A 57,671-nucleotide genomic window follows, 5' to 3' on the forward strand; every position below is an offset into this window, starting at 1 on the left:
CGAACCAGTTGGGCGAGTTCGCCGAGGTGAGCGCGAGGGCCAGCAGGGCGGTGAGCAGGCTCAGCCCGACCGTGGGCTCGGTGAACACGCTGGCCAGCACCGCGCCGATCACCGCGCCGGAGCTGCCGCCGTCCGGCACGTCGATCCGGATCGGCACCAGGAACAGGACCAGGTAGAACGGCACGGCCGCGAGGATGCCCACCGCCGCGACCAGCGCCCGACCGCTCGGCGTACGCCGTTGCAGCGCGTCGCCGGCCAGGCCACCCACGATGGAGAAGACCCCGCCGAGCTGGAACAGGGTGGCGAAGACGCTGCCCACCACCACCGCGGTGGCCGACGAGTAGCCCTGCGCCTCGGCCCGCTGGGCGAACAGCACCGGCAGCCAGACCAGCGAGCCGAACGCCGCCTGCGCGGTCAACCCCTGAAGGATCAGCCAGCGGTTGGTCCGCCGAGCCAGGATCCGGGGCAGATCGGCCCGGCTGATCCGGTAGTCGTACTCGCCGCCGGCGTCGAGCGCCGCGGCCAGCTCCGGTTCGCTCTGCCCGCGCCGGATGTCGTACGTGAACAGGTAGGCCACGGTGGCGGCCAGGCCGACCACGGTGAGCACCAGGAACGGCCGCCGCCAGTCGGTGGCGCCGAGGATGCCGCCGGTGAGCGTCCCGGCCAGGGTGCCCACGCCCTGCGACAGCCCCCAGAAGCTCATCACCAGGCCCCGGCGCCGCGGCGAGATCAGGTCGGTGACCACCGAGTAGCCGACCGAGCCGACCGCCCCCAGCCCGACCGCGGCGACCAGCTGGGCGCCCAGGAACGTCGGGTAGCTCTGCGCGAACGCGCTGCCCCCGGTGCCGGCCGCCCAGATCAGGGTGCCGACCATGAGCAGCGGCTTGCGGTCGGTCCGGTCGCCCACGTACGCCCAGGCGACGGCGGCGACCGCGCTGACCAGGAAGCTCACCGCGGTGACCAGCCCGAGCAGCCGCTGCGGCACGCCCAGCGCGCCGGAGATCGGCCCGTAGAGCGGCGGAACCAGCCCGATCGCCACGTTGTCCAGCGAGGCGAGCACCACGAACACCACGACGCTGTAGAACCGGTGGGCCGCTCCCCCGCCACGGGTCGTGCGCCCGATGCCCATCGTCATGGGTGGCACCCAACCAGGATCAGCCGCCGACCGCCACCCGCCCAACGGCGATCCACGCTACGCCATCTGGCCGTGTTGTTCCTCCGGCGACGTCGCGCGCCGAGCTGACGGCGACAGCGGGAACCAGGCGGCCAACCGTGAGTCGGCGTCCCGGGCGCTGGGGTGGGCGACTCCGTGCAGCAGGTCGGCGGCCTCTCCCCAGGCGGCCAGCGCGCCGTCGTGGTCACCCTGTTCCTCCCGGACGTCACCGAGCGTCAGCAGCGTCTTGCCCAACCACCGCTCACCCTCGTTGCGTCCGACGCTGATCGCCGAGGTGAGCAGGTCCGCCGCCGCCGCCAGCCGCCCCGCGCGGCGACGCACGCTGGCCAGTACGGTCAGCGCTTCCACGGTGCCCGTCGAGTACCTCATCGCCTCGGCGATGGCCAGTGCCTGCTCGGCCGCCACCACGGCCTCCGGATCGCGCCCGGCGGACAGGTAGATCCCGGCGAACCGGTACAGCGTGATCACCTCACCGTAGGGATCGCGCAACTCCCGGAAGATCGACAGCGTGGCGGTGAGCAACTCGATCGCGTCCTCGATCCGGCCGGCATCGTGGTAGACGCGGGCGAGTCCGTTCATGACGTCGGCCTGGCTACTCCGGCTGTCACAGACCGTGTACAGGTCAAGAGCGCGCCGCAACTGCTGCTCCGCTTCCCGCAGCCGACCATGCTCGCGTTCGATCGCGCCGAGGTGCTGTCGGGCGCGAGCCGTGCACCACAGGCTGCCGACCCGCTCGGCCAGCACCAGGGCTCGCTCCGCCGCGTGGCGCGCCTGCGGCAGGTGCCCCAGGTAACCCTGCAGGTAGGTCAACCGGTTGAGGGCATGTGCCTGGCCGCGGTCGTCGTCGAGCGCCTCGAACAGTGCCGCCGCGGTCTCCGCACAGCGGGCGGCGTCGGGGACCGCGCGATACTCGTCGGCTCGGCTGCGGTACAACATCGCCAGCGCCTTCATGCGCCGGTCACCGGCCCGGTCGGCCGCCGCCTCGGCGAGGGCGTTGATCGACCGCCAGGCGTCGACCGCCCCACGCATCTCGAGGAACGGACCGAGCACGTGCGTCAGTGCTCCGCACAGCTCGTCCAGACCCAGGTCGTACGCCTGGCGTACGGCGGCCAACAGCGATTCGCTCTCCGCCTCGTACCAACCGACCGGGTCGGTCGCCGTGGCGGACCCCACGGCCGGGTCGAGGAGAGCGGTACCGGTGATCGCGGGCTCCAGCCCGGGGAACTGCTTGTCGGGCAGCCCCCGCATGGCCGACAGCGCGTAACCGAGCCAGGCGTTGAGTCCCGCCATCACGGCCGCACGCCGCCTCGGCTCGTCGATCCGGGCTTCGGCCCGTTCGCGCAGCAGCAACCCGACCAGGTCGTGGAACCGGTACCGGTCCTGGCCGAGGGAGTCCTGACCGGCGTACTCGACGATGCGGTGTTGCACGAGCTGGTCGATCAACGCCTCGGCGAGCGCAACGGGACATTGCAGCACCGCCCCGGCGGCCCAGGTGGGAAAGCTCGGTGCGGCCAGCAACGCCAGCAGCTGCGCGGCGGCGTCGGCGTGCGGATCCAGACCCCGGAAGCTGAGCTCCAGGCTGGCCCGTACCTCGAGGTCGCCGTGGTGCAGCTCGTCCAGGCGGTGCTGGTCGGCCAACCGGTCAGCCATTCTGCGTAGGGACCAGTGCGGTCGACTGGCCAACCGTGCCCCGACGATGCGGACCGCCAGCGGCAACCACCCGCACAGCTCGGCGAGGCGTGCGGCGACCTCCGGCTCGGCCGCCACGCGCGCCGCGCCCACCGTCGCCCCCAGCAGCGCCAACGCGTCCTCGTCGGGTAGCACGTCGAGGTCCAGGTGATAGCCGCCCGCCACATCCGCCAGATCGGAGCGGCTGGTGACGAGCACCGCGCAACCCGATCCACCGGGCACCAGCGGCCGTACCTGTGTCGCGCTTGCCGCCTCGTCGAGCACGACCAGCACCCGGCGCTCCGCGGTGACGGAGCGGTAGAGCAGGATCCGTTCCTCGAGATCGTCGGGGATCGCGGCGCGGTGCGCGCCCAACGCGACGAGTGCCCGGCCCAGCACGTCCGCCGGCTGCTCCGGCCGGTCGTGCGTCCCGTGCAGGTCGACGTAGAGCTGGCCGTCGGGAAAGTCGCTCCGCAGCAGGTGGGCGACGTGGACGGCCAGCGCGCTCTTACCGACCCCCGGCTTGCCGCTGACGACGACGACCGGGACCGCGGTAGCGGTGGCCGCCGCCGAGGTCAGCCGGTGGCGCAGCTCGTCGACCTCGGTTCCACGCCCGGTGAAGTCGGCGATGTCGGCGGGCAACTGGGCCGGACGCGCAATCGGCGGGGGCGGCGACCCGGGATCTTGTTCCGGAGCGAGTGCCGGCTCCGGGCCTGCCTCGGGCAGGGACAGCGGCGCCGACTGACCGGCGTCGCTCCGACGACGCGTCCCCGCGAGAATCGCCCGTTCCAGCTGCCGCAGCTCCGCGCCGGGCTCGATGCCGAGCTCGTCGGCCATCCGCCGGCGGCCGTCGCGGTAGACCTCCAGGGCCTCGGCGGTACGCCCCACGGCGTCCAACGCGATCATCAGCTGCCCCCGCAGGCGTTCGCGAAGCGGGTGTTCCTCGACCAGCCGCGTCAGCTCCGGCACCAACACCGCGTGCCGGTCGAGGGTGAGTTCCAGATCGATCACCCGGACCAGGATCGCGAGCCGCAGTTCGGCCAGCCGGTGGGCCTCCACGGTGGCGAACGGCGCCGGCACATCGGCGAGCGCCGGCCCTCGCCAGAGCGCCAGGGCGGCGCGCAGCGCCGCGGCCCTGGGCTGCGGGGCCAGATCCTCCCGCTCCGCCTCGCGTACCAGCCGCTCGACCCGTGCCACGTCGAGTTGGCCATCACCAATCCGCAACAGATAACCGGGGCTCCGGGTGACCAGCAACCGGCCCTCTCCCGGGCGGCCGTTGTCGCCGAGCTGGCGGCGTAGCGCCGACACCACGGTCAGCACCTGCTCCCGGGCCGTCGCCGGCGGACGCTCCGGCCAGAGCCCGTCGATGAGTTCGTCGACCGAGACCACCCGGTTGCGCCGCAGCAGCAGCGCCGCCAGAACGATCCGCTGGCGGGCCCCCGGCAGGGGGACCCGGCCTGACCGCCCCCGCACCTCGAGGGGACCGAGAACGTTGAACGCGACCGGCGGGTCGGCGGCTTCGTCGCCGGGGCGGAACGGCTCATGTCCCGTCCGGCCGGGGCTCGTCACCACGAGCCGGCCCCGCGCCACACGCGGACTCGCTGGACCCGGTCATCCCGCACCATCCACATCACGCACCTGCCCCGTCCGCTCGCTCGGTGGCGGCTACGCAGGCCGCGCCGCCTCGTCAGTCAGGAGCGACGCCGCAAACGGTAGTTGTCGATGGGTGTCCAGTCCCGGTGAGTTCGATAACGACGAGGTAACGCAGACGAGTGCGGCTGGCTCAGCCCGCTTCCCGCTCGGTGATCAGGTCACGCGCCCGGGCGTAGCGCGCGCGGATGGCGGGGACTTCCGACGATTCCAGCTCGGCGCGACTGACGCCACGCCGCGACCCGAAGCCGTCGTCGGCCCCGTACTCCTCGGTGTCGCCGAGGGTCCACGACGGTGGCTCCGCGCCGCCCAGGGCGACCCAGGCGGCCTGGCGGGCGGCGCCGTCGGCGACGTACTCCCCGGGCGGCGGGGCCACGACGGGGCGGCCGAAGACCTGCGGGGCGATCCGCCGCACGGCCGCCGAGCGGGCCCCGCCGCCGACCAGGATGATCCGGCGGGCGGTGGCGCCCTGCGCGGTGAGCGCGTCGAGGCCGTCGGCGAGCGCGCAGAGCATCCCCTCGACGGCCGCCCGGGCCAGGTGCGCCGGGCTCGACGTGCCCAGGGTGAGCCCGTGCAGCGCGCCGGTGGCGGTGGGCCGGTCCGGGGTCCGCTCCCCCTCCAGGTACGGCACCATGACCAGACCGTCCGCGCCCGGCGGGGCGGCCAGGGCCAGCTCGCTCAGCGTGGCCAGGTCGACGCCGAGCAGCGTCGCGGCGGCGTCGAGCACCCGGGCCGCGTTGAGCGTGCAGACCAGCGGCAGGAACCGACCGGTGGCGTCGGCGAAGCCGGCCACCGCCCCGGTCGGGTCGGCGGCGGGCGCGTCGGCCACCGCGAAGACCGTGCCCGAGGTGCCGATCGAGACGACCACGTCCCCCGGTCCGGCCCCGACCCCGAGCGCCGCGGCGGCGTTGTCGCCGGTGCCGGGGCCGAGCAGGACGCGACCGGCCCCGGTGCCGGACCCCGGTACCGCTAACGGGTCGAGCTGTCCCGCCGCCTCGCTCGGGCCGAGCACGACCGGCACCCGGACCGGCCGCCCGAAGGCGCGTTCCAGCAGGTCGAGGCGGTACTCACCGGTCCGGGGCGACCAGTAGCCGGTGCCGCTGGCATCGCCCCGGTCGGTGCGCAGCGCAGCCAGGCCGGGGGCGCCGGCGAGCCGCCAGGTCAGCCAGTCGTGCGGCAGGCAGACGGCGACCACCCGGTCGGCGTTCGCCGGCTCGCGCCGGGCCAGCCAGCGCAGCTTGGTGGCGGTGAAGCTGGCCACCGGCACCGCCCCGGTCGCCTCCGCCCAGAACCGGCGCCCGGCCTCCCCGCCGCCGGCCTCCTCGATCAGCTCCCGGGCGGCATCGGCGGAGCGGGTGTCGTTCCAGAGCAGCGCCGGGCGGACCACCCGCCCCGCCTCGTCCAGGCAGACCATGCCGTGCTGCTGGCCGGCGACCGCGACCGCGGCCACGTCGGCCAGCCCACCGGCCTCGGTGGCGGCCGCGAGCAGCGCGTCCCACCAGGCGTGCGGGTCGACCTCGGTGCCCTCGGGGTGCGACGCGCGACCCTGCCGGACCAGCGCGCCGGTCTCCGCGTCCCGGACCACCACCTTGCAGGACTGGGTGGACGAATCGATGCCGGCGACGAGCGGCATGGCGGCCCGCCTCAGCGCGCGCCGAGCAGGTGCTCGACGGCGAGCTGGTTGAGCCGGACGAAGCCGAAGCCCTTCGCCCCGGCCGCCGCCGGGTCGAACTCCTCGAACGCGGCGGTGTCGGCGAGCAGCTCGGCGTAGCCCTCGCCCGGGTTCAGGGTCGGGGTGGCCAGGTCGGTGACCTTGCTGGTGGCGAGGGCCTCGGCCACCTCCGGGTCGGCCCGGAAGGCCGCGGCCCGCTCCTTGAGCAGCAGGTAGGTCCGCATGTTCGCCTCGGCCGACGCCCACACGCCGGTCATGTCCTCGGTGCGGGAGGGCTTGTAGTCGAAGTGCCGCGGACCGTCGTACGCGGGACCGCCGTTGGCGCCGCCGTGCTCCAGCAGGTCGACCAGGGCGAACGCGTTGAGCAGGTCGCCGTGGCCGAAGACCAGGTCCTGGTCGTACTTGATGCCGCGCTGGCCGTTGAGGTCGATGTGGAAGAGCTTGCCCTGCCAGAGCGCCTGGGCGATGCCGTGCGCGAAGTTCAGCCCGGCCATCTGCTCGTGGCCGACCTCCGGGTTGAGCCCGACCAGCTCCGGGCGGGCCAGGGTGGAGACGAACGCCAGCGCGTGGCCGACGGTGGGGAGCAGGATGTCGCCGCGCGGCTCGTTCGGCTTGGGCTCGATGGCGAAGCGCAGGTCGTAGCCCTGGTCGACGACGTACTGGCAGAGCAGGTCGACGGCCTCCCGATAGCGGTCCAGCGCGGCGCGGACGTCCTTGGCCAGGTCGTACTCGGCGCCCTCCCGGCCACCCCACATGACGAAGGTGCGGGCACCCAACTCGGCGGCGAGGTCGACGTTGCGCAGCACCTTGCGCAGGGCGTACCGGCGAACGTCGCGGTCGTTGCTGGTGAAGCCGCCGTCCTTGAAGACCGGGTGGGTGAAGAGGTTGGTGGTGACCATCGGGACGACCAGGCCGGTCTCGTCGAGGGCCTTGCGGAACCGGGTCAGGTGGGCGTCGCGGGTGGCGGCGTCCGCGCCGAACGGGATCAGGTCGTCGTCGTGGAAGGTGATCCCGTACGCGCCGAGCTCGGCGAGCCGGTGGACCGCCTCGACCGCGTCCAGCGCGGGCCGGGTGGCGTCGCCGAACGGATCGCGGGCCTGCCAGCCCACCGTCCAGAGACCGAAGGAGAACTTGTCGGCGGGGGTGGGACGGGGCGCCATGGCAGACCTCCGGTGGTGTCGTCGCCAAATTTGTTCAATGGTTGAATTAAATGGCGACGGTGTGGCAGTGTCAAGCAGTGACCAGCGCCAGCACCACCGGGGCGGTCCGGCAGGGCAGCCTCCGCGAGCTCAACCTCGCGGTGGTGCTCCGGCGGATCGCCGCCGCCGAGCGACCTCCCTCCCGCGCCGAGATCGCCGCCGGGACCGGCCTGACCCGGGCCACCGTCTCCGCCGTCGTCGACGACCTGATCGCCGGCCGGCTGGTCGCCGAGGCGGAACCCGCGCCGCGTACCGGGGCCGGGCGGCCGGCCCGAGGCCTGGTCCTGGCCGGCGACGGCCCGGCCGGGCTCGGGCTGGAGGTCAACGTCGACTACCTGGCCGCCTGCGTGGTCGACCTGACCGGCGCGGTACGTCACCACGTGGTGCGGCGAGCCGACCTGCGCCCGGTCTCCCCCGCCGACGCGCTGGCCCGGCTCGCCGCGCTCGCCACCGAGGCCCGGGCCGCCGCCGTCCGCGCCGGGCTGACCCTGGCCGGCGCAACGCTCGCCGTGCCCGGCCTGGTCGGCGACGGCGGCGTGGTGCGCCTCGCGCCCAACCTCGGCTGGCGGGACGTGGACGTCCCCGGGCTGCTCGCCGGGCACCCGCTCGCCGAGCCGGTGGACGGGATCCCGCCGCTGGTCGTCGACAACGAGGCCAACCTGGCCGCCCTCGGTGAGCTGCACGCCGGCCCGCCCGGGTCGGCCAGCTTCCTGCACGTCTCCGGGGAGATCGGGATCGGCGCCGGGATCGTGCTCGACGGAGCGCTGTACCGAGGCGCGCGCGGCTGGAGCGGCGAGATCGGTCACCTGCCGGTGGACCCGCGCGGCCGCCCCTGCCGCTGCGGCGGCCAGGGCTGTCTGGAGCGGTACGCGGGCCAGGAGGCCATCCTGGCCGCCGCCGGGCTGGCCGGCGCGGAACTGCCCGCCGACACCGCCGCGACCCGGCTGGCCGAGCTCGCCGGGGCCGGCGACCCGGCCACCCTGGCCGCCCTGGCGGACGCCGGCACCGCCCTCGGCGTGGCCGTGGCGGGCGTGGTGAACCTGCTGGATCTGGACACCGTGGTGCTCGGCGGCGGATACGCCCCGCTCGCCCCGTGGCTGTCCCCACCGGTGCTCGCAGAGGTCTCCCGGCGGGTGCTCACCGCCGCCTGGTCGCCGGTCACGGTCCGTCCGGCGGCGCTCGGCGCGCAGTCCGCGGCCGTCGGTGGAGCCGCCTCGGTGGTCCGCCGAATCGTGGCACGCCCGATCGGCTGGCTGGCTCGATCCGGCTGACCGCCGCGCTCCTCCATGAGCGATCGCCTGTCCCGCTCGGTACGCTGGCCAGCAGCAATCGACCCGGCAACCGAGGAGTGCAGCGACAGCATGCGCACAGGTCGACTGACCGGGGCACCCGGCGACCGGCGGTGACGACAGTCCGACGGGGCGGTCTCGCCGGGCCGGTCAGCGGCGGCGGTCAGGCCCCCCGGGTCCGCCGGACCGCCGACAACGCGCTGGCGGCCGACTCCCACCTCGCCCGTGAGCTGCTCGACGGGCTCGCCGAGGCGGTCGTGACGACCGACCACGCCGGCGTGGTGACCCTGGTCAACGCGATGGCCGGGGAACTCCTCCCCGAACTCTCCCCCGGCGTGGACCTGGCCCGCTGCGCGGTGCCCGCGCTGGCCCGGGCCGCCCGCGAGGGCACCGACACCTTCGACGCCGCGCACCACGGCCGGCGGTTGCGCGGCATCCGGCGTGGCCTGGCCGGCGGGCGCTGCGCCTGGTACGTGCGGGACGTCACCGAGGAGCAGGCAGGCACCGACGCGCTGCTGGCCGAGCGCTCCCGCACCGCGTTCCTGGCCCGGGCCGGCAGCCGGCTCGGGCTCTCCCTGCACCGGGACCAGGCGCTGCGGGCCGCCGCCACCCTGCCGGTCCCCTACCTGGCCGACGCCGCGGTGGTCGTGCACCGCCCGCCGCCCCCGGCCGAGGACCAGCCGCACTGGATCCGGTACGCCGAGGGCGACCCCGGGCCGACCAGCGGGTTCGGCGGCCGGGGAATGGCCGAATCCGTGCCCGGGCTGATCGAGGCGCTCGAGGGCGCCGCCCCCGAGCCCAGCGCCGGGCTCGGCGCCGAGCTGGCCGACGTGCTCCCCGAGGGCTTCGGGCGGCCTGGCATGGTGCTGATCAGCCCGATCCTCAGCGCCGGCGGGCCGGCCGGGGCGCTGATCCTGGTCCGCCGCGCCGAGCGGTCCGGCTTCGACCAGCGCGAGGTCGAGCTGGCTCGGGAGTTCGCCGCCCGCGCGGGCGCGGCGCTGGCCGCCGCCGAGCTCTACGGCGAGCAGGCCCACCTGGCCCGCGTCCTGCAGAACAGCCTCCTCCCACCGGACCTCCCAACGGTCGGCGGCGTGACAGTGGCCGGCGGCTACCGGGCGGCCGGGGACAGCCTGCGCATCGGCGGCGACTTCTACGATCTCTTCCCCACCGAGCAGGGCGGGCTCTTCGCCCTCGGCGACGTCTGCGGCAAGGGGGTCGGGGCGGCGGTGCTGACCGGCCGGGTACGCCAGTCCCTGCAGACGCTGCGCCTGGTCGAGCAGCGCCCGCTGGAGCTGATCGGGCTGCTCAACCGGGCGCTCCTGGACGCGCCGGGCGCGGCCCGGCGGGCCCAGTTCACCACCGTCCTGCTGGGCACCCTCACCCGCGAGCCGGACGGCGGGCTGCTGGTCCGGGTGGCCGGCGGCGGTCACCCCGCCCCGCTGGTCGTCCGCGCCGACGGCACGGTCGAGCAGGTCAAGGTGGGCGGCATGCCGGTCGGCGCGCTGGCCGCCGCCCGCTTCGGCGAGGCCGAGACACGGCTCAACCCGGGCGACCTGCTGGTCGCGTACACCGACGGGGTGACCGAGGCCCGGGGCGGCCCCACCGAGCTGGAGATGTTCGGCGAGGCCCGGCTGCACCAGGCGCTGGCCTCCGGGACCGGCCTGTCGCCGTCCGAGCTGGTCGCCCGGCTGCTCCAAATGGTTGACGAGTGGCTCGACGGGCAGGTGCACGACGACATCGCCATGCTCGCCGTGGCGCCGGCGCCGGGGTGACACCGCGCCCGGGGATCGCGGTCGCCCAGCGGGAGATCGGCCGGTGCCGGCTCAGCGGGGCCCGGAGCGTCGCCCGGGTGCACGCGGCCCCACGCCGTCGGCTCGCCTGGCCCGGCGGGCGGACCGCGCCCGGTTCAGGCGGTGCGGGCCACCGGCGGTTCGCCGCCCGGCGGGGTCTCCCCCGGCGCGGCCTCCCCCGGCTCGCCGATTCGCTCGCCGGAGGGCTGGAGCACCGGCCAGCCGTCCGCGACGACGGCCTCGCCCTGGCGCGCGGCCTCGTCGAACTCGCGCATGCCGCGCAGCAGCGCCGCGCGCCCCTCCGCGCTCATTCCGGCCAGGATCCGGTCCAGCCGGTGCCGCCGGTCGGCCCGCAACTCGGCGAGGAGGCGGGTCGCCGTCGGGGTGAGGTGCAGGGAGATCTCCCGGCGGTCGTACCGGCCCGGCTCCCGCTCCAGCATCCCGGCCGCCACCAACCGGTCGCAGAGCCGGCTGGCCGAGGAAAGCAGCATGTCCGTCAGCGTGGCGAGGCGGCGGAGGTTGATCCCGTCGTACTGTTCGACGACCATGACCGCGCGCAACTGGGCACCGGAGAGCCGGCTCGTGGTCCGCTCCCGGGCCGCCTCCCAGACAGCCAGCAGGGTGCCCGCCGCCTCGTCCAGGTCGGCGGCCATACTCGCTTCAGGTCCCTGAGGACCGCGTTCTTCGGCCATGGTGGGCCCGAGACTACCCCTCGCGCCAAGGCGACGACCTGTGCAAAGGAGCAAAGATGAGCGGACCGGAGTATCGGGCGCGCCGGACCCTCACCGCGGCGCCGGCGGACCTGCTTCTCGACCGGCTCGCCGCCGAGCTCGAGCGCTCGTTCGGGATCACCCGCACCGAGCTCTATCAGGTCGACTACCGGCTGGCCGTGCTGCTGCCGCTGGGCGACGGCGAGCCGATCGCCGGTCCCGGTCACCCCGCCTGGCGCTGCTTCGACCACCAGGAGCCGGTCGTCGCGGAGGGCGCCGGCTGGTTCCCGGTGGGCATGCGCGGGGAGCGGCGCGGCGTGCTCCGGGTCTCGCCGCTGCCGGGGGACCCGGCCGCCCTCGGGGAGCTGGACGCGATCGCGACCGTGCTCGGCCACGAGCTGACTGCCGTGACCCCCACGACCGACGTCTACGTCACCGCCCGGCGCGACCGACGGCTGACCCTGGCCGCCGAGATTCAGTGGGAGCTGCTGCCCGGCCGCAGCCGGCTCCGCCCGTCGTTCCGTCTCGCCGGGCAACTGGAGCCGGCATACGCGGTGCGGGGCGACAGCTTCGACTGGTCCGACGACGGTCGCCAGCTCCGGCTCGCCGTGATCAACGGGTTCGGCGAGGGGGTGCACGCCTCCATGCTCACCTCGCTGGCCATCCACGCGCTGCGCAACGCCCGCCGGGCCGAGTTGACCCTGGCCGACCAGGCCGCCCTGACCGACCAGGCGATCTACGCGATGCACCGGGGCGCGCAGCACCTGTCCGCGCTCCTGCTGGAGCTGGACCTGGCGTCCGGGACGATGACCGTGGTCGACGCGGGCTCGCCGCGCCTGATGCTGCTGCGCGAGGGTGAGGTGACCGAGCAGGTCCTGGAGAAGCAGTTCCCGCTCGGCATGTTCGAGGACACGGACTACCGGGAGCAGCAGTTCCAGCTCCGACGCGAGGACCGGCTCTTCGTGGTCAGCGACGGGGTCATCGACGCCACCGCCCACCAGATCCGGTACGGCGAGACCGCGCTGGACCGCTTCCTGCGACGTACCGGACCGATGGAGCCGCTGGACGCGGTCCGGTCGCTGATCGGCGACCTGCGGGCGTTCGTCGCCGCGGACCTGGTCGACGACGCGGTGGCGGTCTGCCTGGACTGGCTCGGCCCGCAGCCCTGACCGGACCGTCCCGGCTCAGTACGCGCCGCGGCTGTGGATGACCGCGCCGAGCGTCTTCCACAGGATGGTCAGGTCGGCGGCGAGTGACCAGTTCTCCACGTAGTAGAGGTCGAGCCGGATGCCGTCCTCCCAGCTCAGGTCGGACCGGCCACTGACCTGCCAGAGGCCGGTTATGCCCGGCTTGACCAGGAGCCGGCGGGCGACGTCGCCGTCGTACCTGGCCACCTCGGAGGGGAGCGGCGGGCGGGGGCCGACCAGGCTCATCTGCCCGAGCAGCACGTTGGCCAGCTGGGGCAGCTCGTCCAGGGACCACCTGCGCAGCAGCCGGCCGACCCGGGTCACCCGGGGGTCGCCGCGCATCTTGAACATCAGGCCGTCGGTCTCGTTGCGCGCGGCCAGCTCCGCCAGCAGGGCGTCGGCGTTGACCACCATGGTGCGGAACTTGAAGACGCCGAACTCCCGGCCGCCCTGGCCGACCCGGACCTGGCGGAACAACACCGGCCCCCGGCTGTCCAGCTTCACGGCCAGGGCGATCACCACCAGCGCGGGCAGCAGCAGGAGCAGCGCGACCAGCGACACCGAGCGGTCGACCAGTCCCTTGACCAGCTTTCGCACGCCCCGGAACTCGGGCGCCTCGACGTGGATCAGCGGCAGCCCGGCGACCGGGCGGGTGTGGATGCGCGGGCCGGCGACGTCGGTCAGCGCGGGCGCCACGACCAGGTCGACCCCGGTGCCCTCCAGCTGCCAGCCGAGCCGGCGCAGCCGGGTCGCGGTCAGCTCACCGGAGGCGGTGACCGCCACGGTGTCCGCGCCGACGGCGGCGGCCGCCTCGGGGATGCCGCGGAACGAGCCGACCACCGGCACGTCGCCGAGCCGCTGCGGCACCGGCGCGAGCAGCGCGTCCGGGATGCAGGCACCGACCACCCGGTAGCCGGCGTACGGCTCGCGGTGCAGGGTGTGCACCAGCTCCAGCACGTGCGCGGTGTCGCCGACCACCAGCACCTTGCGGGACCAGCCGGCGCCCCGGTCCCGGGCCCGGTGCAGCCGCTTGCGGGCACCGAACCGGGCCACCTCCAAGCCGATCGTGCCGGCCACGAAGGAGATGGCCAGGAAGCCCCGGGAAACCCCGACGTCGGTGAGGTAACCGGCGATCGCGATACCGCCGGCCAGCCGCAGGCTCGCCGAGCTGACCCGCCGGTACTCGTCCGCGCCGTAGCCGAGCACCCGGTCGTCGTAGCAGCGCATCGCCCGCAGCGAGATCAGCCAGACCAGCAGCAGGCCGGGCGCGACCACGGCGTACGGGATCTCCGTGCCGCTCGGCTTGTCGTCGCCGAAGCGGCCGACGTAGCCGATGAGGATCGCCACCGCCAGGACGGCGGTGTCCGACACGGCGAGGATCCGGACGTACGCCCGCTCCGTGGCCGGACCGGGCCGGTCACCTCGGGGCCGCCACGGCGCCCTCGCGGGGGTCAACAGCGTCGTCGACGTCACCGCCCCTCCCCGCGTCGTGCAGGACGGCCCCGCATCGCCCGGCCTCGATCGAGAGCCGGCCATCGGGAGCACCCGGACATCGTGCCTCGATAATCATGTACGCCGATTGCGTCGGACGTATTGCCGTGCCTTTTCGACCGGCCCGTGCGAGCCGGAAACCGTTCCGCCGCACCGGCATCCCGGTACGGCGGAACGGTTGCGCTGACTAGCGGCTCAGCGCGGCGCCGGCGGGCGCAGCGCGATCGCCTGGAGGAAGATTTCGCCGATCTTGGTCGCGTCGGCGGCGACGAAGGCACCGCCGCCGGTCACGTCGGTGATCGACTTGAGCTCGGTCCGGCTGACCCCGGTACCGATACCGATGATGATGACCTGCACCGGCTGCTCCGGGTCGCGGAGCTGCTTGAGCTTGTCGAGCAACTGCTTCTGGCTGATGCCGTTTTTGTCGTCGTTCTTGCCGTCGGTGAACAGCACCACCGAGTTGACCTTGCCCGGCTCCCAGTCCTCCTGGACCTTCTGGTAGGCCGCCAGCATGGTGTCGTAGAGACCGGTGTCGCCGCGCGACGGCGTGATCGCTCCCAGCCCGCGCTGGATCGCGCCCCGGTTGCTCGACAGCGGCCGGATCGGCACCACCTCGGTCCAGTCCCGGGACCCGCTCAGGTTGGTGGAGAAGGTCCAGAGACCGATCGCCCAGGAGTCGTCGAACAGATGCAACCCCTGGCTGGCGGCCGCCACCGTGACCTGCTCCCGGCTGGCGCCGTTGGCGGTCTTCACCGGTTCCTTCATGGAGCCGGAGACGTCGATGACGCAGAGCATGCGGCCGGACTGGGTGGCCACCGACCAGGTGGTGGTGGCGGCCTGGATGGCGGCGGGGTCCAGGTCGGCCGCGCCGCCCTGGCCGGTCGGCGGGACGGCGCTCGCGCCGCCGTTCGCCGGGCTCGGCGCGCCCTGCGGCGCCTTGAACCCCTCGCCCCAGTTGCCGTCCGGCGCGCGCAGCGACTGCGCGGCCAGCCGGTTCTTGAAGCCGGGGGTGGTCAGCACCTCGAAGAGCACCTTCGCGGCGGACGCCTTGGCCGGCTCGATGCCGGGCAGCACCGCGAACGGGTAGTCCAGCGGCATCGGCGCCGGCTCCGGGTAGAGCGCGGCCAGCGGGATCGGCGGCTTGGTGTTGTTGTAGGCCATGACGTCCTCCTCGGAGAGCGCCGCCGCGCCCAGCCCGTTGGCGATCGCCGTGGGGTCGGACGAGCGCGGGAAACGCGCGAGGAGGTCCTGCCGGAGCGAGGAACGGTTTATCGCCAGGGCCCGCAGCGCGCCGATCCTCGCCTCCTGCGCCTGGGGTGACCCGGCGGCGCCGGTGGCGCTGGCCGCGGCGGTCAGCGAGAGCAGTCCGGACAGGCCGGCCGCGTCCTGGGTCGGCTCGACGATGCCGGCCCGCAGCGGCTGCTTGCCGGCGGTGAGCTGCCCCAGCAGGTCGGTCCAGCTGAGCTTCTTGTCCGGCCAGCCGATCCGGGAGGCCAGCGGCTCGGGCATGGCGACCACCACCGGGCTGCGGGCGATCGAGGCCCCGTTGGCCGGGGCGAAGGCGGTGGCACCGCCGCTCTTGAGGCGCAGCAGCCAGGTGGAGGAGTCCGGCACCCAGACGTCGGGGGTAACCGCGGTGCCGCTGGCCTGCCCGACGCCGGCGAGGGTGGCGCCGTGCTTGCTCGCGACCGCGGCGGCCACGTCGACCGACTCGGCGGAGGCGACGTTCACCGCGATGCAGGTCCCACCGACCGCCGCCCCGTCCGTGACCCACCGGTCGGCTGCCGCCTTGACCGCCGGAGCGATCTCCGGGGCGGCCGCGAGGGACAGCTGGATCCGACCCGAGCAGGACGGGCCCGCCAGCTGCTGGTAGCCGAACCAGGAGCCGGCTACGACGACGACGAGCGCAGTGGCCGCCGCGGCGGCACCTACCCCCCGGAGTTTTGAACGCATGCGATGGCGGCCAGAAGACACGGTGACCATCTTGCGTATCTCGTGGGGTTACTGCCACAACCGTTCGGACGAAAGTTACCCAGGAGATACTGTTGATCGCCCGATTGCTACGTTGAGTGATCGGTCAGTCATCGGACGTGGTTGCCGTCCACAGCAGACGGCGCTCGGCAACCAGCCGTCACGGCCGGACGCACGTCGGGCTGGCCATGGGGACCGGCTCGCCCACCACCTCCGGCACCCCGGTGGCGGGGTCGACCCGGAAGATCCTGATCATGTCGGCCCGCTCGTCCGCCACGTACAGGTACCCACCCTCGAAGGCGAAGTGCCGGGGCCACTCCCCGCCGGTGTCCACCTCGGCCACCAGCTCGGGCACCTCCCCCGCCACCGCGAAGACGGCCACCGTGCCCACCCCGCGGTTGCCCACATAGAGAAAGCGCCCGTCCGGTCCGACGGCCACCTCGGAGGGCTGCACGGGCCCGGCCCGGCCGCTCGCGTCCACCCGGGCGCGCTGGTGCAGCGCACCGTCGGCGGTCAGCTCGTACCCGGTGACCGTCGCGTCCAGCTCGCCGACCAGCCAGCAGCGCCGCCCGTCCGGGTGCCGGGCCAGATGCCGCGGCCCGGTGCCGGCCGGCGTCCGGACCCGCGGCGCCCGGGGTACCAGCCGGCCGGAGGCGGCCTCCAGGTCGTACCGGTAGACCGAGTCGGTGCCCAGGTCGACGGCGAGCAGCGGGCCGCCGTCCGGGTCGGGCGAGACCATGTGGCAGTGCGCCTTCTCCTGCCGTTGCGGGTCGGCGCCGTGCCCCTCGTGCCGGACCAGGTCGCTGCGCTCCCCCGGCACGCCGTCACCGTCGAGCGGGAAGACGGCCACGCTGCCCCCGCCGTAGTTCGCCACCACGAGGTGCCGGCCGTCGGGGGTGACCGCCAGGTGGCACGGCTCGGCCCCGCCGGTCGGGCGGACGCCGAGCGGGTCGAGGTCGCCGTCCGGGGCAGCCCGGAACGCGCTGACCCGGCCCTCGCTCAGCTCGTTGACCGCGTAGAGGACGGGCAGGGTCGGGTGCCGGACCAGGAACGACGGCGACGGCGTGACCGCCACCGTGCCGAGCGGGGTCAGCTCCCCCGACACCGGGTCCCGGCGGGCGGCGACGATGCCCTCGGCCCGTCCGCCCATCTCCGCCGTGTAGCCGCCGATGTGGACGATCGCGTTCTGCCCGGTCACCGGTACCACCCTCCGCCGTTCCTCCGTCGATCCAACCAGAGGCTTCCCGGGATGCCGGCCGGTTAGCCGTCTTTTCCGGGACGAGTTCGGGCGGGTGCCGGTCCCCGGACGGGGTCGGCCGGGACCGGTCAGCCCACCGGCACCGGCTCACCGCGCTGCCGGGCGACGTGCTCGACCAGCGAGATCAGCACCAGCTTCCCGGACTGCCGGTCCCGGGCGTCGCAGAGCACCAGCGGCACGTCCGGATCCAGGTCCAGCGCGTCGCGGACCGCCTCCAGGCTGAACCGCCGGGCGCCGTCGAAGCAGTTCACCCCCACCACGAACGGGATGCCCCGCTGCTCGAAGTAGTCGATCGAGGGGAAGCAGTCGGCCAGCCGGCGGGTGTCCGCCAGCACCACCGCGCCGAGGGCGCCGAAGGCGAGCTCGTCCCAGAGGAACCAGAACCGGTCCTGCCCCGGGGTGCCGAAGAGGTAGACCTGAAGGTCGTCGTTGATGGTGATCCGGCCGAAGTCCATCGCCACCGTCGTGGTGGACTTCCCCTCCACCCCGGAGACGTCGTCGGTGCCGATGCCGGCCCCGGTCAGCACCTCCTCGGTCTGCAACGGCCGGACCTCGCTCAACGCGCTCACCAGCGTCGTCTTGCCGGCCCCGAAGCCACCGGCGATGAGGATCTTCAGGGCCAGCGGAACCCGCGGCATGGCCGCCTCCCGGTCAGAGCGCACGGAGTCCACTGACCACCGCCTTGAGGATGTTGTCGTCGGGCAGATACGCGGCGGTCGGCGGCTGGTGCACCGCGACGAGCCCACGGGCGAGCAGGTCGCCGAGCAGCACGCGGACCACGCCGACGGCGAGGTCCAGGTCGGCGGCGAGGTCCGCCACCGCGATCGGCCGCCGGGCCAGCTCGACCAGGCGCCGGTGCTCCGGCTGGAGACCGGGCACGCCGGCCGGGGCGCCCGCCGGGGCGGCCAGCACGAACGCCACCAGGTCGAAGCCGTCGACCGGCGGCCGCACCCGGCCGCCGGTGAGGGTGTACGGACGGACGACGGGACCGGCGGCGGCGTCCAGCCACTCGTGCTGCGGCCCCGGCGACTCAGTCCGCATCCGCGGCCCCCGCCCCCGCCCGGACCGGGGCACTGAGGTTCTCGCCGACCCGGATCACCAGCATCGCCATCTCGTACGCCACCAGGCCGATGTCGGCGTCGGCGTCGCTCACCACCGCCAGGCAGGCACCCTGCCCGGCCGCCGTGACGAAGAGGTACGCGGACTCCATCTCCACCACCGTCTGGCGGACCGCGCCGCCGTCCAGGTGGCGGGTGGCCCCCTTGGCGAGACCGGAGAAGCCGGAGGCCAGGGCGCAGAGGTGCTCCGCGTCGGTGCGGCTCAGCTCGGCGGAGGCGCCGAGCAGGAGGCCGTCCGCCGACAGCACCACCGCCTGGCGAGCGGCCGGCACCCGCTCCACCAGGTCGTCGAGCAACCAGTCGAGATCGGCGTTCTGCCGCGTCGTGTGCACCACTAGGCGTCCCTCTCAGTCGCGGTCGGGGGTTCCGGAGCCGGCGCTGGCTCCGGCGGGGATGGCGCGGCGGCCCGGGACCGGGTGGCGATGGCGGTGCTGTCGGCAGGCGCCCCCGAGTTGGCCTCCGCCGGCCTTGTGGGCGCGACCGTCGGCGCCACCTCCGGGAGCGGGGCCGGGGCGGTCGGGCCGGTGGCGGCGCGGGCGCCGTCCCGGCGACCCCGGGCGGTACCCGCCTGGAGGGCGGACATGGCCCGGCGCACCTCCTCCGGCGAGCGGGGGGCGGGGGTGTCCGCGACGACCGGCCGGGGACGGTTCACCGGTCCGCGCCGGCGGACCCGGCGCGGCAGGCCGTCGCCGTCCGCGGGGGCCTCCACAGCGGAGGTACGGGTCACCGACAGCGGCACCACCGCGGACTCGGGGCGCTCCCGGCCGGGCCGGGTGGCGCGCGTCCGGGGCACCGTGGCCAGGCGGGTCACCTTCGCCATCCGCCGGTCGTCGGGCGCCGTACCGCCGACCCGGCCCGACGGCGCCAGCGACGGCTCGTCGGTGATCAGGTCGGCCGGGAGGTGCACCACCGCGGTGACCCCGGCGGGGGCGGCGGGCCGCAGCTCGACCCGGATGCCGTGCCGGGCGGCGAGCCGGGCCACCACGAAGTGACCCAGCCGGGCGCTGTCGGCCGGATCGAACTCCGGTGAACGGGACAGCCTGCGGTTGGCGTCCGCCAGGGACTGGGGCGACATGCCCAGCCCGTGGTCGGTGATCTCGACGGCGTACCCGTCGGGCCCGGGCCGCCCCGTGACGTCGACCCGGCTGCCGGGCGGGGAGAAGGTGGTGGCGTTCTCGATCAGCTCGGCGAGCAGGTGGATGACGTCGCCGACGGCCCGGCCAAGCACACCGGCCGGCTGCACCTCACCGATGTCCACCCGGTCGTACGACTCCACCTCGGAGATCGCGCCGCGGACCACGTCGACGGCGGCGACCGGGTTCCGCCAGCCCCGGCCGGGTGCCGCGCCGGCGAGGATGACCAGGTCCTCGGCGTGCCGCCGGAGCCGGGTGGCCAGATGGTCGACCTGGAAGAGACCGGCCAGCTCGTCCGGATCCTCGGTCTGCCGCTCCAGCCGGTCCAGCAGCGCCAACTGCCGGTGCACCAGGCCCTGGCTGCGCCGGGCGATGTTGAGAAAGACCTCGTTGAGCCCCCGGCGCAGGGTGACCTCGTCGACGGCGGACCGGAGGGCGGTCCGGCGCATCTCGTTGAAGGCCCGTCCGACCTCGCCGATCTCGTCGCCGCCGTGGTCCAGCTCGGGGGCCTCCCGGGCGATGTCCACCTCGTCGCCGCGCCGCAGCCGGGCGACCACGTCGGGCAGCCGGTGCTCGGCCATCTCCAGTGCGGCGGTGCGGACACCGGTGAGCCGGCGGGCCAGCGACCGGCCGACCCGCAGCGCGATAAGTGCGCAGATCACGATGGCGAACAGCCCGAGCAGCCCGACGGCGGCGAGCCGGACCAGGATCCACACCGCCATCGGCACCGACCGCTCGGCCACCCCGTCGGCGCCCCGCAGCTCGAAGTCGCGCGTGCTCTGCCAGACCTCGGCCTGGCTGGTGTCCCAGGCCCGTACGTCGAGCCGGGCGGGCAGATCACGGCTGCGGATCAGGGTGTCCTGCAGGGCGCGCAGCCGGACGAAGTCCGCCCCCTCGGTGAGTCGTTGGTATTCCGCCCGCTCGCCCGGGGGCAGGTCGGCCACCGCGGTCTCGGCCAGAAACCGCTCGTTGTCGATGATGCGGACGAGCTGCTCGTGCTCCCCCTCGGCGTACCCTCCGGCGGTGATCGCGCCGGCGAGCAGGGCGTCGGACTGGCCGAGCAGCTCCCGGGACCGGCCCAGCGCGGTGAGCGCCAGCGCCTCCCGGTTGAGCTGGGCGTCGGGCAGGGTGGCCATCGCGGAGAAGGCCTGGAAGGCGGAACTGATCACCCCGCTGTAGAGGCCGATCGCCCCGGCCCGGTCCACCTTGCGGGTGTCGATGAAGCCCCGACCCGCGGGCAGCGCGTCGAGCGCGGAGACCAACTGGTCGAGGCGGGCGTCGAGCAGGTCGTCGGCGGCGCCGCGCAGGTCCTCGCCGTCGACCCGGCGCCGCAGCGCGGCGACCGCCTGGTCGGTGCGGCTGCGCTGCTCGGCCAGAGCCGGCAGGGTGGTCTCGCCGGCGAGCTGGACGACCGAGAGCCGGCGTTCCCGTTGCAGCTCGGCGACCACCGTCTCGCCGGGGCGGCCCAGGTCGTAGAGGTAGGTCCGCGCGGCGAGCAGGTTGAGGGCGGGCCCGAAGGTCAGCGTGGTGGCGAAGATCCAGAGCGCCAGCAGCGCGGTCACCGGACCGATGACGAGCGCGGTCAGCTTGGCGCGGATCGGCCAGTCACGGGTGTTCATCAGACCTCGCCCGGAAGGTGTCGCAGGAGTGGCGCGGCCCTGACCGGAAGGCGGTCCGGCGACGACGCGACGCCGGGCCCCGGCTCGGGCGCCTTGGGCAGGATACGTAATCACCGCCGGATGCACTACCGGCCGTCTCGCCCGTCACTACCGTCCGGGATGTTCCGCTGTGGACACCTTTCGACGCGAGCGCCCGCCGGAACGGCCCGGCGGGCGCGGTTGTCCACGTGGTACGCCATCTGGCCACCGTCCTGGTTGGGTGCTCCCACCCCTGGTCCGGCAGAGCTTCGCCCGGGTGCGCGTCGAAGCGGGTTCGTCACCGATCGTCCCGTACGGGAGGCGTTTGAACCGCGGAAACCGTCCGAGAAAAGTGCCCCCGATCGGGATTGGCGATCACCGCGTGGAGGGAATACCAGCGGGCAAAGGAGGAGCCATGTCGCCCACGCAGGTAGTCGTCATCGTCATCGTCGTTCTGGTGCTCGCGGCGCTGGCCGCGATCGCCGTGGTCGCCAGCCGCCGGCGCGACCTCAAGCAGCGCTTCGGTCCGGAATACGACCGGGTCGTCGCCGAGCAGGACAGCCGAGGCGCCGCCGAGCGGGAGCTGCGCGAACGGGAGCGCCGCCACGCCGAGCTGGAACTCACCCCGCTCAGCCCGGAATCCCGGGCGAAGTACACCGCGGCCTGGGAGGAGCTCCAGGTCCGCTTCGTCGACTCCCCCGCCGAGGCCGTCGGCGAGGCCGACGAGCTGGTGAGCCGGCTGATCGCCGAGCGTGGGTACCCCACCGGCGAATTCTCCGAGCAGATCGCCCACCTCTCCGTCGAGCACGCCCGCACCCTGACCCACTACCGGGACGCCCACGAGATCCGGCTGCGCAACGAGCGCGGCGAGGCCAGCACCGAGGAACTCCGGCAGGCGCTCGTGCACTACCGGGCCCTCTTCGCCGACCTGCTCGGCGAGGACCCGGTCGGCCACCAACTGCCAGAGCAGCGCCACCCCGACCACGAGCACGACGTCACGAGCCGCTGAGGAGGCTGCCGCCATGCGCCAGGAAGAGCAGCAGGTCACGCAGGAACAGCCCGAGGCCGTCCGGTCCGCGCCGGTGCCGGTCCGCCCGCCGGGCGACGGCGACGGCGACGGGCACGACCGGGGCGCCCGGGCCGACGTACCCGAGGACGCGATGGACGACCGGGGCACCTTCGACGACCCGGCGGTGGCCGGCGAGCGCACCGACGGCCCGGACCGCCGGGACGCGGCACCGGACGAGACCCGCGCGTACGACGCGCGGGAGGTCCGGGACGCGGAGGCCGCCGAACCCGACGGCCGGCTGGAGTACCACGACCCTGCCCCGCTGCCGACGACGTTCGGGGCGGCCACGGTGGCCGACGCGGTGGCCGCCTCCGCGATGGCCAGCGGGCGGCCCGAGGACGAGCGGGACCCGCGCGGCGAGGACACCGCCGTGCCCGGTGACGGCGCCCCGGGACGGACCGACGCGTTCGACGATGCGCGGGCCGACCCGACGGCCGGCGACCGGCTGCACGACCCCGACCGTTGGGCGGCCGGGCGCTCCGCGCGCGACGATGCTCCGGCCGCCGGCGGCGCCGGGTACGGCAGCGCCGAGCCGGCGATGGTCGACCCGGACAGCAGCACCGCCGCGGCCGGCGCGGGCGTGGCCGGAGCAGGTCCGGCGCTGGCCGGAGCGGCCCGCCCCACCCCGGGCGCGGTGCCGGCGGACGCCGCCACGCTCTTCGCTCCGGAGACCGCGCAGGGCTTCCGGGACCGCTGGCGGGACGTGCAGCTCCGCTTCGTCGACGACCCGCAGGTCGCGGTCGGCGAGGCCCAGTCCCTGGTCGAGGAGGCGATCGAGGCGCTCTCCACCGCGCTGCGCGAGCAGAAGAGCAAGCTGGGCGGCTGGCGGGAGTCCGGCTCGGCCGACACCGAGCAGCTCCGGGTGGCCGTCCGCGGCTACCGGGACTTCCTGGATCGCGTCCTCGGCCGCTGAACGGTCACCGAGCGAGCCCCGGCCGTCCGGCCGGGGCTCGCGCATTGCTGCCAGTGTCGACTTCTTCCTCTCCGGGCGCGCTCCCTGCCGCCCTGGGGTGACCGGCCTCGAGGAACGCTGACCGGCGGCGGCATGGCCCGGCCCACACCGGGTACGTCAGTGGGATCACCGAACGGGACAGGAGGGCAGCAGAATGACGGATCGTGACCGTGGCGGTGAGCGGCCGCTGGAGGAGACCCCCGAGGTGGCCGCCGCGGTGGACGACGACAGCACGGTGCCGCAGCTGCGCACCGGCGGCACCGACCCGGACAACCCCGTCTTCACCGAGCCGGACGGCGCCGTGCCCGACACTGGGTCCCCGGACCTCCTCGGCGACCCGTATGCGGCCGGGACCGGAGCGACCGGCACCGGCACCGGGGCCGGCGGGGACAACATCCGCACCGGCGCTGAGCAGCCATGGGAGCCGGAGGACCTGGTGATGGCCCGGGGCCAGGACCTCACCGCGGAGAACCTCGACCGGGCCCGCCGCGACCTGGCCGAACTGGGCCGGGCGGCGATCGAGAAGACCGTCCCCTGACGGACAGCCGAGGGCCCCTGGCCGACCGATGTCGACCAGGGGCTCGCCGTGCGACTCCTCCGGGGCTTCACCCGGACGTACGCGTCGACACCCGCGTCGGGTTCGGCCCGCGGCCGCTCACCGAGACGTGCTGGGTGAACGAGAGCTCGTCGGCGTACCAGTTCCAGTCGATCCGCTTGGACTGCCGCACGCTGACACCGTGCACCGGGTCGGTGATCTTCAGGTACGGCTCCCCCAACGCGGAGTAGTTCGCCGTTCCTGGAGCGAGACCGGATCCGCGTACGGACCGGCGAGAGCGCCCTCGGGACGTCCGCCACGGACGGTTGTCGGTGCCACGGGTGTCACCCGGAATGCCCGACCAAGGATGGGCGTGGCGGTGGTGTGAACGGCCGGCCCGCACGTCTACCTTTGGGAGCGCTTCCATAGTATCGCCTCGATACGGCTCCGGGTCGGCATACGGGGCGAACAGCCCGGGGCGGCACGGGTGCGGCCGGTTGCCCACAGACGGCCCCAGCCAGGTGAAGCACGGCAGGTCAGCGCTGCTGCGGGACGTCGGGACGCAGGTACGCCGCAGCAGGTCGCACCACCCCGGAGGGCCATCGAAGACGTGCGAATGCCGCATAAGCCCTGTAGCACCGTGATGCCGCCAAGAACCAGAAAACTCCTAAACACGAATCTTTCCTCGGATAGCTCGCGAAAAGGTCTAACGTCGGCCTTAGCTCGACCGTCGTCGGGCTCAGGACGAACAGGGATGGAGTGACGCAGGTCATGGGAAAGAAGATGCTCGGGAAGGTCGTTGCGGGTGCCGCTCTCGGCGGCGCGTCCCTGCTGCTGTTCTCGCCCGGGGCGGCGAACGCGGCCGGACACGCATACGTAGGCAACGTCGTCGCCAAGCCGCAGGTCAGTCTTCTTGAGACCTGTCCTGGGGACCACGGGGACTGGGACCACAAGAACTTCGACCGCAAGGACTTCGACCGCAAGGACGAGGACCGCAACGACTTCGACTTCAAGGACCACGACCGCAAGGACGAGGACCGCAAGGACGAGGACCGCAAGGACGAGGACCGCAAGGACCGCGACCGCAAGGACGAGGACCGCAAGGACCACGACAACAAGGACCGCGACCGCAAGGACGAGGACCGCAAGGACCACGACAACAAGGACCGCGACCGCAAGGACGAGAACCGCAAGGACCACGACAACAAGGACCGCGACCGCAAGGACGAGAACCGCAAGGACGAGAACAACAAGGACTGGGGCGGGAAGCAGGAGGACCACAAGGACTGGCAGGGCAACGACGGCTGGCAGCCGGGGGCCCCCGGTCAGGGCGGTGGCATGGCCGACGACCAGTCGGACAAGGACCGGGACCACAAGGACCAGGACCGCAAGGACCAGGATCGCAAGGACCAGGACCGCAAGGACGAAGAGCGCAACGACCGGGACAACAAGGAGCACGACGCCAAGGACCGGGACCGCAAGGACGAAGACCGCAAGGACGAAGAGCGCAACGACCGGGACAACAAGGAGCACGACGCCAAGGACCGGGACCGCAAGGACGAGGACCGGAAGGACCACGACCGCAAGGACGAGGACCGGAAGGACGGTGACCACTGCATGCCGCGTGGCCACGTCGACGGGGGTGACGGTGGCATGACCACCACCAGCCTGGACCGCAACATGGCCGCCAGCGGGGTGGGCGTGATCGGTGCCGCCGCCCTGGGCGGCATGGTCCTGCTGCGTCGGCGTCGGGCCGATGACCTCGTCTGACCGGACGACGACACGGGCCGGCGGCCGTCACGGGAGACCGTGGCGTGCCGCCGGCGCGGCCGTCGTCGTCCTGCTCGCGATGGCGGGCTCCGGCATGATCGGCGCGTCCTTCCGCACCGTGCCGCCACCCCGCCCGCCCCAACCGCTCGCCCAGGCCGGGCCCGCCGACCTGTCCCCGTCCTCCATCACCACCCCGGGCTCCGCCGACGGCACCGGCACGGAGACCGCCGACCAGGCGTCCGTCGATGACGCGTCCACGGACGCGCCGAGCCCGGACATCGCCCCCGCCGGACTGCCCCGATCGGCCCCGACGACCATCTCGATTCCCCGAATCGGGGTGAACGCCGAGATCATGACCCTCGGTATGAACGCGGACGGCACGGTCCAGGTACCCCCACTGGAGCAGGCCATGAAGGCGGGCTGGTACTCCCCCGGGCCCAGTCCCGGCGAGGTCGGCAACGCGGTCATCGTCGGTCACGTCGACTCGGCCAAGCTCGGGCCGGCGGTCTTCTTCAACCTCGGCTCACTCAAGCCGGGCGACACCATCGGCGTCGCCCGGGCGGACGGCTCGACCGTCACGTTCACCGTCGACGAGGTGAAGTCGTACCCGAAGACCGCCTTCCCCGCGGAGCTGGTCTACGGCCCCAGCGACAAGCCCAGCCTGCGGGTGGTCACCTGCGGCGGGCAGTTCGACCAGAACGCCGGCAGCTACCTCAACAACGTCATCGCCTTCGCCACCATGACCCCGTGACGGGGTGAAGACGGGCGCGGGGGCGGGGGGGGGGGCCCCCCCCCCCCCCCCCCCGCCCCGGGGGCGGGGGGGGGGCCCCGGGGGCCCCCCCCCCCCCCGGCCGGGGGGGCCCCCCCCCCCCCCCCGCCCCCGGCGCCGGGGCCTCCCCCCCCCCCGGCGGCCCCCCCCCCCCCCCCGGGCGGCCCGGCCCCCCCCCCCCCCCGGGGGGGGGGCCCGGCGGGGGGGGCCGGGGGGGGGGGCCCCCCCCCCCCGGGCCCGCGCCGGCGTTCGTACGGCTCAGGCCGCGGCGGACGTCCGCACCAGGGTACGGATCTGCCGCAGCAGCACCGACAGAGCGGACAGGTCGGCCCGGGACTCGTCGAACTCCCCCATCGCCCGGTGCGCCCGGTGGATCGAGGTGGCGTTCGCCTGCTCCCACTCCTGCACCCGGTCGACCGGCGGCAGGTTGTCCGGGGTGGAGCCGAGGACCTCCGCGGTGAGCGCGGCCAGCGCGGCGTACAGGTCGTAGCGCAGCGCCATCCGGGCGAGGGTCTGCCAGCGGTCCTCCCGCGGCAGCAGGGAGATCTTCGACAGCAGGGCGTCCACCCGGAACCGGTCGGAGAGAACGAAGTAGACCGAGGCCACCTCGCCCACGTCCCGGCCGCTCGACTGGGCGGTCTCCACGACGTCCAGCAGGCCGAAGCTGTACATCAGCCGGGTCGCCAGCTGGGCCAGCTCGCGGGGCAGCCCCTTCTCGGTCAGCGAGTCGATGTGGGCGGCGATCGCCTCCCGCTCGGTGCCGTAGAAGAGGTTCTCCAGGTCCGGCAGGAGCCGGGCCACGCCGCCCCGCAGCCTGGCGATCTCGCCCGGCACGTCGATCGGCGAGCGCCGGTTGGTGACCAGCCAGCGCACCGCACGGTCGAGCAGCCGGCGGGAGTCCAGGTACACGCTGGTCTGCAACTCCGGCGAGATCTTGTTGTCCAGCGCCTCGACCGCGTCCCAGAGCTCACGCAGCCCGAACACCTCGCTGACCACCACGTACGCCCGCAGCACGTCCGCCGCCGACGCGGCCGTCTCCTCGACGACCCGGAAGACGAACGAGATGCCACCCCGGTTGATCGCCTCGTTGACCAGCACGGTGGTGACGATGTCCCGGCGCAGCCGGTGCCGGCCCATCCGGTCGGCGAACCGCTCCCGCAGCGGAGTCGGGAAGTAGTTGACCAGGACGTCGGTCGTCCACTCCTCGTCCGCCAGCCCCTCACCGACGATCTCGCGCTCCAGCACGATCTTCACGTACGCCAGCAGTACCGCGAACTCCGGCGCGGTCAGGCCGTTCTCGGTGCGGACCGCCAGTTCCTCGTCCGGCGGCAGCGCCTCCAGAGCGCGGTCCAGGGCGCCCGACCGCTCCATCTCGCTGATCATGCGGCGGTGCACCGGCAGCAGCGAGGCGGCCTGCGCCTGGGCGTTGTTGAGCGCCCGGGCCTGGTCGTAGTTGTCCCGCAGCACCAGCTCGGCGACCTCGTCGGTCATCTGGGCCAGCAGCTCGTCCCGCTCGGGCACGGTCAGCGCGCCGTCGGCGACCGCCGTGTTGAGCAGGATCTTGATGTTCACCTCGTGGTCGGAGCAGTCCACCCCGGCCGCGTTGTCGATGAAGTCGGTGTAGATCCGGCCGCCGGCCGACGCGTACTCGATCCGGCCGTGCTGGGTGAAGCCCAGGTTGCCGCCCTCGCCGACCACCCGGCAGCGCAGGCCCTTGCCGTCCACCCGGATGGCGTCGTTGGACTTGTCTCCGACCTCGGCGTTGGTCTGCGTCGACGCCTTCACGTAGGTGCCGATGCCGCCGTTCCAGAACAGGTCCATCGGAGCGGTCAGGATGGCCTTCATCAGCTCCTGCGGGCTGAGCTGCGTCACGCCCTCGTCGAGGCCGAGCACCGCGCGCACCTGCGGCGAGATCGGCACCGACTTGGCGGTACGCGGGTGCACCCCGCCGCCGGCCGAGATCAGCTCCTGGTTGTAGTCCGCCCAGGACGACCGGGACAGGTCGAACAGCCGCTTCCGCTCGTCCCACGAGGTGGCCGCGTCCGGATCCGGGTCCAGGAAGATGTGCCGGTGGTCGAAGGCGGCCACCAGCCGGATGTGCTTCGACAGCAGCATCCCGTTACCGAACACGTCACCGGACATGTCGCCGACGCCGACCACGGTGAAGTCCTGGGTCTGGGTGTCGTGCCCCAGCTCCCGGAAGTGCCGCTTCACCGACTCCCAGGCGCCCCGGGCCGTGATGCCCATCTTCTTGTGGTCGTAGCCGGCCGAACCGCCGGACGCGAACGCGTCGCCCAGCCAGAAGTTGTGCACGGCGGAGATCTCGTTGGCGATGTCGGAGAACGTCGCGGTGCCCTTGTCCGCCGCCACCACCAGGTACGGGTCGTCGCCGTCGTGCCGGACCACGTCCTCCGGCGGCACGATCTCGCCGCTGGCGATGTTGTCCGTGACGTCCAGCATCGCGCCGACGAACTCCTTGTAGCAGACCACCGCCTCGTCCCGGTCACCCGGCTTCTGCTTGAGCACGAAGCCGCCCTTGGCGCCCACCGGCACGATCACGGCGTTCTTCACCATCTGCGCCTTGACCAGGCCGAGCACCTCGGTACGGAAGTCCTCCCGCCGGTCGGACCAGCGCAGGCCGCCCCGGGCCACCGGCCCGAACCGCAGGTGCACCGCCTCGAAGCGGGGCGAGTAGACGAAGATCTCGAACTTGGGCCGCGGCGCCGGCAGCTCCGGGATCGCCTGCGGGTCCAGCTTGAACGCGACGTACGGCTTGGGCCGCCCGCCGACCGGCCTCTGGTAGAAGCTGGTCCGGAGGGTGGCCTGGACCAACGTGAGGTAGGACCGCAGGATCCGGTCCTGGTCCAGGCTGACCACCTCGTCCAACGCCTCGCCGATCGCGGTGACCAGCTCGCCGCTGCGCTGCCGACGCTCGTCCATCGTGGTCGCGCCGGGCGCGAACCGGGTCTCGAAGAGCTCCACCAGCAGCGAGGTGATCCGCGGGTACGCGATGAACGTCTGCTCCATGTATTCCTGGGAGAAGACGGTGCCCGCCTGCCGCAGGTACTTCGCGTACGCCCGGAGGACCACCACCTGCCGCCAGGTGAGCCCCGCCCGGAGCACCAGCTCGTTGAAGCCGTCCACTTCGGCCTCGCCCCGCCAGGCGGCGGCGAAGGCGTTCTCCACGTGCGGGCGCACCTCGGCCAGGTCCTGGTGCGCCTCGGGGAGTTGCAGGCCGAAATCGTAGAGCCAGATCCGGCCGTCGACCCGTTCCACCTCGTACGGGTGCTCGTCGACCACCTTCACGCCGAGCGAGTGCAGCACCGGCAGCACGGCGGAGAGCATCATCGGCTCGCCGTACCGGTAGACCTTGAACCGGACGTCCATGGTCTCGTCGATCTCGGCACCCTGACCGGCGCCGTTGGTGCGCCCCGCGAGCTGCTTGCGGAACAGGTGCATCTCGAGCTGGCCGGGCTCCTCCAGCAGCTCCAGCTTGGCCAGGTCCTTCATCGCCTCGTAGGGCGTGTGACCGTCCTTGTAGCCCTCCGGGAACGCGTCGGCGTACCGGGCGAACAGGTTCTTGGCCTGCTCGTCGCCGAGCTTGCGCTCCAGCACCAGCCGGTAGTCGTCGTCCCACAACCGGGTGGCGTCGGCCAGCTCCTCGGCGAGCAGGTCGGCGTCGATCTCCCCCGGCGGGTTGCTCGGGTCGGTCCGGACGATGAAGTGCACCCGGGCGAGCATCGACTCGGTGACCCGGGTGGTGTAGTCGACCCCGACGCCGTTCAACTCACGCAGCAGGATGTCCTGCATGCGCAGCCGGTTGTGGGTGGTGAACCGGTCCCGCGGCAGGTAGATCAGGCAGGAGATGAACCGTCCGTACGCGTCCCGGCGCAGGAAGACCCGCAGCTGACGGCGACCGGCCATGCGGAGCACGCCGATCACCGCATGGTAGAGATCGTCGGTCTTGATCTGGAACAGCTCGTCGCGGGGGTAGGTCTCCAGGATCTGGAGCAGGTCCTTGCCGGAGTGGCTGCGCAGGCTCAGGCCCGAGCGGTCCAGCACCTCGGCGACCTTGCGGCGGACCACCGGCAGCTCCTGCACGCTGGTCCGGTACGCCGCGGTGGAGAACAGGCCCAGGAAGCGCCGCTCCCCGACCACCTCGCCGGCGTCGTTGAAGATCTTGAAACCGATGTAGTCGAGGTAGGCCGAGCGGTGCACGGTGGCCCGCGAGTTGGCCTTCGTGATGATCAGGAGGCGCTTCTCCAGCACCTTCTCGTGCGCCTCGGGGGTCATCGAGGACAGCGCCCGGGCCTCGGGCGAGTCGGAGCGCAGGATGCCCAGCCCGGTGCCGAGGACGGCCTCCAGCGCCTGGCCGCCGTCCGCGCCGTCGGTGTCGACCAGCCGGTACTCGCGGTAGCCGAGGAAGGTGAAGTGGTCGTGCGCCAGCCAGCGCAGCAGCTCCACCGAGTCGGTGATGTCCTTCTCCGGCACCGGCGGCCGGTTGTCCGAGGTCCGCGCGGCGGCCAACTCGTCGGCGAGCGCCAGGGCGCGCTGCCGCATCTTGGGCCAGTCCTCGACGGCCTCCCGCACGTCGGTGAGCACCCGCTGGAGTTCCTTGCGGAGCCGCTCCCGCTCGCCCGCGTCGCGGACCGGGTCGATCTCGATCCGCATCCAGCTCTCGACCAGGTCGCCGGCGATGGCGTCGTCCGGCTCCACGTCGGCGGAGACCTCGGTCAACCGGCCCAGCGGCTCGCGGCGGACCACCACCAGCGGGTGGACCAGCAGGTGCACGTCGAGGTGGTGGGTGTTCAGCAGGGCGGTCACCGAGTCCACCAGGAACGGCATGTCGTCGGCGACGATCTCGATGACCGTGTGGTGCTGGTCGGCGTCCGGCTCGTGGATGCGCAGCTTCAGCTCGCCGGGTACGCGCTGCTGGGCCAGGTCCCGGTGCGCCCGGGCGGCGGCGAGCATCTCCTCGGCGGTGAAGCCGATCAGCTCCTCGTCCGGCGCGAACCGCCAGAAGCGGCCGACCAGGGTCGCCGCGTCGTGGTCGTCACCGGCCAGCGCGACCGCCTGGGCGACCAGGCGCTCCGCGTTGGGTACCGGCTCGTCCAGGTCGGCGTCCTCCGTCTCGTCGGCCAGGGCCTGCGACGGCAGGCCCAGGTCGTAGAGGGTGTCGACGCTGGAACCGGTCATCCCGGTCGCTCCTGTATCGAGACGGCCGAAACCGTCCCCGTCGGTCGCCGAATCGAAGCTGTCATCGTCCCGGCTGGTGTCAGCCTGCCGGAGGTCGGGTCCCGGTTTGATCGCCGGACGCCGGTCCATCGGTGCCACTCCCCTCGACCCACCGCGTTGTGGGTCACTCTGCCGCCCAGCCTAGGCCCTGCCGTTGTGCCCGTTCGTCGGCGGACCACTGGCCGGACGTCCGGATCGGGACTTTGTCCTTTCACCTGTTGCGGGTTCCGTGGTCGGCCGGTCGCGGAGTACCCGGACTGGCGATGTTCATCACACTGTGCCAGCCGGGTCTTTCCCCCTGCCGAGGCCCTGCCGGGGCGGTGGGGAACGGTCTGCCGTACTAGCGTGCAGGGCAGCTTCGCACCGGAGGGAATGCTTCATGCCCGTGACGTACCCCGTCCGCCGTCGGCTCTCCCCTCGCCGGCCGGTTCTCGCGGCGCTGGCCGCCACCGTGCTGGCGGCGGGCGCGTTGACCGGCTGTTCGGGCGAGGACGGGCCGGACCGCAGCGTCGACGCCTTCCTGAGGGGCTGGCGCTCCGGCGACCTCCAGTCGGTGGGCTTCATCGACCCGACCGGCGCCAAGATCCCGGCGGCCGAGGTGGCGAAGGAGATCAAGGCGCTCGCCGGCGAGCTGGCCGACACCCCGCCGGAGCTCAAGCGGGCCGGCGACGCCACGATCACCGCCGACACGGCGACCGCGCGGGTCCAGGTGACCTGGACGCTGCCGGGCCAGACCCGCTGGGCCTACCAGAGCCCGGTACGCCTCAAGCGCGGCGGCGACGACCAGTGGCAGGTGATCTGGGAGCCGACGGTGGTCCAGGAGAAGCTGGAAAAGGGTGACCGCCTCGCGCTGCGCCGTGACCGGCCGACCCGGGCCGGCATTCTCGACGCGGCCGGCACCCCGATCGTCGCGCCCCGGCCGGTGGTCCGGGTGGGCGTGCAGCCCAGCGAGGTGACCGACGTGAAGGCGCTGGTGCGGCAGCTCGAGGCCGGCTTCAAGGCGATCCGGCCGGCGCTCACCCCGCCGGTCGACCTCTCCGACCTGCCCAAGCGCATCGCCGCGGCCGAACCGGGTGCGTTCGTCGAGGTGGTGACGCTGCGCGACGAGGCGTACCGGCAGATCAAGCCCCGGATCTACGACCTGCCCGGCACGAAGTTCAGCACCGACAAGCTCGACCTGGCGCCGACCCGGGAGTTCGCCCGGGCCCTGCTCGGCTCGGTCGACCAGGCCCAGGCCGACGACCTCAAGGCCCACCCCGACAAGTACGTCGCCGGTGACCTGGTCGGCCACGGTGGCCTCCAGGGCCGGTACGACGACCGGCTGCGCGGCACCCCGGGGCTGACCGTGGTCACCGAACGCCCCGCGCCGGACGGCACCACCGCCCCCACCGGTGTGGAGGTGTTCCGCAGCGCGCCGAAGAACGGTCAGCCACTGAAGACCACCCTCGACCAGGCCACCCAGAACGCCGCCGACGCGGCGCTGCGCGGGGAGGCCCGCCGCTCCGCCCTCGTGGCCGTACGGATCAGCGACGGCGCGGTGCTGGCCGCCGCCAACGGCCCCGGCCCGGCCGGCGAGAATCTCGCCTTCGGCGCCCAGGTGCCGCCCGGCTCGACGTTCAAGGTGGTCAGCGCGCTCGCCCTGCTCGACCGGGGCGCGGTGGCCCCGGGCGCGACGGTGGCCTGCCCGAAGACGTTCGTGGTGGACGGCCGGCCGTTCAAGAACTCCGACAACTTCGAGCTGGGGTCGGTCCCGTTCAGCACCGACTTCGCGAAGTCGTGCAACACCGCCTTCGCCTCGCTGGCGCCGAAGCTCGGGCCGGACGGGCTCGCCACCACCGGCCGTACCCTCGGCCTGGAGGCGGCGTGGGACCTGGGCGTGGACGTCTTCACCGGCAAGGTCTCGGCCAACGGCTCGGCCACCGAGCAGGCCGCCGCCGCGATCGGCCAGGGCACCACCGTGGTCAGCCCGCTCGCCATGGCCGGCGCCACCGCCGCCGTGGCCCGCGGCCACTGGGAGCAGCCGAAGCTGGTCCTCGACCCGGCCCCGCAGCAGCCCGCCCCGGCCGGCCCGCCGCTGAGGGCCGAATCCGTCGCGGCGCTGAAGACGATGATGCGCGCGGTGGTCACCAGCGGCACCGCCAGCGCCTTGAAGGACGTCCCGGGCAAGCCGGTGTACGGCAAGACCGGCACGGCCGAGTACGACAACAACCCGGCGCACACCCACGCCTGGTTCGTCGGCTGGCAGGGCGACGTGGCGTTCGCGGTCTTCGTCGAACAGGGTGGCTCGAGCGCCGCCAGCGCCGTCCCGGTCAGCGAGCGTTTCCTCCGCGCTCTCGCCACCCGCTGACCCCGGATCGCCCACGGTCATCCCTGTGTGCCGGATCGCGGGCGCCGCGTGGGGTCAGGCGATGTCGATGCCGGGGCGGGACGGGCCGGCGTCGACGGCCGACGCGGCCGAATCCTCCTCGGCGACCGGCACCCGGCGCAGCAGACCCGGACCCAGCAACGCGGGCGGCCCGACCGGCTCGGACGCCCCGACCTCGTCCTGCGGCGAGACCCGCCGCAGCAGGCCCGGACCGACAGCGGCCGACTCCGGCCCGGCATCCTCGTCCGCCTTCGCGGTCCGTCGCAACCGGCCCGGGCCGGCGGGTGCCGTCCCGTCGCCCTCCAGGTCCGCCGCCACGGGGCCGGCGGATTCGTCATCGGCGGACGCGGCCGGCGTCGGCGTCGGGCCGATGGGCTCCACGGCGACCGCAGGCGCCGGGGCGGCCAGGATGCCCCGCTCCGCCGGGCGGCCGTTGGCCTGCCGGGGCGACGGCGCGACCGGGGCCGGGGGCAGCAGCCGCGGCGGCACCGCGCTCGGCGCGGAGACCGGGGCGAGGCCGGCCACCACGGTGTTGACGATCTCGGCGGCGTACGACCCGTCGGGGTCGTAGTCGGGGTCGAAGACGGTCAGCTCGACACCGAGGCAGTGCGGGGTGTCGACCAGCCCGGAGAGCAGGATCTCCAGCTCGGCGAAGGCGATCCCACCCGGGTCCGGCGCGTCCACGGCCGGCATCACCGCCGGGTCGAGCACGTCCACGTCGATGTGCACCCAGTAGCCGGCGCAGTCCGCGAGCTGCTCGTGCGCCCACTGGGCGGTCCGGGCCGCTCCCTCGGCGCGCAGCGCCGGCACCGGGCGGGTGGTGATGCCGGCGGCCTGGAGGTCGAGCCGGTACTCGTCCTGCGCCCGGATGCCGAGCACCACCACGTCGATGTCCCGGAAGTAGGGGCGCCGCCCCTCGATGGCGGCCAGGTCGGCCTGCCCCCGACCGGTGACCAGGGCGAGGTCCTCCCCCGCCGCCGCGCCCACGTACGAGGCGTTGCCGGGGTGCCGGAAGTCGGAGTGGCCATCGACGAAGACCAGCCCGATCCGTCCGCCGACGGCCTCGCCGAGCCGGTGCATGGCCAGCGCCGAGCCGAGCAGCACCGAGCAGTCCCCGCCGAGCACCAGCGGGAACTCTCCCCGGTCGATGATCGCGCCGATCCGGTCGGCCAGCGCGACCGAGTAGCCCGAGATCTCGCGGGCGTGGCAGACGCCGTCACCGGGACGCCAGTCACCGGGGTCGTACCGGGGCGGGGTGAGGCAGCCCACGTCGCGCGCCCGCAGCCGGGCGAGCAGGTCGTGGTCGCGCAACGCCCCGGGCGCCTTGGCACAGCCGGGGACCGAGGTGGACGTGGGTGGGCGCAGGCCGAGGTTGGTCGGCGCGTCGAGGACGGCGATCCGGCGCGTCATGGGCTCCCGTCCTCGATGGTCGGGCGGGCCGGCCGGTACGCCGGCCCGCGCTGCGTGCTACGAACTAGAACAGGGCGCTGGCCAGGGCCCGGCGGGCCGACGCCACGGCGGGGTCGTCCGGGCCGGCGATGGTGAACAGGCCGATCAGGTGCTGGCGTACCTTCTCCCGGTCGTCGGCGGAGGTCCGGCGGACCAGGTCGACCAGGCGCTTGTAGGCCTGCTCGGCCATGCCGCTGAGCACCTCGATGTCCGCGGCCAGCAGCTGGGCGTCCACGTCGTCGGCGTTGGCCGCCGCGGCGGTCAGCGCCGCCTGCGGGTCCGCGCCGGCCACCCGGCGCGCCAGCCCCACCTGGGCCAGGCCCGCCTCCGCCGCCGCGTCCGCCGGGGACTCGGCCAGGATCTTCCGGTACGCCCGCTCGGCCGCGTCGAGGTCGCCGCTCATCAGCGCGTCGTCGGCCTCGTCGAGGCGCGGGTCCTCCGGCTCGGCCACGGTGACGCCGCCGGCCTTGAGGATGGCCTGGATCCACTGCCGCAGCTGCGCCTCCGGCACCACCCCGGAGAAGGCGTCGACCGGCTGCCCGCCGACGATCGCGTAGACCATGGGGATGCCCTGCACCCGGAACATCTGGGCGATCCGGGGGTTGGCGTCCACGTCGACCTTGGCGAGCACCCAGGCGCCGCCACCCTCCACCGCCAGCCGCTCCAGCACCGGGGAGAGCTGCTTGCAGGGCTCACACCACTCGGCCCAGAAGTCCACGATCACCGGCGTGTTCAGCGAGCGTTCGAGGACCTCGGACTGGAAGGTCGCCTCGGACACGTCGATGACGGTGACCCCGCCGACCGCGCCACCGGGCGCGCCGGCCGGCGGACCGGACTTGGCCGGAGCGGGGGTGGGGGCGGGGGTGCGCAGTGCGCTGAGGTCGACCGCGCCGCGGGTGAAGATCGACGAGGTGATCCGTGGGTCGCTCATGGTTACCTAGTCTCGCACGTGTCGCGCTGAACTCAGATCAACCGCGACGGCGACAGTTGTGACTCTCACGCCTGGCCGAAGTGCAAAAAGGGGCCCCTCCTTGACGTCTGGCGACAAGAAGGGGCCCCTCCTTGCGGCTAGAAGCGGGCGGGCTCGCGGTAGACGCCCCACTCGCCGCGCAGCGCGTCGCAGATCTCACCCAGGGTGGCCTCGGCACGGACCGCGTCCAGCATGGCCGGGATCATGTTCTCGCCGGTCCGGCTGACCTCGACCATGCGCTGCACGGCGGCCTTGACCGCCGCGTCGTCGCGGCCGGCCTTGCGCTCGGCGAGCACCCGGCGCTGCTCCAGCTCCACCTCGTGCGAGATGCGCAGGATCTCCAGGTCCTTGGCGACCGTGCCGGTGTGGCAGTTGACGCCGACGATCTTCTTCTCGCCCTTCTCCAGCGCCTGCTGGTAGACGAAGGCCGACTCGGCGATGTGGCCGGTGAACCAGCCGTCCTCGATGCCGCGCAGGATGCCCGAGGTCATCGGGCCGATCTTGTGCGGCCCGTCACCGCCGAGCTGCTTGATCCGGGCGAAGATCTCCTCCGCCTCGGCCTCGATCCGGTCGGTGAGCGCCTCGACGTACCAGGCGCCGCCGAGCGGGTCAGCCACGTTGGTCACCCCGGTCTCCTCCATCAGCACCTGCTGGGTACGCAGGGCGATCTCGGCCGACTCGTCCGTGGGCAGGGCCAGGGTCTCGTCGAGGGCGTTGGTGTGCAGCGAGTTGGTGCCGCCGAGGACCGCCGCGAGGGCTTCCACGGCGGTCCGCACCACGTTGTTGACCGGCTGCTGGGCGGTCAGCGACACTCCGGCGGTCTGCGTGTGGAACTTCAGCCAGAGCGCCTTCTCACTGGTGGCGCCGTAGACGTCGCGCAGCCAGCGGGCCCAGATGCGGCGGGCGGCCCGGAACTTGGCGATCTCCTCGAAGAAGTCCACGTGTGAGTCGAAGAAGAAGCTCAGGCCGGGGGCGAAGACGTTGACGTCCAGCCCGCGGGAGAGGCCCAGCTCGACGTAGCCGAAGCCGTCGGCGAGGGTGTACGCCAACTCCTGGGCGGCGGTCGCGCCCGCCTCGCGGATGTGGTAACCGGACACCGAGAGCGGCTTGTACTTCGGGTTCTCCCCGGCGCAGTACTCCATCAGGTCGCCGATCAGGCGCAGGTGCGGCTCCGGGTCGAAGAGCCACTCCTTCTGCGCGATGTACTCCTTGAAGATGTCCGTCTGGAGCGTGCCGTCGAGCGTGGACAGGTCGGCGCCCTGCCGCTCGGCGGCGACCAGGTACATGCAGAAGACCGGCACGGCCGGGCCGGAGATGGTCATCGAGGTGGTCACGCCGGCCAGGTCGATGCCGTCGAAGAGCACCTCCATGTCGGCGGCCGAGTCGATGGCCACGCCGCAGTGGCCGACCTCGCCGAGCGACTGCGGGTCGTCCGAGTCGCGCCCCATCAGGGTCGGCATGTCGAAGGCGACGGATAGCCCGCCGCCGCCGGCCCCGAGGATCATCTTGTAGCGCTCGTTGGTCTGCTGGGCGTTGCCGAACCCGGCGAACTGCCGGATGGTCCAGGTCCGCCCGCGGTAGCCGGTCGGGTAGAGCCCCCGGGTGTACGGGAACTCGCCCGGCCAGCCGATCCGCTCGAAGTCCGGGTACGCCACGCCCTCCGGCGGGCCGTAGACCGGGTCGACGGTCATGCCGGAGAGCGTGGTGAAGTCCGCGTCCCGCTTGCGGGCGGCGTCGTAGCGGGCCTGCCAGCGGGCCCGACCGGCGGCGATCTCGTCGGCGTCCATGCGCGGAGCTCCTCCTCGAGTCCTCGACTGAAGACCGAGTGTAGAACGGACGCCTGAACGATCGCTAAGGATGTGCGTACCGGCCGGTAACCTGGCTTAGGCCGAGGGCACCGCCGGCCCGCCCAGGGCCACGTCGTCGACCCGGATGTTGATCTCGTCGACCCGCAGCCCGTACGCCTCGACCGCCGAGGTCACCGCCGAGCGGACCGCGTCGGTCACCTCCGGGACCGGCCGGCCGCCGTCGATCACGATGACCAGGTTGACCACCGCCGCACCGTTGGTGACGTGCGCCGAGCAGCCGCGCCGGGCATCGCCGACCTGGTCCAGCCCGACCTTGTCCAGCACGGCGTTGAAGAAGCGCGCCACGTCGCCGCCCAGCTCGGCCACCCCAGGCACGGACTTCGCGGCGGCCACCGCGATCTTCTCCACCACCTCGTCGGAGACGTGCGTCGCACCGCCCGCCACCGCGTCCGGCAGTACCGACAGCTCCTGGGTCGCCTCGTCAGCCATGCTCTCCCCATACCCGCGCGCACCGCCCCACGGGTCCGTGAGGCGGTGCGAGCGTACTAGGCGGGACGGCGCTGGGCAGTCCGCCGGGAACGGCTCGCGACCGCCCGCCCATCCCAGTCGTGGACGGTCCTCAACCAACCTCGCCCGAGCCCGCCCCGCCACCTCCGGCCGGACGTGGGCGGCGAAAGCGCTGCGACTGGCCGCCGGTCAGCGCGACGAGAGCATGGCTCCAACCCGTCAACAGGAGCGCCGTCAGCATCAGACCCAGAACCCAGGCCAACCAGTCCAGGCCGTTGCGGAGCCGGGCCGCCGTGAAGATCAGCGAGCCGACGGCGGCACCGGGGAAGAGCAGCCCGAGCGGGGCCAACCGGGTCAGCCCGACGAAGACGGCCCGTCGCCTTGTCAGCAACTGGTCGTGCCAGCGCCAGAGCCGGTCATCGCCGCAGTACTCCATCAGGATCGGCTGGAGCACCGCACGGACGTGATCCTCCGCCGTCCGGATGTCGAAGTCCTGCGACGAGATCAACAACCCGACGATCGCCGAGATGATCGGGATCACCAGCAGCAGCCGTACGTCCGCTTTCTCGGAGACGATGAAGCCCACGACGGTGGCGATGGCGGTGGCCTGGAACGTGATCAACGTGGTGATCAGCGTGGTCTTGCGTTCCACGACGGTGTTCACCGCCGCGTATTCGGCCAGCAGAGCTTCCAGTCGGACGTCCGAGGTGATCCGTGACATCGCCGCTCCCGTCGTCGAACGACGTCCAGCATGGACGCTGGGCACAACCGGCGCTGCCCCGCACGCGCACCCGCCGTGCCCGACGGCCGGCGCAGCCCCGACGGGGCGGCCCTGCTGGCGGAGAACCGTCGGGCGGAGGTACGCCGTGGCCCCTCAGGCGCCGAGCTGGTCCAACAGTTCGGCGGCGGCCGCGTACGGGTCGATCGCGCCCTCGGCCACCTTGGCCGCGAGCGTCGGCAGCTGCGTACCGTCGCGCAGCGAGCCGATCCGGTCCCGGAGGGTGCCCAGCGCGATCGCCTCGACCTCGGCGGCGGCCCGCGCCTCCCGGCGGCGGCGCAGCTCGCCGTGCCGCTCCAGCCAGTCGCGGTGCTTGTCGATCGCGGCGGCGATGTCGTCGATCCCCTCGCCGCGCGCGGCGATGGCCCGGACGACCTGCGGTCGCCACTCCCCGGGCCCGCGCTCGCCCAGCGCGATCATGCCCTGGATGTCGCGGACGGTGGCGTCGGCGCCGTCCCGGTCGGCCTTGTTGACCACGAAGACGTCGGCGATCTCCAGGATGCCGGCCTTGACCGCCTGGATCGCATCGCCCATGCCCGGGGCGAGCAGCACCAGCGTGGTGTCGGCCAGCGAGGCCACCTCGACCTCGGCCTGCCCGACGCCGACGGTCTCCACCAGCACCACGTCGCAGCCGGCGCCCTCCAGCACCCGGACCGCCTGCGGGGTCGCCGCGGAGAGCCCGCCGAGGTGGCCGCGGCTGGACATCGAGCGGATGTAGACGCCGGGGTCGGTGGCGTGGTCCTGCATCCGGACCCGGTCGCCGAGGATGGCCCCGCCGGTGAACGGGCTGGACGGGTCGATGGCCAGCACGCCCACCCGGTGGCCGCGCGCCCGCAGCGCCCGGACCAGCTCGTTGGTGGTGGTCGACTTGCCCACGCCCGGCGAGCCGGTCAGGCCGACCACCTGGGCATGCCCGGCGTAGGGCGCGAGGGCCGCCGCGACCTGCGGCAGCACCTCGTCGCCGGACTCGACCAGGGTGATCAGCCGGGCCACCGCGCGGGGGTCGCCCTCGCGCGCCCGCTCCACCAGCATCGGTACGTCCCGGCTGCGGCGCACCGAGCCGGTGCCCGCGGCCGGGACGTTCTCGACGGCCTCTCCCACGGTCAGCTCTCGCCGCCGCTCGGCACGTTGATGATCAGGGCGTCGCCCTGGCCGCCGCCACCGCAGAGCGCCGCCGCGCCGGTGCCACCGCCCCGGCGCTTGAGCTCCAGCGCCAGGGAGAGCACCAGCCGGGCGCCGGACATGCCGATCGGGTGGCCGAGCGCGATCGCGCCGCCGTTGACGTTGACCTTGTCCGGGCTGACGCCCAGGTCCCGGCTGGACTGGATGCCGACCGCGGCGAACGCCTCGTTGATCTCGATGAGGTCGAGGTCGGCGACGCCCAGGCCGGCCTTCTTCAGGGCGTGGTTGATGGCGTTGGACGGCTGCGAGTGCAGGGAGTTGTCCGGGCCGGCCACGTTGCCGTGCGCGCCGATCTCGGCCAGCCAGGTCAGCCCCAGCTCCTTGGCCTTGGCCTTGCTCATCACGACCACGGCGGCGGCGCCGTCGGAGATCGGCGAGGAGCTGCCGGCGGTGATGGTGCCGTCCTTGGTGAAGGCTGGGCGGAGCTTGCCCAGCGACTCGGCGGTGGTGTCCGGGCGGATGCCCTCGTCCTCGCTGATCACCAGCGGGTCGCCCTTGCGCTGCGGGATGACCACCGGGGTGATCTCGTCGGCGAAGTGCCCGTTCTTCTGGGCGGCGGCGGCCCGCTGGTGGCTGGCGGCGGCGAAGGCGTCCTGCTCCTCGCGGGTGATGCCGTGCTTCGCCCCGTGCCGCTCGGTCGACTCACCCATCGAGCAGCAGTCCCAGGCGTCGGTGAGACCGTCCAGGGCCATGTGGTCCTTGATCGTCACGTCGCCGTACTTGTAGCCGGAACGCTGGCCGAGCAGCAGGTGCGGCGCGTTGGTCATCGACTCCATGCCGCCGGCCACCACGATGTCGAACTCGCCGGCCCGGATGAGCTGGTCGGCCAGGGCGATCGCGTCCAGGCCGGAGAGGCACACCTTGTTGATGGTCAGCGCCGGGGTGGACATCGGGATGCCCGCCTCGACGGCCGCCTGGCGGGCCGGGATCTGGCCGGCGCCGGCCTGGAGCACCTGACCCATGATCACGTACTGGACCTGGTCGGGGGCGACGCCGGCGCGTTCCAGCGCCGCCTTGATCGCGATGCCACCGAGCCTGGTCGCGGGGAGGTCCTTGAGGTTGCCCAGCAGGCGCCCCATCGGGGTCCGCGCGCCGCTGACGATCACCGAAGCCATGCCTGCCTCCGAGGGGTGGTGCCGACCTGTACGCCTTAACGATTGTTCGGTCAGACTAGCGTCATGGTTGAGAACTCCCCCGTCGAGCCCGCTGCCGACTACGTCACAGACATCGGACTGCGCCGCATCGACCACGTCGGGGTCGCCGTGCCCGACCTCGACGCCGCGATCGACTTCTACCAGCGCACCTTCGGAATGCGCTGCGTGCACACCGAGACCAACGAGGAGCAGGGCGTACGCGAGGCGATGCTGGCGGTCGGCCCGACCGCCGAGGGCGGCTGCGTGCAGCTGCTCGCGCCGCTGTCGCCCGAGTCGACGATCGCGAAGTTCCTGGACCGCAACGGGCCGGGGGTGCAGCAGGTCGCGTACACGGTGGTGGACATCGACGTGGCCTGCGCGGCGCTGCGCGAGCGCGGGGTCCGGCTGCTCTACGAGACCCCGAAGCGGGGCACCGCCGACTCGCGGATCAACTTCGTGCACCCGAAGGACGCCGGCGGAGTGCTGGTCGAGCTGGTCGAGCCGGCCGCGACCGGCCACTGAGCTGCGCCGTCCCGCTCGGCGGCGCGGGCGGGCGGGACGGCGTCCCGCCAGACGGGAAGAAGCGCGGCGATGCGCGGTTCAACGTTCCCACGGACACCTCCACGCATCGGTGGATGCAGTTTTTCACACCGGACTTCCGACCCTAGCTACCGTTCAGTAACGTCCGCCCCACAGGAGCGCGACCGGTGCCGGATGTGTCGATTGCCGACATGGCGGCCCCGTCGCACCGGCCCCGACGATGGCAGCACCCCTGCCCCCGGTGTGGGTGCAGACGAACGGGAGGTCACCGTGCAGGACATCCTCGAAGCGATCATGGCGGCGGAGGGCTCCGCGCAGCCGGAGCGGGAGCTCGCCGGCCTCGCCGGCCTGCCGGTACCGGAGAGCTACCGGGGCGTGGTGGTCCGCGCCGAGGACACCCGGATGTTCGACGGCATGGCCACCCGGGACAAGGACCCGCGCAAGGCGCTGCACCTCCAGGAGGTGCCCACCCCGGAGCTCGGCCCGGGCGAGGCGCTGGTCGCCGTGATGGCCAGCGCCATCAACTACAACACCGTCTGGACCAGCATCTTCGAGCCGCTGCCCACGTTCAAGTTTTTGCAGCGCTACGGCCGGCTCTCCGAGCTGACCCGCCGGCACGACCTGCCGTACCACGTGGTGGGGTCGGACGCGGCCGGCGTGGTGCTGCGGACCGGGCCCGGGGTGACCCGGTGGAAGGCCGGCGACGAGGTGGTCGCGCACTGCCTGTCGGTGGAGCTGGAGGACGCCGCCGGCCACGACGACACGATGCTCGACCCGCAGCAGCGGATCTGGGGCTTCGAGACCAACTTCGGCGGCCTGGCCGAGCTGGCCGTGGTCAAGGCCAACCAGCTCATGCCCAAGCCGCGCCACCTGAGCTGGGAGGAGGCGGCCAGCCCGGGGCTGGTCAACTCCACCGCGTACCGCCAGCTCGTCTCGCATCACGGGGCGAACATGAAGCAGGGCGACGTGGTGCTGATCTGGGGCGCCTCCGGTGGCCTGGGCAGCTACGCCACCCAGATGGCGCTCAACGGTGGCGCCATCCCGGTCTGCGTGGTCTCCTCCCCGGAGAAGGCCGAGCTGTGCCGCAAGATGGGTGCCGAGCTGGTCATCGACCGGGCCGCCGAGGGCTTCCAGTTCTGGCAGGACGAAGAGACCCAGGACCAGGACGAGTGGCGCCGGTTCGGCGAGCGGATCCGCGAGCTGACCGGCGGCGAGGACCCGGACATCGTCTTCGAGCACCCCGGCCGGGAGACCTTCGGTGCCAGCGTCTACGTCGCCAAGCGCGGCGGCACCATCGTCACCTGTGCCTCCACCAGCGGCTACCAGCACCAGTACGACAACCGCTACCTCTGGATGCACCTCAAGCGGATCGTCGGCAGCCACTTCGCCAACTACCACGAGGCGTGGCAGGCCAACCGGCTGGTCGCGCTGGGCAAGGTGCACCCGACCGTGTCGCGGACCTACCCGCTGGAGCAGACCGGCCAGGCCGCGTACGAGGTGCATCGCAACGCGCACCAGGGCAAGGTCGGGGTGCGCTGCCTCGCGCCGGCCGACGGCCTCGGGGTCCGGGACGCCGAGCAGCGGTCCCGGCACGAAACGGCGATCAACCGGTTCCGGGGGCACTAACCGTTCGGTCATCCCGACACCACCAAAGCGGCGGGGAGGCATTGTCTTTCCATCGCCCGGCACGCCATTCGATTGTCGTGTGACAAAGGGCCGCGGGGCACCACCCCGCGGCCCCTTTCCGCGCTCCCTTCGGGCCCCGCCCGAGCCGCCCGGGACCTGCCAAGATCGCCGTTTGGTCCGGGTCCCGGCCGGGCTCTGAAGTTGACCATGTAATGAGGACACGAAAGGTGCGGGCCGCTCTTGCGAAGCACCCTGGGGCGTCTGCCAGTATGTCCCAATGCCCCAGCAGCAGTCCTCCCCTCTTGCGTTCTTCGATAACGCGAACTCGCAGCCCGATTTCACCGTTGGCCTGCGCGGATACAACACCGGCCAGGTCGACGACTTCATCGGCCGACTGACCGCCGCGCTGACCCAGTCCGAGCAGGCCCGTGCCGAGGCCGAGCAGCGGATGAACGACGCCCAGCGCCGGCTCCGCCAGGCCGAGCAGCGCCAGGGCGCGCTCGAGCAGAAGCTCGCCGACACCAACAAGCAGCTCGAGGAGAACAGCCGGCCGACCCTCTCCGGCCTGGGCACTCGCGTCGAGCAGATCCTCCGGCTGGCCGAGGAGCAGGCCAACGACCACCGCAACGAGGCCAAGCGGGAGTCGGAGGGCATCCTCTCCGCCGCCCGCCTGGAGGCGCGGGAGATCACCGACAAGGCGCGCGCCGAGGCGGCCGCCATGAAGGCCACCGCCGAGCGGGAGGCCGGCGGCGTCCGCACCGCCGCCGAGCGGGAGGCCGCCGAGGTCCGGGTGCAGGCCCGTCGCGAGGCCGACACCCTGCGCGCCGACGCCGACCGGGAGACCAAGCAGCTGCGTACGGTCACCGCGCACGAGGTGGCCGAGCTGAAGTCCACCGTCGAGCGTGAGGTCGCCACCCTGCGGGCCACCGCCGAGCGGGAGATCACCCAGCAGCGGGCGAAGGCCGCGCGGGAGGCCGAGGAGAAGCGGGCCGAGGCGACCAAGCTGCTCACCGACGCCCGGGACAAGCGCGACAAGGACCTCCAGGCCCTGGAACTCCAGCTCGCCGAGCGGCGGGAGAAGGCCGAGCGCGAGGAGTCGGCGCGGCACGCCGCCCAGGTCTCGCAGACCCAGAAGATGGTCAGCGAGGCCGAGCAGCGGGCCCGGGCCGCCCAGGAACGGGCCAAGGAGATCGAGCAGCGGGCCGAGGCCCGACGGGTCGAGTCCGAGCGCACCGCCACCGAGACGGTGGAGAAGGCCAGGGCGCTCGCCGACAAGACGCTGACCGAGGCGAAGGCCGAGGCGCAGCGCCAGCTCAGCGAGGCCCGCACCGAGGCCGAGCTGACCACCCAGGCGGCCCGCCGCGAGGTCGAGGACCTCACCCGGCAGAAGGACGCCGTCACCTCCCAGCTCGGGCAGATGCTCTCCGGCCTGGCCGGCATCGTGCCGGGCGTGCCGGCGGGTGCCGCGAAGCAGGAGGCGGCCAAGGCCGAGGGCGCCGAGAAGAAGGCCACGGCCGAGTCGGCCAGCTGAGCACCACCCGCAGCGGGGCATGAGCCGCGGCGCGGGGTGACACCGGGTAACCGGTGACACCCCGCGCCGTCATGTTTTCCGCCCCTTTCGCCACCCTCGGTGAAGTAGGTCCCAAGTGGGGCGTCCGTATCGCCCCAGCAGAGCCGGATGCGTGTGAGGATGGGGGCATGTCGCACGGCGAGGAACTGTTCGCTCTCGGCGGGGACGTGACCACGGAGCCCAGCTTCGAGTCCGCGCTGCGGGGATACGAAAAACGACAGGTCGACCGCTACGTCGCTCGTGCGGAGCACGAGATCTCGGCGCTGACGGCCGAGCGGGAGCAGGCGTACACCCAGATCCACAAGCTGGCCGGCCAGGTGGAGGTGCTGCAACGCGACCTCGCCCAGGTGCGCAAGCAGGTGGGTGTGGTGGACCGGGCCTCGTTCCGGCACCTCGGCCCCCGGGTCGAACAGATCCTCCTGATGGCCGAGGAGCAGGCGGACGACATCCTCGCCGCCGCCAACGAGGAGATCGAGGCCCGTCGCGCGGCCGCCGAGCACATCATCGAGGAGGCTCGGGAGCAGGCCGCCCAGGCGCTCAAGGACTTCGAGATCGCCCTCGCCGCCCGACGGGCCGAGGAGGAGCGGCACACCGCCGCCCGCAAGGCCGAGGCGGAGGCCACCCTCAAGGCCGCCAAGCACGAGGCCGGCAAGCTCCGCAAGGACGCCAACGACGAGGCCACCCACCTGCGCAAGACCACCCAGGAGGCGCTGGCCAAGGCGCAGCAGGAAGCCACCCAGCTCCGGGACACCGCCAAGGAGATCCACACCCGGGCCCAGCAGGAGTCCACCCGGCTGCGCGAGACGGCCAAGGAGGCGCTGGCCAAGGCGCAGCAGGAGGCCACCCAGCTCCGCGAGGCTGCCAAGGAGATGCACGCCAAGGCCCAGCAGGAGGTCAAGCGGCTCACCGAGTCCGCGGCCGAGGCCGGCCGGGCCACCCACGCCAAGGCGCACGCCGACGCCAAGAAGATCGTCGACGACGCGGAGCAGGCCGCGAAGGCCACCCGGAGCCGGGCGCGGAGCGAGGCCAACCGGCTCAGCACCGAGGCCGCCGAGGCCGGCAAGCGCAACCGCGCCGAGGTCGAGGCGTACGTGCAGCGGATGCGCACCGAAACCGAGGCGTACGTGCAGCAGGCCCGGGCCCAGACGCAGCAGGAGCTGGGCGCCTGGCGGGCCGGCGTGGAGAAGGAAGTCAACGCCCGGCGGGACACGGCCGACAAGGAGTTCGCCCAGCGCCGCGCCGCCGCCGAGAAGGAGTACGCCAAGCGCCGCGACGAGCTCGACAAGCAGCACAAGAAGCGGCAGGACGAGCTGGCGAAGGCGGACGCCGCCCGGCGCGTGGAGGTCGAGCAGGCCGCCGCCGGAATCCGGCAGGCCGCCGAGCAGGACGCGCAGACAACGCGCCGGCGGGCCGAGGAGAAGGCCGCCGAGCTGTCACGGCAGGCCGAGGCGGACGCCGCCGAGAAGCGCCGCAAGGCCGACGAGCACGTCGCCGCCTCCCGTCGCCAGTTCGAGGAGTACGCGGCCACCACCCAGCAGCACCTGGCCACCACCCAGCAGCACCTCGCCGCCACCCAGCAGGAGGTGGCCACCGGCCGGCAGCAGCTCGCCCAGGTGATGCTGGAGATCGCCCAAGCCCAGCAGGAGCTGGCCGACCTGCGCACGGAGACCTGGAAGTCGCGGCAGGAGTCCGACGACCTCCAGCGCGCCCTCGCCGAGCTGCGACTGTCGGCGAGCGCGGCCGGCCTGGCCGCCACCCCGGTCGACCCCGACGAGCTGACCGCCGCGGCCGGCGGCGACGCCGGCCCGACGCCGACGGGCGCGCCGGCCGGTGGAAAGGACACCCCCGCGCCGACGGGCTCGGACGCGCCGGCCGCCGGAACCGGCACCACGCCGGTGACCGCCCAGGGCGCCGCGACGGTCTCCCCCAACGGGAGCGGCCCGGCGACGGCCACCGAGCCGGAGCAGGCCACCGAGCCGGAGCCGGCCGCGGACGGCGCGGCCCGCCCGGTCGCCGAGCCGGTCACCACCGTGGACGGGAACACCGCCACGTCCGGGGTGGACGGTGAGCCGACGGTGGCCGCCGTGCCGGGCGAGGGTGGCCGGGGCGCCACTCCGACGAAGATCACCAGCACCGGTGAGAGCGGCAAGCGCCCGACCAAGCCGACCACCGACGAACGCAGCGCCAAGCCGAGCGCGGTCACCGTCGAGAAGGAGTGACTGACCCCCTCGCCGGATCGCCGCGGCGACGCTAACCTCGCGAGCAGGGAGCCGCGCCGTCGAGGACCCACCTGGTCCTCGCGGTCGGCCGCACACGTCGCTCCGGCGCGCTCCCCCGGAGCGGGATCCCGGGAGGTCCGGTGTCGCAGGAAGGGTTCGCCGGCGCCGGGGGGCACAACGACGATCCGTTCGACGTGCTACGCCCCGAGCCCGATCCGTCCGCCGAACCGACCGAACCCGCGCCGACCCGAGCCGCGAGCGAGGGCACGACCACGCCGAGCGGGTCGGCTGCCGTCGACGAGTTGACCGAGTCGACGGAGTTCGAGCCGAGCGGACGGTTCGGCGTACCGGGGAAGCCGCTGCGGCGCAGCAGCTTCCTGGTCGGCTTCACCGGGGCGCTCGGCGTGCTGCTGGCGTACGCGGTCTTCCTGGGCGTCCGCAACTCCGTCGGCATCCTGGTGCTGGTGGTGATCGCGCTCTTCCTCGCCGTCGGGCTGCACCCGGCGGTGGTCAAGCTGCGCGGCTGGGGTCTGCCGCAGGGGCTGGCGGTCGCGGTGGTGACCCTCACCGTGGTGCTGCTGATCGTCGGCGGCCTGCTGGCCCTGGTGCCACCGGTGGTGACCCAGTCCGGGCAGTTCATCCAGCACCTCCCCGGCTATGTCGAGGAGTTGCGCCGCAACCCGACCGTCAACGACCTGGTCGAGCGGTACGACGTGATGCAGCGCGTCCAGTCGGCGGCGAACGCGGACACCATCGGCCGGGCCCTCGGCGGCGTGCTGGGCGGGGCGCAGCTGATCTTCGGCACCATCTTCCGGGCGCTGACCGTGCTGGTGCTGACGATCTACTTTCTGGCGTACTTCGACCGGCTGCGCGACCTCGGGTACGCGCTGGTGCCCCGCTCGCGGCGCCAGCGGGTCCGGCTGATCGGTGACGAGATCCTGACCCGGGTCGGCGCGTACATGGTGGGGGCGCTGACCATCGCTGTGCTGGCCGGTGCGAGCACCTTCGTCTTCGCGCTGGTCGTCGGCCTGCCCTACCCGTTCGCGCTGGCCGTGGTGGTCGCGGTGACCGACCTGATCCCGCAGATCGGGGCGACCCTGGGCGCGGTGGTGGTGACCGTGGTCGGTCTCGCCACGGACCTGCCGGTCGGAATCGCCTCCCTGGTCTTCTTCCTGATCTACCAGCAGGTGGAGAACTACCTCATCTACCCGAAGATCATGCGCCGGGCGGTCTCGGTCAACGAGGTGGCCGCGCTGCTCGGCGCGCTGCTCGGAGTCTCGCTGCTGGGCGTGGTCGGCGCGTTGCTCGCCATCCCGATGGTGGCCGCCCTCCAGCTGATCCTCCGCGAGGTGGTCCTTCCCCGACAGGAGTCCCGCTGAGGGCAGCCGGACGCCGCTACTCCGCCCGGCGCTGCTGCGGGCCGGGAACCGGGATGTCGGCGAAGGAGGCCACCGTCCGGTCGGCGTACGCGCTGACGTCACCGGTCTCCATCGGGCCGTCCCAGGTGGTCGGCAGCGGCGCCGGCACGGCCGGGTTGACCCGACTGACGATCTCGTCGAGCACCCGCTCCGCGTCGCCGACCCAGAGGTGCTTGGCGCCGGCCACCCCGACCACCTCGGCCTGCGGCACGACCGCGAAGCGCTGCCGGGCCTCCTCCGGGCGCAGGTAGTCGTCGAACTCCGGCACCAGGGCGGTGAGCGGGCGGCCCGACCCGGCCCAGACGGCCAGGTCCTCGGGCGCGGAGTAGCGCAGCGGCGGGGAGAGCAGGATCGCCCCGGCCACCGCCGGGTCGCAGCCGTACTTCAGCGCCAGGTCGGTGCCGAACGACCAGCCGACCAGCCAGATGTTCGGCAGCTCGTGGAACTCGGCGTACTCGATGGCGGCGGCCACGTCGAAGCGCTCGCCGACGGCGTTGTCGAACGTCCCCTGGCTGGTGCCGCGGACGCTGCTGGTGCCCCGGGTGTTGAACCGGAGCACGGCCAGGTCGGCCAGCGCGGGCAGCCGCCAGGCCGCCTTGCGGAACACGTGGCTGTCCATCATCCCGCCGTGGGTGGGCAGCGGGTGCAGGCAGACCAGGGTGCCGGCCGGCTCCCGGTCCAGCGGGCGGGCCAGCTCACCGACCAGCGTCAGGCCGTCGGCGGTGTGCAGTTCGATGTCCTCCCGGTGGCCGGGCAGGATCGACGACGCACGGATCGGTGTGCTCACCGCCCCAGTCTCCCGCGCTGCGGCCCGCGCCGCCGAGCGGGGCGGAAACAGGGTGATCCAGATCGCTCAGCCGAACCGGGGGGCGCTGCGGCCGCGCTGGAGGTTCGGCCCGCGCCGGTCCCGGGCCCGCCAGCAGCCGCTGTGCCAGTGCCGGCGGTCGGTGAGGTCGCCCCGGTCATCGGCCGGCCAGGCCACCACGTGCGCCACCCCCGGGCGGATCTCCTGGTCGCAGCCGGGACAGCGGTACGTCTTCACCGACGCCCCGCCGGTGATCCCGCGCACCTGCCAGTCACCGTCGCGCCACTCCTGGACGGTCGGCACGCCCTGGCGGGCCCGCTCGGAGTCCAGCTGGGTGGTCTCGTCCCGGCGGGGACGGTTGCGACGGGGGCTCACGGTCACCAAGCGTACGGGCCGCCGGCCGGACCGACCCGGGACGGGCGGTCCGGCCGTGCACCCCGGTCAGTCCCAGGTCTCCGGTCGGGTCAGGTCCTTGGCCACCCGCGCCCCGACCAGCACGATCGCCGCGTCGGCCTCGGTGAAGCCCTGGCCGGGCCAGCCGAAGTCGGCGATCAGGTGCGCCTTCGGGAAGCCGAGCAACTCCAACTTGTCCCCGTAACGGTAGGCGGGCCGGCCGCCGACCGTCCGGTTGCCCTCGGTGCGGCCGGCCGCCAACTTCGCCCCGTACTGGAGCTCGACGTACATGGCCGCCGACCGGGGTCCCGCGACGGTGAACGAGACCGTCATCGCCCCAGGAAATGCCGCGACGTCGACTGCGCACCTGCTCACCGCGGCCCCGTCGGGCAGCTGCGTGAGCCGCACCGGACCGCCGCACCGGCGCGCCTCGTCCCACCGGACCGCGGTGATGGCGCGGGTGAGGGCGAACGGGTCCGCTCCGCGCGTACTCGCCCGCGCGTAGAGCCCGGTCGCCGGCCGCCACCAGGTGACGTACCCGGGGCTGCCGTCGGTCACCACCACGCGCTGGATGCTGCCGTCGAAGGTCGGCTCCGGCAGCGCATCCACCGCCCACCCGCTGATGCCGAGGCCGTCGAACGCCGCCGCGGAGCGGGCCACCTCGACGGTTACCACCCGCCCACCACCGGCGTCGAACCGGACCGACTCGATCTGGCGTCCGTTGACCTCCCAGCCCAGATAGCGGCCCTTCGCCGGGTCGACGCCCACGTGCAGCAGCTGCGGGTCGGCGCCGACCAGGTCGGGCCGCTGGGCGGCACCCGGCACGCCGTCGGCCAGGGGCGGCGCCGGCGCGGCGGCGGACGGCGCGGCGGCGGTCAACGGCGGCCGTCCCGGCAGCCCGGACAGCTCCGGTCGGGTCACCGCGACGAAGCCGAGGACCCCGACCAGGGCCACGGCGATGCCGGTGGCGGCCCGGCGGCGCAGTTGCCGGCGGCGGCCACGGGCCCGGGCGGCCCGGAGCAGCCGGTGGGTGTCGGTCTCTCCCTCGGCGTGCTCCCGCAGCACTGAGGCGATCCGCTGGTCGAGGTCGATCACGGCCGGCTCCCGTGGGTCGTCGGGGCGCCGCAGCGCTCCCGCAGGTGGGCGAGCGCCCGCATCGCGTGGGTACGGACGGTGACCGGCGAGCAGTCGAGGATCTGGGCGATCGTGGCGTCGTCCAAATCCTCGTAGTAGCGCAGCACCAGCACGGCGCGCTGACGGTCGGGCAGGGCCCGGATCAGCCGCCACATCTCGTCCCGGTCGGCGGCCTCCCCACCGAGGTCGCCCCGCTGGGCCCGCTCGGCGAAGGTGTCCACGGCCAGCTCCCGGCTGGACCGCCGGCGCCACCACGAGTTGTTGGCGTTGACCAGCATCCGCCGCACGTACACGTCCGGCCGGTCGGCCCGGGCGATCTTCCGCCAGTGCACGTACGCCCGGGCCAGCACGTCCTGCGTCAGGTCCTCGGCGCGGTGCGGGTCGCCGGCCAGCAGCCGGGCCAGGCGCAACAGGGCCGGGCCGCGGCTGCCGACGTACTCCTCGAAGGTCACACCTTCAAGACGCCGTCACCGGCGCTCGGTGTTGACCCGGATCAGCGGTTGGTGTGGTCGCGGAAGCCGCGCCCGCTCTTGCGGCCGAGGTAGCCGGCGGTGACCAGGTGCTCCAGCAGCGGCGCGGGGGCGAAGCCGGGCTCGCGCAGCTCCAGGTAGAGCTCCCGCTGGATGGCCAGCGAGACGTCCAGCCCGACCACGTCGAGCAGCTCGAACGGGCCCATCGGGTAGCCGCAGCCGAGCTTCATCGCGTAGTCGATGTCGTCGGCGGTCGAGTAGCTGGCCTCCAGCATCTTCACCGCGTCGTTCAGGTACGGGAAGAGCAGCGCGTTGACGATGAAGCCGGACCGGTCGCCGCAGACCACGCCGGTCTTGCCCAGCGCCGCGCAGACCGCGCGGGCGGTGGCGGTGGTCTCCGCCGAGGTGCGGATGGTCTGCACGATCTCCACCAGCGGCATGATCGGCGCCGGGTTGAAGAAGTGCAGGCCGATCACGTCGGCCGGGCGCTGGGTGGCCATCGCCACATCGATCACCGGCAGCGACGAGGTGGTGGTGGCCAGCACCACGCCCGGCTTGCAGATCTCGTCGAGGCTGGCGAAGAGGGCCTTCTTGACGCTCAACTCCTCGACCACCGCCTCGATCACCAGGTCGACGTCGGCCACGTGCTCCAGGGTGGCGGACCAGGTGACCCGGCCCAGCGCGGCGTCCCGGTCCTCCTCGCTCAGCTTGCCCCGGACCACGCCCTTGTTCAGCGAGGTCTTGACCGCCTCGCAGACCTTGGCGGACTTCTCCGCGCCCCGGGTCACCGAGATCACCTCGTACCCGGCCTTGGCGAAGACCTCGATGATGCCGGTGGCCATGGTCCCGGAGCCGACCACGCCGACCTTGGCGATCGCCCGGGTGCCGTCGGCGAGCGCGGCCCCCGTCGCCACCGGCGTGTGCTCGTCCGGTACGACCTTGGGCGAGCCCGGCCGCTCGTAGGTGTAGAAGCCGCGGCCGGACTTCCGGCCCAGCAACCCGGCGGTGACCATCTGCTTGATCAGCGGCACCGGGGCGTGCCGGCGGTCCCGGCCGCCGCGCCGGTACATGGTGTCCAGGATCTCGTACGCGGTGTCCAGGCCGATCAGGTCCATCAGCGCGAGCGGGCCCATCGGCAGGCCGCAGCCGAGCTTCATCGCGGCGTCGATGTCCTCGCGGGTGGCGTACCGCGCCTCGAAGATGCTCACCGCGTGGTTCAGGTAGCCGAAGAGCAGCGCGTTGGCGATGAAGCCGGCCCGGTCGTTGATGGTCACGTCGACCTTGCCGAGCCGGTCGCAGAGCGCCTCCACGTCGGCCACCACGCCGGGGGAGGTGACCACGGTGCGGATCACCTCGACCAGCTTCATCACCGGGGCCGGGTTGAAGAAGTGGATACCGATGACCTGGTTGGGTCGGGTGGTGGCGACGGAGATCTCGGTGACGCTCAGCGACGAGGTGTTGGTGGCCAGGATCGCCTCGGGCTTGCAGACCCGGTCCAGCTCGGCGAAGATCCGCTGCTTCAGGTCCAGGTGCTCGGGGACCGCCTCGATGACCAGGTCCACCGAGTGCAGCGCGTCCAGGCCGACCTGGAAGTCGACCCGGGCGAGCAGGGCGTCCCGATCGGCCTCGGCGAGCTTGCCCTTGGCCACCGCCCGGTCGGTCGAGCCGGTGAGGGTGGCCCGGCCGCGCTCCAGGGCGGCTGCGGAGATCTCCACGGCCACCACGTCGATGCCGTTGCGGGCGAACACCTCGACGATGCCGGCACCCATGGTGCCCAGACCCACCACACCCACACTGGTGAACTCGCGCGCCACGACCGGCCTCCCCTTGGTTGACTCCGCCGCTGCCGAGATGAACGGCCGCTAAGGTTATGCGCCGGAGTCTGCCATGTGACGCTGCGTTGTCGAGACGCCGTGGGATATTTCACGCATCGGTCCGTCAGACCTCGGCGGGCACCCCCACCAACGCCAGCAGCTCGGCGACGAACTCGGCCGGCCGCTCCAGGTGCGGGCTGTGCCCGCAACCCGCCAGCACCACCTCCCGGTACGTCCCGCCGTCCGCCGCGTACCGGTCCAGCACCGCCCGGGTCTGGCCGACCATCGGCTGCGCCGGGCAGTCCGCCTCCCCCGGCCAGCCGGGCACCACGCCCAGCGACCCCAGGTAAGCCAGGTCGAACAGCGAGGTGTCCGAGACGATCACGTCGGCGTCGCCGCGGACCCAGGTCACCGGCGGCTTGACCGGCACCGATACCAGGTCGTCGGCGACCCGGAAGTACGCGGGCGCGAGCGCGTTGAGCACCCCGCGCTCCCCCGCCGCGGTGCCCGGCCAGTGCCCGGAGGCGACCGCCGTGCCCGGGTAGTTGTCGTCCCCGGTGGCGGTGCTCAGCATGCTCTCCAGCAGCAGGTCCTCGTCCGCGCCCAGGGACGCCGGGTCCGCCACGTACGCGGACCGCAGCACGCTGCGCGGGCTGGTCGGACCGTCGGTTCCCCGATCCCCGGCGGCCAGCCGGGCGACGAAGTCGGGGTTCGCCGTGCCCCCGCCGGTGCCGGCGAAGTCGGGCGTGGTGGGCGTGCCGTCGAGGTCCCGGGTGCCGCCGAAGCCGTACGGCGAGACGGGCGCCTCCAGCAGCACGCCGGCCACCCGGTCGGGGTGGTCGGTCAGGAGCCGCATCGCCACCCCGCCGCCGAGCGAGTGCCCGACCACCACCGGTCGCGCGCCGGGGGCGAACAGCCCGGGGGCGTCGAGCAGCGCGGCCACGTCGTCGGCGAAGTCGCCGAGACCCCGGGTCGCGTCGACCGGCGCGGTGTCGGTGTCCCCGTACCCGCGCAGGTCGGGGGCGACCACCCGGAGCGTCTCCGGCAGCCGGCGCAGCAACGGCTCCCAGAACGCGGACGACGAGACGTTGCCGTGGACCAGCAGCACCGGTACGCCGTCCGGCGGACCGGCGACCCGTACCGCCTGGGTGATGCCGTTGGCCTGGACGGTGTTCCGTGCGCTCTCCATCCGCGCATGCTGGCACACCGGGCCGGCCCGGTCCATGTGCCCGGCCCCCACCCCGGACCCCGGGCGGATGTCGCCGCGCCCCGTGCCGGCCCCGCCCGGCCGGGGTCACTGGTTCACGTCGGCCGGAAGCGGCACGGTGCCGATGCGCGGCGCCACCGGTTCCGTCGGCTCCACCGCTTGCTGAGCCGGCACGGGTAGCGGCAGGGTGGGCCGATGGTCCCGGTGCGGGAGCCCGAAGTGCAGCCCGACCGGGTCGGTCCGGGCCACGCCCGGGTCGAAGAACCGCAGCTCGGTACGGCCGAGCCGGATCAGGTCGCCGTCGGCGAGCGGCACACTGCCGGTGATCCGCTCGTCGTTGAGCCAGCTGCCGTTGGTCGAGCCGAGGTCGGTCAGCGCGACCCCCTCGGCGGTGAGCTGGACCGCGGCGTGCCGCCGGCTCAGGTGCGCGTCGGCGAGCACGATGTCGACGGTCGGCGCGCGGCCGATCACCTGCGGGTCCCGACGGACCCGGAAGCACAGTCCCCGCATCGCCCCACCCGCCACCGTCAGCAGCGGCATCAGCTCCGGGTGCTCCTCCATGGACTTGTCGCCCTCCACCCCTACGATCGCCCCGCGTCAGCGTGCCACCTCACCGCCGCCGTCTCCACCACCGCGTGGTCATCTCGGCACTCCGGGTGGTCATCTCCGGTTCCACGGTTCGGCGGGCTCGCGGTTCAACCGCCCGACACGTCCGTCGGTCCGACCCGCGCGGCTGACACCTACCGGCGAGTAACGCTCGGGTCTAGACTTCGGCCATGACGGCTGTGCATGTCCCGGGGACCCCGATCATCGAGGACGGTCGGCTGGTGTCCACCAGCCCGGCGACCGGCGCCGAGGCCGGGCGGCTCCCGGTGGCGACCGAGACGGACGTGCGGGACGCGGTCGCCCGCGCCCGCACCGCCGCCGAGTGGTGGGCCGGACTCGGCTTCACCGGCCGACGGGAGCGGCTGCTGCGCTGGCGGGGTGTCATCGCCCGCCGGATCGAGGAGCTGGCCGAGTTGGTGCACACCGAGGGCGGCAAGCCGGTCGGGGACGCCGTCGTCGAGATCCTCACCGCGCTGGAGCACATCGACTGGGCCGCTCGTAACGCGCGGCGGGTGCTCGGGCCGCGGCGGGTCCGCACCCGGCTGATCCTGGCCGAGTTCACCGGCCACCTCGAATACCAGCCGTACGGGGTGGTCGGCGTGATCGGCCCATGGAACTACCCCGTCTTCACCCCCATCGGCTCCGCCGCGTACGCCCTGGCCGCCGGCAACGCGGTGGTGTTCAAGCCGAGCGAGTACACCCCGGCCGTCGGGCAGTGGCTGGTGGACCGCTTCGCCGAGGTGGTGCCGGAGCAGCCGGTCTTCCAGGCGGTGCACGGCCTCGGCGACGTGGGCGCGGCGCTGTGCCGTTCCGGGGTGTCCAAGCTGGCCTTCACCGGCTCCACCGCCACGGCGAAGAAGGTGATGGCCGCCTGCGCCGAGACGCTCACCCCGGTGCTGCTGGAGGCGGGCGGCAAGGACGCGATGATCGTGGACACCGACGCCGACCTGGACGCCGCCGCCGAAGCGTGCGTCTGGGGCGCGCTGACCAACGCGGGCCAGACCTGCATCGGCATCGAGCGGGTCTACGCGGTCGACCAGGTCTTCGACGCCTTCGTCGACAAGGTGGTGGCGAAGGCCGGCCGGCTCACGGTGGGCCCGGAGGGCACCGACATCGGCCCGATCACCATGCCGTCCCAGCTCGACGTCATCCGCCGGCACATCGACGACGCCGTCGCCCGCGGCGGTCGGGCGGTGCTCGGCGGTCCCGACGCGGTCCAGCCGCCGTACGTGCACCCGACCGTGCTGGTGGACGTGCCGGAGGACTCGGCCGCCGTACGCGAGGAGACCTTCGGCCCGACGCTGACCGTCAACCGGGTCCGCGACGTGGACGAGGCCGTCGAGCGCGCCAACGCCCTCTCGTACGGTCTCGGCGGTTCGGTCTTCGGCCGGAAGCGGGCCGTGGCGGTCGCGCGGCGGCTGCGCTCCGGGATGGCCTCGGTCAACTCGACGCTCACCTTCGCCGGGATGTCCACCCTGCCGTTCGGCGGGGTCGGCGACTCCGGCTTCGGCCGGATCCACGGCGAGGACGGGCTGCGCGAGTTCGGCCGGCCCAAGGCGATCACCCGCCGCCGGGCCCGCTCGCTGCTGCCGTCGATGACCTTCGAGCGCACCCCGGCCGACGTCGCCCGCCTGGTCAAGGCCGCCAAGCTGATGTACGGCCGGCGCTGAGCCGGGAGATCCCGCCCCCGCTCAGAAGAGGGTCAGCTCGTCGCGCTCGATGCCGCGAAGCTTGTCGTAGTCGACCACCACGCAGCGGATGCCGCGGTCGGTGGCGAGCACCCGCGCCTGCGGCTTGATCTCCTGCGCGGCGAAGACGCCGGTCACCGGGGCGAGCAGCGGGTCGCGGTTCATCAGTTCGAGGTAGCGGGTGAGCTGCTCGACGCCGTCGATCTCACCGCGCCGCTTCACCTCGACCGCGACCGCGCCCTGGTTGGCGTTCCGGCAGAGCAGGTCGACCGGGCCGATGGCGGTCATGTACTCGCGCCGGACCAGCGTGAAGCCCACACCGAGGGTCTCCGGGTTGGCGGCGAGCAACTCCTGCAGGTGCGCCTCGACGCCGTCCTTGCGCAGGCCCGGGTCGAGGCCCAGCTCGTACGAGGTGTCCTGGAAGATCTCCTCCAGCGTGATCCGCAGTTCCTCACCGGCCTTGTTGACCACCCGCCACACCCCGGGTGCCTCCTCCAGCCGGCACGGCGGGCTCATCCAGTTCAACGGCTTGTACGCCCGGTCGTCCGCGTGAATCGACACCGAACCGTCCGCCTTGACCATGAGCAGCCGGGTGGCCGGCGGCAGGTGAGCCGAGAGCCGTCCGACGTAGTCCACCGAGCACTTCGCAATCACCAACCGCACCCGACGAGGGTAGCGGAGCACCGGGCCGTCGCCGACGAGCACCACTGGC

44 protein-coding genes (1 of these 44 cut by a window edge) are annotated in these 57,671 nt (G+C 73.3%); 15 read left to right on the forward strand and 29 right to left on the reverse strand.

The features are described from left to right. The 4 genes from ACFYOS_RS16390 to xylA all read right to left on the reverse strand — a co-directional run. A protein-coding gene (locus tag ACFYOS_RS16390; protein WP_387141368.1) for an MFS transporter crosses the window boundary here: on the reverse strand, window positions 1-1,135 show its 5' portion. The gene continues 284 nt to the left of window position 1, outside the view; 1,135 of the gene's 1,419 nt are visible here — the first part of the coding sequence; the start codon lies at window positions 1,133-1,135; its stop codon lies beyond the left edge, outside the window. A gap of 57 nt (window positions 1,136-1,192) precedes the next feature. Continuing rightward, complete coding sequence (locus ACFYOS_RS16395; protein WP_387141371.1) at window positions 1,193-4,432, reverse strand: BTAD domain-containing putative transcriptional regulator; 3,240 nt, start codon at window positions 4,430-4,432, stop codon at window positions 1,193-1,195. Window positions 4,433-4,625: 193 nt separating this feature from the next. Continuing rightward, a complete protein-coding gene (xylB, locus tag ACFYOS_RS16400) occupies window positions 4,626-6,125 on the reverse strand; it encodes a xylulokinase (protein WP_387141374.1) in 1,500 nt (499 codons plus the stop codon). Window positions 6,126-6,136: 11 nt separating this feature from the next. Further along, window positions 6,137-7,324, reverse strand: coding sequence for a xylose isomerase (xylA, locus tag ACFYOS_RS16405; protein WP_387141377.1), 1,188 nt, complete (start codon window positions 7,322-7,324; stop codon window positions 6,137-6,139). 50 nt (window positions 7,325-7,374) lie between these two features. Here xylA and ACFYOS_RS16410 point away from each other — a divergent pair, with 50 nt between their 5' ends. Beyond that, complete coding sequence (locus ACFYOS_RS16410) at window positions 7,375-8,634, forward strand: ROK family protein (protein WP_387141380.1); 1,260 nt, start codon at window positions 7,375-7,377, stop codon at window positions 8,632-8,634. 131 nt (window positions 8,635-8,765) lie between these two features. Continuing rightward, window positions 8,766-10,424 carry a PP2C family protein-serine/threonine phosphatase gene (locus ACFYOS_RS16415; RefSeq protein WP_387141383.1) on the forward strand — a complete coding sequence of 553 codons (1,659 nt, stop codon included), beginning with the start codon at window positions 8,766-8,768 and terminating at the stop codon, window positions 10,422-10,424. A gap of 134 nt (window positions 10,425-10,558) precedes the next feature. Here ACFYOS_RS16415 and ACFYOS_RS16420 read toward each other — a convergent pair whose 3' ends face one another. Then, on the reverse strand, window positions 10,559-11,095 hold the full coding sequence (locus tag ACFYOS_RS16420) for a MarR family winged helix-turn-helix transcriptional regulator (protein ID WP_387141386.1): 537 nt from the start codon (window positions 11,093-11,095) through the stop codon (window positions 10,559-10,561). Between the two features lie 95 nt (window positions 11,096-11,190). Between ACFYOS_RS16420 and ACFYOS_RS16425 the strand changes: the two genes are divergently transcribed. Beyond that, entirely contained in the window at window positions 11,191-12,321 is a 1,131-nt protein-coding gene (locus ACFYOS_RS16425; RefSeq protein WP_387141389.1) for a PP2C family protein-serine/threonine phosphatase, read from the forward strand. Between the two features lie 15 nt (window positions 12,322-12,336). On the opposite strand, the gene ACFYOS_RS16430 is transcribed toward ACFYOS_RS16425, so the two are convergent. The 7 genes from ACFYOS_RS16430 to ACFYOS_RS16460 form a co-directional block, all read right to left on the reverse strand. Continuing rightward, complete coding sequence (locus ACFYOS_RS16430) at window positions 12,337-13,812, reverse strand: sugar transferase (RefSeq protein WP_387141392.1); 1,476 nt, start codon at window positions 13,810-13,812, stop codon at window positions 12,337-12,339. A 213-nt stretch (window positions 13,813-14,025) separates the two neighbouring features. Beyond that, window positions 14,026-15,804, reverse strand: coding sequence for a substrate-binding domain-containing protein (locus ACFYOS_RS16435; RefSeq protein ID WP_387141395.1), 1,779 nt, complete (start codon window positions 15,802-15,804; stop codon window positions 14,026-14,028). A 157-nt stretch (window positions 15,805-15,961) separates the two neighbouring features. Further along, complete coding sequence (locus ACFYOS_RS16440) at window positions 15,962-16,999, reverse strand: lactonase family protein (protein WP_387141398.1); 1,038 nt, start codon at window positions 16,997-16,999, stop codon at window positions 15,962-15,964. A gap of 128 nt (window positions 17,000-17,127) precedes the next feature. Continuing rightward, entirely contained in the window at window positions 17,128-17,730 is a 603-nt protein-coding gene (locus ACFYOS_RS16445; protein ID WP_387141401.1) for an ATP/GTP-binding protein, read from the reverse strand. After that, window positions 17,711-18,100, reverse strand: coding sequence for a DUF742 domain-containing protein (locus ACFYOS_RS16450; protein ID WP_387141404.1), 390 nt, complete (start codon window positions 18,098-18,100; stop codon window positions 17,711-17,713). The genes ACFYOS_RS16445 and ACFYOS_RS16450 overlap by 20 nt, the downstream gene beginning before the upstream one ends. Then, complete coding sequence (locus tag ACFYOS_RS16455; protein WP_387141407.1) at window positions 18,090-18,512, reverse strand: roadblock/LC7 domain-containing protein; 423 nt, start codon at window positions 18,510-18,512, stop codon at window positions 18,090-18,092. The genes ACFYOS_RS16450 and ACFYOS_RS16455 overlap by 11 nt, the downstream gene beginning before the upstream one ends. After that, complete coding sequence (locus ACFYOS_RS16460; protein ID WP_387141410.1) at window positions 18,512-20,929, reverse strand: nitrate- and nitrite sensing domain-containing protein; 2,418 nt, start codon at window positions 20,927-20,929, stop codon at window positions 18,512-18,514. The genes ACFYOS_RS16455 and ACFYOS_RS16460 overlap by 1 nt, the downstream gene beginning before the upstream one ends. Before the next feature lie 433 nt (window positions 20,930-21,362). Between ACFYOS_RS16460 and ACFYOS_RS16465 the strand changes: the two genes are divergently transcribed. The 3 genes from ACFYOS_RS16465 (at window position 21,363) to ACFYOS_RS16475 (ending at window position 23,506) form a co-directional block, all read left to right on the forward strand. After that, entirely contained in the window at window positions 21,363-21,956 is a 594-nt protein-coding gene (locus ACFYOS_RS16465) for a hypothetical protein (protein WP_387141413.1), read from the forward strand. A gap of 13 nt (window positions 21,957-21,969) precedes the next feature. After that, window positions 21,970-22,929, forward strand: coding sequence for a hypothetical protein (locus ACFYOS_RS16470; protein WP_387141416.1), 960 nt, complete (start codon window positions 21,970-21,972; stop codon window positions 22,927-22,929). Window positions 22,930-23,122: 193 nt separating this feature from the next. Next, the gene (locus ACFYOS_RS16475) at window positions 23,123-23,506 is read left to right on the forward strand and encodes a hypothetical protein (protein WP_387141419.1); all 384 of its coding nucleotides are present in this window, start codon (window positions 23,123-23,125) and stop codon (window positions 23,504-23,506) included. Between the two features lie 67 nt (window positions 23,507-23,573). Here ACFYOS_RS16475 and ACFYOS_RS16480 read toward each other — a convergent pair whose 3' ends face one another. Then, complete coding sequence (locus ACFYOS_RS16480) at window positions 23,574-23,744, reverse strand: hypothetical protein (protein WP_387141556.1); 171 nt, start codon at window positions 23,742-23,744, stop codon at window positions 23,574-23,576. 530 nt (window positions 23,745-24,274) lie between these two features. Here ACFYOS_RS16480 and ACFYOS_RS16485 point away from each other — a divergent pair. Together ACFYOS_RS16485 and ACFYOS_RS16490 are read left to right on the forward strand one after the other, a co-directional pair. Then, on the forward strand, window positions 24,275-25,273 hold the full coding sequence (locus ACFYOS_RS16485; protein WP_387141421.1) for a hypothetical protein: 999 nt from the start codon (window positions 24,275-24,277) through the stop codon (window positions 25,271-25,273). After that, complete coding sequence (locus ACFYOS_RS16490; RefSeq protein ID WP_387141424.1) at window positions 25,260-26,024, forward strand: class F sortase; 765 nt, start codon at window positions 25,260-25,262, stop codon at window positions 26,022-26,024. The genes ACFYOS_RS16485 and ACFYOS_RS16490 overlap by 14 nt, the downstream gene beginning before the upstream one ends. A 276-nt stretch (window positions 26,025-26,300) precedes the next feature. Here ACFYOS_RS16490 and ACFYOS_RS16495 read toward each other — a convergent pair whose 3' ends face one another. Further along, window positions 26,301-31,367: an NAD-glutamate dehydrogenase gene (locus ACFYOS_RS16495; protein ID WP_387141426.1), complete on the reverse strand. Its 5,067-nt coding sequence runs from the start codon at window positions 31,365-31,367 to the stop codon at window positions 26,301-26,303. 289 nt (window positions 31,368-31,656) lie between these two features. Between ACFYOS_RS16495 and ACFYOS_RS16500 the strand changes: the two genes are divergently transcribed. Continuing rightward, on the forward strand, window positions 31,657-33,624 hold the full coding sequence (locus tag ACFYOS_RS16500) for a penicillin-binding transpeptidase domain-containing protein (RefSeq protein WP_387141429.1): 1,968 nt from the start codon (window positions 31,657-31,659) through the stop codon (window positions 33,622-33,624). A gap of 54 nt (window positions 33,625-33,678) precedes the next feature. Here ACFYOS_RS16500 and ACFYOS_RS16505 read toward each other — a convergent pair whose 3' ends face one another. The 7 genes from ACFYOS_RS16505 to ACFYOS_RS16535 form a co-directional block, all read right to left on the reverse strand. Next, the gene (locus ACFYOS_RS16505; protein WP_387141432.1) at window positions 33,679-35,052 is read right to left on the reverse strand and encodes an arginase family protein; all 1,374 of its coding nucleotides are present in this window, start codon (window positions 35,050-35,052) and stop codon (window positions 33,679-33,681) included. A gap of 64 nt (window positions 35,053-35,116) precedes the next feature. Next, window positions 35,117-36,022: a tetratricopeptide repeat protein gene (locus tag ACFYOS_RS16510; protein WP_387141435.1), complete on the reverse strand. Its 906-nt coding sequence runs from the start codon at window positions 36,020-36,022 to the stop codon at window positions 35,117-35,119. 137 nt (window positions 36,023-36,159) lie between these two features. Beyond that, entirely contained in the window at window positions 36,160-37,848 is a 1,689-nt protein-coding gene (locus ACFYOS_RS16515; RefSeq protein ID WP_387141438.1) for a methylmalonyl-CoA mutase, read from the reverse strand. Between the two features lie 96 nt (window positions 37,849-37,944). Continuing rightward, window positions 37,945-38,358 (reverse strand): Asp23/Gls24 family envelope stress response protein, encoded by a 414-nt coding sequence (locus ACFYOS_RS16520; protein ID WP_387141441.1) that lies wholly within the window; start codon window positions 38,356-38,358, stop codon window positions 37,945-37,947. 130 nt (window positions 38,359-38,488) lie between these two features. After that, complete coding sequence (locus ACFYOS_RS16525) at window positions 38,489-39,097, reverse strand: hypothetical protein (RefSeq protein WP_387141444.1); 609 nt, start codon at window positions 39,095-39,097, stop codon at window positions 38,489-38,491. 153 nt (window positions 39,098-39,250) lie between these two features. Beyond that, window positions 39,251-40,255, reverse strand: coding sequence for a methylmalonyl Co-A mutase-associated GTPase MeaB (gene meaB, locus ACFYOS_RS16530; RefSeq protein ID WP_387141447.1), 1,005 nt, complete (start codon window positions 40,253-40,255; stop codon window positions 39,251-39,253). A 2-nt stretch (window positions 40,256-40,257) separates the two neighbouring features. Then, entirely contained in the window at window positions 40,258-41,451 is a 1,194-nt protein-coding gene (locus tag ACFYOS_RS16535; protein WP_387141450.1) for an acetyl-CoA C-acetyltransferase, read from the reverse strand. Between the two features lie 63 nt (window positions 41,452-41,514). Between ACFYOS_RS16535 and mce the strand changes: the two genes are divergently transcribed. The 5 genes from mce (at window position 41,515) to ACFYOS_RS16560 (ending at window position 48,803) form a co-directional block, all read left to right on the forward strand. After that, window positions 41,515-41,991, forward strand: coding sequence for a methylmalonyl-CoA epimerase (mce, locus tag ACFYOS_RS16540; RefSeq protein WP_387141453.1), 477 nt, complete (start codon window positions 41,515-41,517; stop codon window positions 41,989-41,991). A 288-nt stretch (window positions 41,992-42,279) separates the two neighbouring features. Continuing rightward, window positions 42,280-43,635 carry a crotonyl-CoA carboxylase/reductase gene (gene ccrA, locus ACFYOS_RS16545; RefSeq protein ID WP_387141456.1) on the forward strand — a complete coding sequence of 452 codons (1,356 nt, stop codon included), beginning with the start codon at window positions 42,280-42,282 and terminating at the stop codon, window positions 43,633-43,635. Between the two features lie 277 nt (window positions 43,636-43,912). Continuing rightward, complete coding sequence (locus ACFYOS_RS16550) at window positions 43,913-45,166, forward strand: DivIVA domain-containing protein (protein ID WP_387141459.1); 1,254 nt, start codon at window positions 43,913-43,915, stop codon at window positions 45,164-45,166. Between the two features lie 167 nt (window positions 45,167-45,333). Further along, window positions 45,334-47,424, forward strand: coding sequence for a hypothetical protein (locus ACFYOS_RS16555; RefSeq protein ID WP_387141462.1), 2,091 nt, complete (start codon window positions 45,334-45,336; stop codon window positions 47,422-47,424). 302 nt (window positions 47,425-47,726) lie between these two features. After that, window positions 47,727-48,803, forward strand: a complete 1,077-nt coding sequence (locus tag ACFYOS_RS16560) for an AI-2E family transporter (protein WP_387141553.1) — start codon at window positions 47,727-47,729, stop codon at window positions 48,801-48,803. A 16-nt stretch (window positions 48,804-48,819) separates the two neighbouring features. On the opposite strand, the gene ACFYOS_RS16565 is transcribed toward ACFYOS_RS16560, so the two are convergent. The 7 genes from ACFYOS_RS16565 to ACFYOS_RS16595 all read right to left on the reverse strand — a co-directional run bounded on the left by ACFYOS_RS16565 (window position 48,820) and on the right by ACFYOS_RS16595 (window position 55,226). After that, entirely contained in the window at window positions 48,820-49,629 is an 810-nt protein-coding gene (locus ACFYOS_RS16565; protein WP_387141465.1) for an alpha/beta hydrolase, read from the reverse strand. Between the two features lie 66 nt (window positions 49,630-49,695). Then, window positions 49,696-50,022 (reverse strand): hypothetical protein, encoded by a 327-nt coding sequence (locus ACFYOS_RS16570; RefSeq protein WP_387141468.1) that lies wholly within the window; start codon window positions 50,020-50,022, stop codon window positions 49,696-49,698. Window positions 50,023-50,088: 66 nt separating this feature from the next. Continuing rightward, entirely contained in the window at window positions 50,089-51,135 is a 1,047-nt protein-coding gene (locus ACFYOS_RS16575) for a hypothetical protein (RefSeq protein WP_387141471.1), read from the reverse strand. Continuing rightward, a complete protein-coding gene (locus ACFYOS_RS16580; RefSeq protein WP_387141474.1) occupies window positions 51,132-51,626 on the reverse strand; it encodes a SigE family RNA polymerase sigma factor in 495 nt (164 codons plus the stop codon). Before ACFYOS_RS16580 ends, ACFYOS_RS16575 begins: the two co-directional genes overlap by 4 nt. Before the next feature lie 41 nt (window positions 51,627-51,667). After that, window positions 51,668-53,458 (reverse strand): 3-hydroxyacyl-CoA dehydrogenase family protein, encoded by a 1,791-nt coding sequence (locus tag ACFYOS_RS16585; RefSeq protein WP_387141476.1) that lies wholly within the window; start codon window positions 53,456-53,458, stop codon window positions 51,668-51,670. 124 nt (window positions 53,459-53,582) lie between these two features. Continuing rightward, window positions 53,583-54,647 carry an alpha/beta hydrolase gene (locus ACFYOS_RS16590; protein WP_387141479.1) on the reverse strand — a complete coding sequence of 355 codons (1,065 nt, stop codon included), beginning with the start codon at window positions 54,645-54,647 and terminating at the stop codon, window positions 53,583-53,585. Between the two features lie 105 nt (window positions 54,648-54,752). Continuing rightward, a complete protein-coding gene (locus ACFYOS_RS16595; protein WP_387141481.1) occupies window positions 54,753-55,226 on the reverse strand; it encodes an FHA domain-containing protein in 474 nt (157 codons plus the stop codon). Between the two features lie 215 nt (window positions 55,227-55,441). Between ACFYOS_RS16595 and ACFYOS_RS16600 the strand changes: the two genes are divergently transcribed. Then, a complete protein-coding gene (locus ACFYOS_RS16600) occupies window positions 55,442-56,941 on the forward strand; it encodes an aldehyde dehydrogenase family protein (RefSeq protein WP_387141484.1) in 1,500 nt (499 codons plus the stop codon). Window positions 56,942-56,962: 21 nt separating this feature from the next. Here the strand turns inward: ACFYOS_RS16600 and nucS are convergent, their stop codons facing one another. Further along, complete coding sequence (gene nucS, locus ACFYOS_RS16605) at window positions 56,963-57,622, reverse strand: endonuclease NucS (RefSeq protein ID WP_387141487.1); 660 nt, start codon at window positions 57,620-57,622, stop codon at window positions 56,963-56,965. Window positions 57,623-57,671 lie beyond the last annotated feature (49 nt).

Origin of the sequence: Micromonospora sp. NPDC005806 (genome assembly GCF_042871425.1) — a bacterium.
Taxonomy (GTDB): domain Bacteria; phylum Actinomycetota; class Actinomycetes; order Mycobacteriales; family Micromonosporaceae; genus Micromonospora.

Bases quoted from the DNA above. Each gene is read 5' to 3' on its own strand.
- xylB (WP_387141374.1), bottom strand. From the start codon at position 6,125: ATGCCGCTCGTCGCCGGCATCGATTCGTCCACCCAGTCCTGCAAGGTG.
- xylA (WP_387141377.1), bottom strand. From the start codon at position 7,324: ATGGCGCCCCGTCCCACCCCCGCCGACAAGTTCTCCTTCGGTCTCTGG.
- ACFYOS_RS16410 (WP_387141380.1), top strand. From the start codon at position 7,375: ATGGCGACGGTGTGGCAGTGTCAAGCAGTGACCAGCGCCAGCACCACC.
- ACFYOS_RS16420 (WP_387141386.1), bottom strand. From the start codon at position 11,095: ATGGCCGCCGACCTGGACGAGGCGGCGGGCACCCTGCTGGCTGTCTGG.
- ACFYOS_RS16425 (WP_387141389.1), top strand. From the start codon at position 11,191: ATGAGCGGACCGGAGTATCGGGCGCGCCGGACCCTCACCGCGGCGCCG.
- ACFYOS_RS16450 (WP_387141404.1), bottom strand. From the start codon at position 18,100: ATGCGGACTGAGTCGCCGGGGCCGCAGCACGAGTGGCTGGACGCCGCC.
- ACFYOS_RS16460 (WP_387141410.1), bottom strand. From the start codon at position 20,929: ATGAACACCCGTGACTGGCCGATCCGCGCCAAGCTGACCGCGCTCGTC.
- ACFYOS_RS16465 (WP_387141413.1), top strand. From the start codon at position 21,363: ATGTCGCCCACGCAGGTAGTCGTCATCGTCATCGTCGTTCTGGTGCTC.
- ACFYOS_RS16470 (WP_387141416.1), top strand. From the start codon at position 21,970: ATGCGCCAGGAAGAGCAGCAGGTCACGCAGGAACAGCCCGAGGCCGTC.
- ACFYOS_RS16475 (WP_387141419.1), top strand. From the start codon at position 23,123: ATGACGGATCGTGACCGTGGCGGTGAGCGGCCGCTGGAGGAGACCCCC.
- ACFYOS_RS16485 (WP_387141421.1), top strand. From the start codon at position 24,275: ATGGGAAAGAAGATGCTCGGGAAGGTCGTTGCGGGTGCCGCTCTCGGC.
- ACFYOS_RS16490 (WP_387141424.1), top strand. From the start codon at position 25,260: ATGACCTCGTCTGACCGGACGACGACACGGGCCGGCGGCCGTCACGGG.
- ACFYOS_RS16495 (WP_387141426.1), bottom strand. From the start codon at position 31,367: ATGGACCGGCGTCCGGCGATCAAACCGGGACCCGACCTCCGGCAGGCT.
- ACFYOS_RS16500 (WP_387141429.1), top strand. From the start codon at position 31,657: ATGCCCGTGACGTACCCCGTCCGCCGTCGGCTCTCCCCTCGCCGGCCG.
- ACFYOS_RS16505 (WP_387141432.1), bottom strand. From the start codon at position 35,052: ATGACGCGCCGGATCGCCGTCCTCGACGCGCCGACCAACCTCGGCCTG.
- ACFYOS_RS16510 (WP_387141435.1), bottom strand. From the start codon at position 36,022: ATGAGCGACCCACGGATCACCTCGTCGATCTTCACCCGCGGCGCGGTC.
- ACFYOS_RS16515 (WP_387141438.1), bottom strand. From the start codon at position 37,848: ATGGACGCCGACGAGATCGCCGCCGGTCGGGCCCGCTGGCAGGCCCGC.
- ACFYOS_RS16520 (WP_387141441.1), bottom strand. From the start codon at position 38,358: ATGGCTGACGAGGCGACCCAGGAGCTGTCGGTACTGCCGGACGCGGTG.
- ACFYOS_RS16525 (WP_387141444.1), bottom strand. From the start codon at position 39,097: ATGTCACGGATCACCTCGGACGTCCGACTGGAAGCTCTGCTGGCCGAA.
- ACFYOS_RS16535 (WP_387141450.1), bottom strand. From the start codon at position 41,451: ATGGCTTCGGTGATCGTCAGCGGCGCGCGGACCCCGATGGGGCGCCTG.
- mce (WP_387141453.1), top strand. From the start codon at position 41,515: ATGGTTGAGAACTCCCCCGTCGAGCCCGCTGCCGACTACGTCACAGAC.
- ACFYOS_RS16550 (WP_387141459.1), top strand. From the start codon at position 43,913: ATGCCCCAGCAGCAGTCCTCCCCTCTTGCGTTCTTCGATAACGCGAAC.
- ACFYOS_RS16555 (WP_387141462.1), top strand. From the start codon at position 45,334: ATGTCGCACGGCGAGGAACTGTTCGCTCTCGGCGGGGACGTGACCACG.
- ACFYOS_RS16590 (WP_387141479.1), bottom strand. From the start codon at position 54,647: ATGGAGAGCGCACGGAACACCGTCCAGGCCAACGGCATCACCCAGGCG.
- ACFYOS_RS16595 (WP_387141481.1), bottom strand. From the start codon at position 55,226: ATGGAGGAGCACCCGGAGCTGATGCCGCTGCTGACGGTGGCGGGTGGG.
- ACFYOS_RS16600 (WP_387141484.1), top strand. From the start codon at position 55,442: ATGACGGCTGTGCATGTCCCGGGGACCCCGATCATCGAGGACGGTCGG.